At 53.6% G+C, this 57,671-nt stretch carries 53 protein-coding genes, 1 tRNA gene and 1 pseudogene (2 of these 55 cut by a window edge); 33 read left to right on the top strand and 22 right to left on the bottom strand.

Annotated elements, in window-relative coordinates; genetic code table 11:
* The 6 genes from ACSHSR_RS00530 to modA form a co-directional block, all read right to left on the bottom strand.
* Positions 1-1,165: the 5' portion of a methyl-accepting chemotaxis protein gene (locus ACSHSR_RS00530; protein ID WP_479631164.1), read on the bottom strand. The gene continues 761 nt to the left of window position 1, outside the view; 1,165 of the gene's 1,926 nt are visible here — the first part of the coding sequence; the start codon lies at positions 1,163-1,165; its stop codon lies beyond the left edge, outside the window.
* Positions 1,166-1,255: 90 nt separating this feature from the next.
* Positions 1,256-2,572, bottom strand: coding sequence for a two-component system sensor histidine kinase EnvZ (gene envZ, locus ACSHSR_RS00525; protein ID WP_044733425.1), 1,317 nt, complete (start codon positions 2,570-2,572; stop codon positions 1,256-1,258).
* The gene (gene ompR / locus ACSHSR_RS00520) at positions 2,569-3,294 is read right to left on the bottom strand and encodes an osmolarity response regulator transcription factor OmpR (RefSeq protein WP_025010803.1); all 726 of its coding nucleotides are present in this window, start codon (positions 3,292-3,294) and stop codon (positions 2,569-2,571) included. The genes envZ and ompR overlap by 4 nt, the downstream gene beginning before the upstream one ends.
* A gap of 135 nt (positions 3,295-3,429) precedes the next feature.
* A complete protein-coding gene (modC, locus tag ACSHSR_RS00515; protein WP_479631163.1) occupies positions 3,430-4,518 on the bottom strand; it encodes a molybdenum ABC transporter ATP-binding protein ModC in 1,089 nt (362 codons plus the stop codon).
* The gene (gene modB / locus ACSHSR_RS00510; protein WP_028780857.1) at positions 4,512-5,204 is read right to left on the bottom strand and encodes a molybdate ABC transporter permease subunit; all 693 of its coding nucleotides are present in this window, start codon (positions 5,202-5,204) and stop codon (positions 4,512-4,514) included. Before modB ends, modC begins: the two co-directional genes overlap by 7 nt.
* A gap of 16 nt (positions 5,205-5,220) precedes the next feature.
* The gene (modA, locus tag ACSHSR_RS00505; RefSeq protein WP_044733426.1) at positions 5,221-5,988 is read right to left on the bottom strand and encodes a molybdate ABC transporter substrate-binding protein; all 768 of its coding nucleotides are present in this window, start codon (positions 5,986-5,988) and stop codon (positions 5,221-5,223) included.
* Between the two features lie 159 nt (positions 5,989-6,147).
* Here modA and ACSHSR_RS00500 point away from each other — a divergent pair, with 159 nt between their 5' ends.
* Entirely contained in the window at positions 6,148-6,933 is a 786-nt protein-coding gene (locus ACSHSR_RS00500) for a TOBE domain-containing protein (RefSeq protein ID WP_025888209.1), read from the top strand.
* 39 nt (positions 6,934-6,972) lie between these two features.
* On the opposite strand, the gene ACSHSR_RS00495 is transcribed toward ACSHSR_RS00500, so the two are convergent.
* Entirely contained in the window at positions 6,973-7,680 is a 708-nt protein-coding gene (locus tag ACSHSR_RS00495; RefSeq protein ID WP_044733427.1) for a hypothetical protein, read from the bottom strand.
* A 256-nt stretch (positions 7,681-7,936) separates the two neighbouring features.
* Between ACSHSR_RS00495 and greB the strand changes: the two genes are divergently transcribed.
* From greB to ACSHSR_RS00480, 3 genes are all read left to right on the top strand, one after another.
* Positions 7,937-8,431, top strand: a complete 495-nt coding sequence (greB, locus tag ACSHSR_RS00490; protein ID WP_028780854.1) for a transcription elongation factor GreB — start codon at positions 7,937-7,939, stop codon at positions 8,429-8,431.
* A gap of 129 nt (positions 8,432-8,560) precedes the next feature.
* Positions 8,561-8,866, top strand: a complete 306-nt coding sequence (locus ACSHSR_RS00485; protein WP_025888205.1) for an NINE protein — start codon at positions 8,561-8,563, stop codon at positions 8,864-8,866.
* 9 nt (positions 8,867-8,875) lie between these two features.
* The gene (locus tag ACSHSR_RS00480; protein WP_025010807.1) at positions 8,876-9,106 is read left to right on the top strand and encodes a TM2 domain-containing protein; all 231 of its coding nucleotides are present in this window, start codon (positions 8,876-8,878) and stop codon (positions 9,104-9,106) included.
* Between the two features lie 39 nt (positions 9,107-9,145).
* Here ACSHSR_RS00480 and ACSHSR_RS00475 read toward each other — a convergent pair whose 3' ends face one another.
* Positions 9,146-9,415 carry a hypothetical protein gene (locus ACSHSR_RS00475; RefSeq protein WP_479631162.1) on the bottom strand — a complete coding sequence of 90 codons (270 nt, stop codon included), beginning with the start codon at positions 9,413-9,415 and terminating at the stop codon, positions 9,146-9,148.
* A gap of 256 nt (positions 9,416-9,671) precedes the next feature.
* Here ACSHSR_RS00475 and ACSHSR_RS00470 point away from each other — a divergent pair, with 256 nt between their 5' ends.
* The gene (locus ACSHSR_RS00470) at positions 9,672-10,646 is read left to right on the top strand and encodes a ribonuclease T2 family protein (protein WP_479631161.1); all 975 of its coding nucleotides are present in this window, start codon (positions 9,672-9,674) and stop codon (positions 10,644-10,646) included.
* A gap of 4 nt (positions 10,647-10,650) precedes the next feature.
* Here ACSHSR_RS00470 and ACSHSR_RS00465 read toward each other — a convergent pair whose 3' ends face one another.
* The 6 genes from ACSHSR_RS00465 to plsB all read right to left on the bottom strand — a co-directional run bounded on the left by ACSHSR_RS00465 (position 10,651) and on the right by plsB (position 19,016).
* A complete protein-coding gene (locus tag ACSHSR_RS00465; protein WP_479631160.1) occupies positions 10,651-11,448 on the bottom strand; it encodes a VOC family protein in 798 nt (265 codons plus the stop codon).
* A 391-nt stretch (positions 11,449-11,839) separates the two neighbouring features.
* Positions 11,840-12,916, bottom strand: a complete 1,077-nt coding sequence (locus tag ACSHSR_RS00460) for a PepSY-associated TM helix domain-containing protein (RefSeq protein ID WP_115389562.1) — start codon at positions 12,914-12,916, stop codon at positions 11,840-11,842.
* A 15-nt stretch (positions 12,917-12,931) separates the two neighbouring features.
* Positions 12,932-15,004 carry a TonB-dependent siderophore receptor gene (locus ACSHSR_RS00455; protein WP_115389561.1) on the bottom strand — a complete coding sequence of 691 codons (2,073 nt, stop codon included), beginning with the start codon at positions 15,002-15,004 and terminating at the stop codon, positions 12,932-12,934.
* 166 nt (positions 15,005-15,170) lie between these two features.
* Positions 15,171-15,244 (bottom strand) — tRNA-Gly (locus ACSHSR_RS00450).
* A gap of 98 nt (positions 15,245-15,342) precedes the next feature.
* Complete coding sequence (gene mtr, locus ACSHSR_RS00445) at positions 15,343-16,590, bottom strand: tryptophan permease (RefSeq protein ID WP_028780849.1); 1,248 nt, start codon at positions 16,588-16,590, stop codon at positions 15,343-15,345.
* On the bottom strand, positions 16,590-19,016 hold the full coding sequence (plsB, locus tag ACSHSR_RS00440; RefSeq protein WP_479631159.1) for a glycerol-3-phosphate 1-O-acyltransferase PlsB: 2,427 nt from the start codon (positions 19,014-19,016) through the stop codon (positions 16,590-16,592). The genes mtr and plsB overlap by 1 nt, the downstream gene beginning before the upstream one ends.
* Positions 19,017-19,282: 266 nt before the next feature.
* On the opposite strand from plsB, the gene lexA reads away from it, so the two are divergent.
* The 6 genes and pseudogenes from lexA to ACSHSR_RS00410 all read left to right on the top strand — a co-directional run bounded on the left by lexA (position 19,283) and on the right by ACSHSR_RS00410 (position 25,047).
* Positions 19,283-19,903, top strand: a complete 621-nt coding sequence (gene lexA / locus ACSHSR_RS00435) for a transcriptional repressor LexA (protein ID WP_025010814.1) — start codon at positions 19,283-19,285, stop codon at positions 19,901-19,903.
* Complete coding sequence (locus tag ACSHSR_RS00430) at positions 19,900-20,391, top strand: cell division inhibitor SulA (protein ID WP_037475197.1); 492 nt, start codon at positions 19,900-19,902, stop codon at positions 20,389-20,391. The genes lexA and ACSHSR_RS00430 overlap by 4 nt, the downstream gene beginning before the upstream one ends.
* 468 nt (positions 20,392-20,859) lie before the next feature.
* Positions 20,860-21,981, top strand: a pseudogene (gene coxB, locus ACSHSR_RS00425) (cytochrome c oxidase subunit II); the annotation flags it as partial.
* 18 nt (positions 21,982-21,999) lie between these two features.
* A complete protein-coding gene (gene ctaD, locus ACSHSR_RS00420) occupies positions 22,000-23,610 on the top strand; it encodes a cytochrome c oxidase subunit I (protein ID WP_025010816.1) in 1,611 nt (536 codons plus the stop codon).
* Position 23,611: 1 nt separating this feature from the next.
* Entirely contained in the window at positions 23,612-24,175 is a 564-nt protein-coding gene (locus ACSHSR_RS00415; RefSeq protein WP_479631158.1) for a cytochrome c oxidase assembly protein, read from the top strand.
* The gene (locus tag ACSHSR_RS00410) at positions 24,172-25,047 is read left to right on the top strand and encodes a cytochrome c oxidase subunit 3 (protein WP_025888193.1); all 876 of its coding nucleotides are present in this window, start codon (positions 24,172-24,174) and stop codon (positions 25,045-25,047) included. Before ACSHSR_RS00415 ends, ACSHSR_RS00410 begins: the two co-directional genes overlap by 4 nt.
* Here ACSHSR_RS00410 and ACSHSR_RS00405 read toward each other — a convergent pair.
* Positions 25,044-25,262: a DUF2909 family protein gene (locus ACSHSR_RS00405; RefSeq protein ID WP_025010819.1), complete on the bottom strand. Its 219-nt coding sequence runs from the start codon at positions 25,260-25,262 to the stop codon at positions 25,044-25,046. The two genes, ACSHSR_RS00410 and ACSHSR_RS00405, sit on opposite strands and share 4 nt — an antisense overlap.
* Between ACSHSR_RS00405 and ACSHSR_RS00400 the strand changes: the two genes are divergently transcribed.
* The 12 genes from ACSHSR_RS00400 (at position 25,234) to ACSHSR_RS00345 (ending at position 37,057) form a co-directional block, all read left to right on the top strand.
* Entirely contained in the window at positions 25,234-25,980 is a 747-nt protein-coding gene (locus ACSHSR_RS00400; protein WP_107006021.1) for an SURF1 family protein, read from the top strand. The two genes, ACSHSR_RS00405 and ACSHSR_RS00400, sit on opposite strands and share 29 nt — an antisense overlap.
* 51 nt (positions 25,981-26,031) lie before the next feature.
* Positions 26,032-26,574: a thioredoxin domain-containing protein gene (locus ACSHSR_RS00395; protein ID WP_054745309.1), complete on the top strand. Its 543-nt coding sequence runs from the start codon at positions 26,032-26,034 to the stop codon at positions 26,572-26,574.
* Positions 26,574-27,557 (top strand): COX15/CtaA family protein, encoded by a 984-nt coding sequence (locus ACSHSR_RS00390; RefSeq protein WP_412496980.1) that lies wholly within the window; start codon positions 26,574-26,576, stop codon positions 27,555-27,557. Before ACSHSR_RS00395 ends, ACSHSR_RS00390 begins: the two co-directional genes overlap by 1 nt.
* Before the next feature lie 13 nt (positions 27,558-27,570).
* Positions 27,571-28,476 carry a heme o synthase gene (gene cyoE, locus ACSHSR_RS00385; protein WP_028780842.1) on the top strand — a complete coding sequence of 302 codons (906 nt, stop codon included), beginning with the start codon at positions 27,571-27,573 and terminating at the stop codon, positions 28,474-28,476.
* A gap of 3 nt (positions 28,477-28,479) precedes the next feature.
* Positions 28,480-29,127 carry an SCO family protein gene (locus ACSHSR_RS00380; RefSeq protein ID WP_123115445.1) on the top strand — a complete coding sequence of 216 codons (648 nt, stop codon included), beginning with the start codon at positions 28,480-28,482 and terminating at the stop codon, positions 29,125-29,127.
* A 105-nt stretch (positions 29,128-29,232) separates the two neighbouring features.
* Positions 29,233-29,550 (top strand): STAS domain-containing protein, encoded by a 318-nt coding sequence (locus ACSHSR_RS00375; protein WP_025010824.1) that lies wholly within the window; start codon positions 29,233-29,235, stop codon positions 29,548-29,550.
* Positions 29,528-29,890: a response regulator gene (locus ACSHSR_RS00370; protein ID WP_025010825.1), complete on the top strand. Its 363-nt coding sequence runs from the start codon at positions 29,528-29,530 to the stop codon at positions 29,888-29,890. Before ACSHSR_RS00375 ends, ACSHSR_RS00370 begins: the two co-directional genes overlap by 23 nt.
* A gap of 21 nt (positions 29,891-29,911) precedes the next feature.
* Positions 29,912-31,978, top strand: coding sequence for a chemotaxis protein CheA (locus tag ACSHSR_RS00365; RefSeq protein WP_123115444.1), 2,067 nt, complete (start codon positions 29,912-29,914; stop codon positions 31,976-31,978).
* Positions 31,979-31,990: 12 nt separating this feature from the next.
* Positions 31,991-32,542, top strand: coding sequence for a chemotaxis protein CheW (locus ACSHSR_RS00360; RefSeq protein WP_025888185.1), 552 nt, complete (start codon positions 31,991-31,993; stop codon positions 32,540-32,542).
* A gap of 18 nt (positions 32,543-32,560) precedes the next feature.
* Positions 32,561-35,152 carry a methyl-accepting chemotaxis protein gene (locus ACSHSR_RS00355; protein ID WP_479631157.1) on the top strand — a complete coding sequence of 864 codons (2,592 nt, stop codon included), beginning with the start codon at positions 32,561-32,563 and terminating at the stop codon, positions 35,150-35,152.
* Between the two features lie 10 nt (positions 35,153-35,162).
* Positions 35,163-36,035 carry a CheR family methyltransferase gene (locus ACSHSR_RS00350; protein ID WP_335901561.1) on the top strand — a complete coding sequence of 291 codons (873 nt, stop codon included), beginning with the start codon at positions 35,163-35,165 and terminating at the stop codon, positions 36,033-36,035.
* Positions 36,036-36,037: 2 nt separating this feature from the next.
* A complete protein-coding gene (locus tag ACSHSR_RS00345) occupies positions 36,038-37,057 on the top strand; it encodes a protein-glutamate methylesterase/protein-glutamine glutaminase (RefSeq protein ID WP_156020650.1) in 1,020 nt (339 codons plus the stop codon).
* Here the strand turns inward: ACSHSR_RS00345 and ACSHSR_RS00340 are convergent.
* A complete protein-coding gene (locus ACSHSR_RS00340) occupies positions 37,047-38,102 on the bottom strand; it encodes a polysaccharide deacetylase family protein (protein WP_335901570.1) in 1,056 nt (351 codons plus the stop codon). The two genes, ACSHSR_RS00345 and ACSHSR_RS00340, sit on opposite strands and share 11 nt — an antisense overlap.
* 19 nt (positions 38,103-38,121) lie before the next feature.
* On the opposite strand from ACSHSR_RS00340, the gene ACSHSR_RS00335 reads away from it, so the two are divergent.
* Positions 38,122-39,462 carry an MATE family efflux transporter gene (locus ACSHSR_RS00335; protein WP_479631156.1) on the top strand — a complete coding sequence of 447 codons (1,341 nt, stop codon included), beginning with the start codon at positions 38,122-38,124 and terminating at the stop codon, positions 39,460-39,462.
* Positions 39,463-39,518: 56 nt separating this feature from the next.
* Here the strand turns inward: ACSHSR_RS00335 and nfuA are convergent, their stop codons facing one another.
* Together nfuA and ACSHSR_RS00325 are read right to left on the bottom strand one after the other, a co-directional pair.
* Positions 39,519-40,097 carry a Fe-S biogenesis protein NfuA gene (nfuA, locus tag ACSHSR_RS00330; RefSeq protein ID WP_028780834.1) on the bottom strand — a complete coding sequence of 193 codons (579 nt, stop codon included), beginning with the start codon at positions 40,095-40,097 and terminating at the stop codon, positions 39,519-39,521.
* 195 nt (positions 40,098-40,292) lie between these two features.
* A complete protein-coding gene (locus ACSHSR_RS00325) occupies positions 40,293-40,829 on the bottom strand; it encodes a ComF family protein (RefSeq protein ID WP_243899549.1) in 537 nt (178 codons plus the stop codon).
* A 226-nt stretch (positions 40,830-41,055) separates the two neighbouring features.
* Between ACSHSR_RS00325 and bioH the strand changes: the two genes are divergently transcribed.
* Both bioH and ACSHSR_RS00315 read left to right on the top strand, forming a co-directional pair.
* Complete coding sequence (gene bioH, locus ACSHSR_RS00320) at positions 41,056-41,835, top strand: pimeloyl-ACP methyl ester esterase BioH (protein WP_186265203.1); 780 nt, start codon at positions 41,056-41,058, stop codon at positions 41,833-41,835.
* 38 nt (positions 41,836-41,873) lie between these two features.
* Positions 41,874-42,377 (top strand): hypothetical protein, encoded by a 504-nt coding sequence (locus ACSHSR_RS00315; protein WP_345867028.1) that lies wholly within the window; start codon positions 41,874-41,876, stop codon positions 42,375-42,377.
* Here the strand turns inward: ACSHSR_RS00315 and ACSHSR_RS00310 are convergent.
* Both ACSHSR_RS00310 and ACSHSR_RS00305 read right to left on the bottom strand, forming a co-directional pair.
* A complete protein-coding gene (locus ACSHSR_RS00310) occupies positions 42,329-44,329 on the bottom strand; it encodes an LTA synthase family protein (protein ID WP_062793569.1) in 2,001 nt (666 codons plus the stop codon). The two genes, ACSHSR_RS00315 and ACSHSR_RS00310, sit on opposite strands and share 49 nt — an antisense overlap.
* A 333-nt stretch (positions 44,330-44,662) precedes the next feature.
* Positions 44,663-47,005 carry a Tex family protein gene (locus tag ACSHSR_RS00305; RefSeq protein WP_107006029.1) on the bottom strand — a complete coding sequence of 781 codons (2,343 nt, stop codon included), beginning with the start codon at positions 47,003-47,005 and terminating at the stop codon, positions 44,663-44,665.
* Between the two features lie 319 nt (positions 47,006-47,324).
* Between ACSHSR_RS00305 and ACSHSR_RS00300 the strand changes: the two genes are divergently transcribed.
* The gene (locus ACSHSR_RS00300; protein ID WP_479631499.1) at positions 47,325-49,475 is read left to right on the top strand and encodes a TonB-dependent receptor; all 2,151 of its coding nucleotides are present in this window, start codon (positions 47,325-47,327) and stop codon (positions 49,473-49,475) included.
* Positions 49,476-49,735: 260 nt separating this feature from the next.
* Here the strand turns inward: ACSHSR_RS00300 and ACSHSR_RS00295 are convergent, their stop codons facing one another.
* Both ACSHSR_RS00295 and ACSHSR_RS00290 read right to left on the bottom strand, forming a co-directional pair.
* Positions 49,736-51,061 carry an IS4 family transposase gene (locus ACSHSR_RS00295; protein ID WP_208184440.1) on the bottom strand — a complete coding sequence of 442 codons (1,326 nt, stop codon included), beginning with the start codon at positions 51,059-51,061 and terminating at the stop codon, positions 49,736-49,738.
* 117 nt (positions 51,062-51,178) lie between these two features.
* On the bottom strand, positions 51,179-51,742 hold the full coding sequence (locus ACSHSR_RS00290) for a NapC/NirT family cytochrome c (RefSeq protein WP_025010834.1): 564 nt from the start codon (positions 51,740-51,742) through the stop codon (positions 51,179-51,181).
* A gap of 384 nt (positions 51,743-52,126) precedes the next feature.
* On the opposite strand from ACSHSR_RS00290, the gene ACSHSR_RS00285 reads away from it, so the two are divergent.
* From ACSHSR_RS00285 to ACSHSR_RS00260, 6 genes are all read left to right on the top strand, one after another.
* Complete coding sequence (locus ACSHSR_RS00285; RefSeq protein ID WP_144225167.1) at positions 52,127-52,495, top strand: hypothetical protein; 369 nt, start codon at positions 52,127-52,129, stop codon at positions 52,493-52,495.
* A gap of 68 nt (positions 52,496-52,563) precedes the next feature.
* Positions 52,564-53,019, top strand: a complete 456-nt coding sequence (locus ACSHSR_RS00280) for a DUF2057 family protein (protein ID WP_044733449.1) — start codon at positions 52,564-52,566, stop codon at positions 53,017-53,019.
* 248 nt (positions 53,020-53,267) lie between these two features.
* Positions 53,268-53,606, top strand: a complete 339-nt coding sequence (locus ACSHSR_RS00275) for a hypothetical protein (RefSeq protein WP_234522240.1) — start codon at positions 53,268-53,270, stop codon at positions 53,604-53,606.
* 115 nt (positions 53,607-53,721) lie between these two features.
* Positions 53,722-54,042, top strand: coding sequence for a heavy metal-binding domain-containing protein (locus ACSHSR_RS00270; RefSeq protein ID WP_025010837.1), 321 nt, complete (start codon positions 53,722-53,724; stop codon positions 54,040-54,042).
* Positions 54,043-54,068: 26 nt separating this feature from the next.
* The gene (locus ACSHSR_RS00265; RefSeq protein WP_082052791.1) at positions 54,069-55,706 is read left to right on the top strand and encodes an efflux RND transporter periplasmic adaptor subunit; all 1,638 of its coding nucleotides are present in this window, start codon (positions 54,069-54,071) and stop codon (positions 55,704-55,706) included.
* Between the two features lie 8 nt (positions 55,707-55,714).
* Positions 55,715-57,671, top strand: partial view of an efflux RND transporter permease subunit gene (locus ACSHSR_RS00260; protein WP_479631155.1) — the 5' portion only. It continues 1,187 nt past the right edge of the window; 1,957 of the gene's 3,144 nt are visible here — the first part of the coding sequence; it begins with the start codon at positions 55,715-55,717; its stop codon lies off the right edge, out of view.

Here is a 57,671-nt window from a genome sequence, read left to right as displayed (position 1 = left end):
CACTGATTTTTTGCACCAGGGCCGATAGGCTTTGGGAGATACATGCCAATTGTTGCCGCTGCTGTTCATCCTCGGACTCGAAACGATTCAGCAGAGCATTAAAATGGGCGGCTATCTGGCCGGTTTCACAGCGACGACTGATATTGAGGCGCTCGCGGGTATTGGACTCACTCAGTTGACTGAAGGCGGTGTTGAGCAGTTGCAACGGCTTCACCACCCTGAGCTGCTGCAAAATCAAATAAGCCACGGCAAATAAGGCCAGCACCGCCAAAGCCAGATAGAGCCAAAGTTGCAGCTCGTGTTTGAGCTTGTCGGTACGTTGTTGCTGCTCAGCGGCCATGGTCAGCAAGTTCTGCTGCAACTTGTGCATATCGGCGCGCAGCGCATCCTGCATCTGACGGTTATCCAACAGTTGCTGCTCGGTATTGGTCACTTCCTTGGCGTAGCGACTGCTGAGACTCAGAAGTTCGGCGCGGTAGCTCTCCCCTATCTCCTCGCGCTCGGGTTCATCGTCACCCAGGGCAAATTCATCGGCCTCTACTGTGCGATAGAGACCAAGTAGTGGCAAGGCGCTGAGTCTGTCATGCCAGTCGGCCAACTGGGTTATGGTGCTGTCGAGGTAAGGCTTGAGTCTTTGCTCCCGTCCGAGCAGGTAATCTTGGGTAAGCTGTGACAACTGGTAAACCAGTGGCGGAAGCTCCCGACTAAGCTGCAGATATTCATGCGCCACTTGTGGCGCCGTAGCCAGCCCTTGATCGCCGTAATCCGCCAGGCGCTTGTTGTTGTCCAACATTTCGGTTTCGGCATGGGCCAACAGCTGCCTGGGATTTCCGGCCAACTTGCCGGCGGCGCGGTATTTGCCATCCAGAGCCGTCACCAATTGCGCCAGCTCCTGTGCCAACTGTGAATCTACCGGCAAACGGTCATGAATATCATTGAGCTGAGCTCTGGCCTGCTCCAATCGCCCTGCATCGCCACTGGCGAGATACTTATCCAGATTGGCACGGATATCCACCAAAAATTCTTGCTGCAAGCCTTGCAGCGTCTGGCTCTGCAGTTCTGCCTCTTGTCTCTGTTCACTGCTCCAGAGCACCAGTGAGGCGAGCAAGGCCGCCAACAAGAGTAACAACGCCGAAGCGCCGAGAGAAAGGGTGGAAATCTTCATGGCAAACTGCGCCCAATTGATTGAACTGAGCGCAGTTTATGACTGGAGCATGACAGTTGAATGACAATCGGCCATAAAGCGTATGGCGTGTTAATCTCGCGGCAACCACACCTGAGCGTGCAGCCCACCCTGGGGGCGATTGCTGAGAATGACCTTGCCCTGATGCCTGTCTATGATGCGTTTGATGATCGCCAGTCCCAAACCTGAGCCGACGCTACCGCGGGCACTGTCACCTTGGGTAAAGGGCTGGAACAGCTTGGGGATCTGGCTCTCGGCAATACCCGGGCCATTGTCTTCCACACTGAAACCTATGCGGTGTTTTTCCACCTGGGAAGCGATACGGATCCAGCCGCGGCCATAGCGGAAGGCGTTTTCCACCAGATTGCCGATCACCCGCTTGATAGCCAGGCTCTGCATCGGCACTTCGGGACACTCGGCCAGTACCAGCTCTATTTCACCGACTCTGTTGCTCTCGGCCTGGGCCACTTCGCGGATTAAACGGTTGATCTGTTCCGGCTCGCGAATGCTCTCCTGATCCTGGCGGATATAGGCGATAAACTGATTGATGATGGCATCCATGTCTTCAATGTCTTTGACTATGCCCTCCTGCAGGTAGGCATCGTCGTCCACCATCATCTCGGAAGCCAGACGAATTCGGGTCAGGGGTGTTCTAAGGTCGTGGGAAATCCCCGCCATCAGCAGCGCCCTGTCCTGCTCCAGCTGTTTCATACTCTGGGACATACGGTTGAAGGCATTGGTCACTTCGACGAGCTCACTGGAGCCGGTCAACGGCAGCGGGTCAGGGAAATTGCCTCTGGAAACTGAGATAGCCGCCTTTTGCAGCCGCCGCAGCGGCCGGTTCTGTTGCCGGGCAAACCACCAACCACCGGCGACACTCAAGGCGCCTATCACCAGCAGATAGAGGTTAAGGGGCGACAGGGCATTTTCGTTCCAGCCATTGAGGGGAACCTTGATCCAGATGGAGGGAGCCTGAGGCGGGCGGATCCAGATCTGCAGCAGATTGCTCTGGGCAATACGCACTTCGGCCGGGCCACCGAGATATTCCGACATCTGCGCCGACAGGAAGCCATAGTAGGTCGCCCGCTCGATACCGGCTTCCCTGGCCTGTTTCTGGTTATAGACATGCATGCCATCGTCGCGCACCTTGGCATTGAGTGCATCCACTATGGTGAGGTGTTCACGGCCCACCTCGACCCCATCGACAAACAACAGATTGATCTGGCGGGCGATAAGCTGGTTGATCTGCTGGTAACTGGGCTTAATGAAATAAACCGTCACAGTCAAATAGGAGACCAGCTGATTGATCAGCAGCAGGCAGCCTATCAGCATGACCGTTTGGCTGAAGGCACTCCTGGGCAACAGGCGTTGCCACCAGCGCAGCTTCATTTACGGGCGGCACCATCTGGCACAAACACGTACCCCAGGCCCCAAACCGTTTGGATATAGCGCGGGTTGGCGGGATCTTTTTCAATCAGCCGCCTAAGCCGGGAAACCTGAACGTCGATAGAGCGCTCCAATGCCGAATAGTCACGGCCACGGGCCAGATTCATCAGCTTGTCGCGGGACAAGGGCTCCCTGGGATGGGTCACCAACACCTTGAGCACGGCAAATTCACCACTGGTGAGGGCGATGGACTCTTCGTTGTGGTACATCTCACGGGTGGCCAGGTTGAGGCTGAACTCGCCGAAACTGACCATCTCTTCCTGCTGCGAAGGCGCGCCGGGGATCTCCTGCACCTGACGGCGCATCACCGCCTTGATCCGTGCCAGCAATTCTCTGGGGTTGAAGGGTTTTGGCAGATAGTCATCGGCGCCGAGTTCCAGGCCTATGATACGGTCGACTTCATCGCCCTTGGCGGTCAGCATCACTATTGGCAGTGGGTTGCCCTGTTGTCGCAGGCGGCGACAGATGGACAGGCCATCTTCTCCCGGCAACATAAGGTCGAGCACCAGCAGGTGAAAGTTCTCCCGCTCCAGCAAGCGATCCATCTGCTCGGCATTGGCGGCGCTGCGTACCTGATAGCCTTGTTCCATCAGATAGCGCTCCAGCAAGGCCCGCAGCCTCATATCATCATCGACAACCAGAATCTTGGAGGTTTCTTGTCCCATGGGCTATTCCTCGAGTGCCAAGCCTGAAACTTGCACAATAGTATCTGAAAAAGTGGCCAAATATCTTAAATTTAGCCATTTTGATACCAAAAATCACCCGAGACTTTGTAACAGTAGTTGATCTTCTGTTGCACCTCAGTGAGAACGGGCCAAATCGGCTGCCGTGAGGCTGACCCCTTTGATCTGGGCGAAGAGCGACATACCGGGCCGCAATGCCAGCTCCTCAAGGGCCCAGCGGGTAATATTGGCCCACAGCGGCATACCCGCCAGCCTCAGTCTTAGCTGCACATAGTCGCGGCTGTCGACCCGGCTCACCTCTTCCAGGGTTACCGGCAGGATGTTGCGAATACTACTGCCGCTCGGCACCTGCAGGCACACAGAGACTTGATTGCTGTGAACCCGCACCCGTATCGGCTTATCCTGTTTGGGTAGCAGTTCATTGACCCACAAGCTGTTGCCATCGGCAAGCTGCAAACGGGTCATGGCATATTCGGGATGACTCTCGGCCACAGTGGCATGCAGCAGCGAGCTTTGCTCCTGAGCACTGAGCCAGGGTCTCAGCTCGTCACTGTCCCACACCTGTTCCAGCGGGCCGCTGAGGACGCAGCGGCCCTTGTCCAGCACCAGCATCTGATCCGCCAGTTGCAGAATTTCATCCAGACTGTGGCTGACATAGATAATCGGCAGCTTAAGTTCGGCGGTGAGCCTCTGTAGGTAGGGCAACAGCTCGCGCTTGCGCGGCAAGTCGAGCGATGCCAGCGGTTCATCCATCAAGAGGATCTCTGGGCGGGTCAGCAAGGCCCGGCCTATGGCGACCCGCTGTTTTTCCCCGCCGGAGAGGGTAAAGGGAAACCGATCGAGCAGCTTCTCCAGCCCCAAGAGTTGCACCACGGTATCAAACTCGCGACTGTCTTTATCCTTGCGGCCATAGTTGAGATTGCCGCGCACCCGATAGTGGGGAAACAGCCTGGCATCCTGAAACACAAAGCCGGCGTTACGCCGCTCAGGTGGCAGGTTGATCTTCTTTTCTTTATGAAACAACCAGCGCTCTCCCAAACGGATCTCACCGGCATCCGGCGTTGCCAAACCGCCGAGAATATTAATCAGTGAGGTCTTACCGGCGCCCGAACGGCCAAAGACGGCGCTGACCCCGGAGAGGGGTAATTCTGTGTCCACATCCAGTAGGGTTTGCCCCAGCTGTTGCCTGATAGCGATTTTCAGCATTGTCCCAGCGTCCTCTGTTGCGCCCGCTTGCTGAGCCATTGGGAAGCTATCAGCGAGGCCAGTGAAATTAATATCGCAATCACGCACAACCTGGCGGCCTCGGCCTCGGCGCCAGGGGTCTCGATAAAGGAGTACATGGCCAAGGGAATGGTGCGGGTTTCACCTGGTATATTGGAAACAAAAGTAATGGTGGAACCGAACTCCCCGAGACTGCGGGCAAAGGCCAGCACCATGCCCGAGACTATGCCGGGCGCGGTCAACGGCAAGCTGATGGTGAAGAAGACCTTGAGTCGGCCGGCGCCCAAGGTGCGCGCCGCCTGTTCCAGGCGCACATCCACCCCTTCGAGCGCCTGACGAATGGCACGAACCATTAACGGGAATGACACCACCGCGGCCGCCAGCGCGGCGCCGCGCCAACTGAAACTGAAACTGAAGCCAAAAGTGTCATAGAGCCAGCCACCGAGAAAACCGCTGCGGCCCATGGAGACCAGCAACAAATACCCTATGACCACAGGTGGCAGCACCAGTGGCAGGTGGATCAGGCTATCGAGCACAGACTTGCCGGGGAACTCCAGCCGCGCCAGCACCCAGGCACACAAAATACCAAGCGGCAGACTGCAGAGCACAGCCACAGTGGACACCTTGAGACTGAGCAGCAAGGCGGCCACTTCATAGTCGGTCAATATGCTCAAGGACAAGTTCTCAGTTTACGCCGAAGCCGTATTTGGCAAATACCGCCTTGGCAGCGTCAGACTGCAGGAATTGATAGAAACCTTCGGCGCCTTTGCTGTGCTCTTTACCCACCAACGCCATGGGATAACTGATTGGCTTGTGAGTCTTTTCCGGGAATACCGCCAGCTGTTTTACCCCTTTGGCAACCTTGGCATCTGTGGAATAGACAATCCCCAGAGATGACTCGCCGCGTTCGACCAACGCCAAGGCGCCGCGAACACTATTGGCTCTGGCCAGCAGAGGTTCGGCCTGTTGCCACAAAGCTAAATTTTCCAGCGCCTGCTTGGCATAGCGACCGGCCGGCACATGATCAGGATCGCCAACCGCCATCCGACTGTTACCCAGAGCTTGCTTGAGATCCCAGGAAGCCGAGATTTCAACCTGGTTCAGCGCACTGCTTTTCGGCGCGATCAGCACCAGCGTGTTACGCAGCAGAGTGACCCGGCTGCCGGCGTCGATGGCCTTGTTTTCATCGAGATAGTCCATCCATTTCTGGTTAGCCGACAGAAACAGCTCAGCGGGCGCACCTTGGGCAATCTGGCGAGCCAGCGTCGAAGAGGACGCAAAAGAGAACACAGTTTCAGTGTCATGCTTGCGGTCATATTCGGCGCCCAGTTCATTCATGGCATTGGTGAGTGAGGCGGCGGCAAAGACGGTGACTTTTTCCTTGGCACTGACGTTAAAGGCCAACAACAGCCCCAAAGCCAGGCTCAGGGCAGGACGGAATAGGGACTTCATAACGACTCCTTGATGAGATATATGCACTATTTGACACTGCCAACGTTATATACATAGTTATATAACGATAAGCAAGCCTGTGATCGTCAGTGAGTGATCCCTGTGGTCTTTATCAACGCAATAAGGGAGAATAACCCCGACACTGATAAGGAATACGCCATGGATCTCAAAGCCCTGTTGACTCTCAACAATGCCGATAAACTGTTTGCCAATCCCAAACGAATTGCGCTGTTGAAACAGATACGCATTACCGGCTCCATCAGCCAGGGAGCCAAACAGGCAGGCATCAGTTACAAGGCGGCCTGGGATGCGGTCAACGACATGAATCTGCAGGCCCCTCAGCCAGTGATCAGCAGTGAAAAGGGTGGCAAGGGAGGTGGCGGCGCCAAGTTGACCGAGTTTGGCGAGCGTCTGCTGAAGCTCTACGAACTGATGGATCAGATGCAGGACATGGTGCTCAAAGCGCTGTTGGACGCAGCCGTCCCCATGGATAACCTGCTGGATCTGATGGCACACTTCTCACTCAAGACCAGCGCCCGCAATCAACTGGCCGGTGAAGTTATTGCGCTCAAGGATGATTCTCTCAATGACAATGTCAGGGTCAAATTGGCCGGCGGGCAGGAGATAGATGCCGCCATCACCCATGCCAGCACTGACAAACTGGGGCTGCATATCGGTAAGAAGGTATTGCTGCTGTTCAAGGCTCCCGCCGTCAGCATCCACTCGCTGCAACAACCCCTCAGCAGTGGCAACCGCCTCAAAGGTCAGTTATTGCAAATCAAACGCGATACCCAGCGCAGCGAAATTACCCTGGATATCGGCGGCAACGACCGCCTCTACGCTTCGGTATGTAACGACAGCATTGAGGGCTTGCCATTGGCTCTGGGCGATCATCTACAAGCCTGCTTCGAGCCGGGGCAGACACTCATCGCCTGTGTTAGCTAAAAGCCACCATTTGAAAAACAGGCGGCACTGATTAAGACTTCACGCAGTTTGCGATGCGGCCACAATCTCGCGTTGTATTGGCCGGAAACCAACTGTCGGCTCATCACCACTCAGTATTTTCAGCCGTCCTTGCTCTGTGTACTGACGACATAGTTCGGCCTCCAACTGCCAAGGGTGTGGACCACTCCCCTGATGGGAAAAACCCAAAGTGTATACTGTGGCATTTCGGAATCTTCGGCTATTAAGTACATGCTCTATGGCATACATACCTGAGCTGGGCATACTGGCATCACCTGCGTCACCCAAGGCCGTCAGTTTTTGCCACAGAAGATCGCAGAACTTGTCACCCAAATATAGAATCCGCTGGTTAAACAGGTGATTGCGAGACACGAGCTGATTGCCATATTCCATAAATTTACGTTGTCCGCTCAGTTTCAACGCCAGATTCTGTAATCGACTCCTGGGAGAACGCGGAAACCAGACTTCTTCAATGCTGTCGACATTTTTCAGCCTGCGGATCTTGCGTTTCAACGCACCGTTTCTGGCCGGGCCACCGGTATTGGTATAGAAGAGTACATCGGTGCGACTTCCTGTTTGACCGGTTCCCAAGTCGAAGAGATTGAATCTGATGACACAATCGGCATCATCCACAAACTGTCGGTAATCCTGCACCACCACGCCATTGCCTATAATGACGACTCTCAGGTCTTTTCCTTCCACACCCAACTCCAATATTGACAGATCCATCTTGCAATCAGTGAGGAAGTCTCTTTTACCTCACTGAAATTTAGGCAATTTTGCCAAATAGAACAGCATGCGCCTGTGATCTTTATAGCGGAATCAGATGACAAGTATTTAAACTTGAGCTGACATATTCAAGGTGACTGGCCTTTCTTCACTACCACACTACGACATGCCTCTTGCAAGCACGCCTGAGTTCTGTAAACCTTCTGCATTATTGGCATCGGCGCCTGGCGCCATCAGCAGTTGACCGAATAAATCGATGAAAGCCCATTTGATTACCCGTAAGGGCTGGGAAGCCCTGGATAAAGAACTCAAATACCTGTGGAAGGAATACCGCCCCGAGATCACCCTAAAAGTGCAAGAGGCCGCGGCCCAGGGCGATCGCTCCGAAAACGCAGATTACACCTACAACAAACGCTTGTTGCGGCAGATAGATCGCCGAATCCGCTATCTGGTGAAACGCTTGGAAGAGTTGAAGATTGTTGACTACTCACCGCAGCAGGAAGGAAAGGTGTTCTTCGGCGCGTGGGTCGAACTGGAAAATGACCAGGGCACAGTGGTGCGCTACCGGATTGTCGGCAAGGACGAGATAGACACCAAGAAAGGCTATATCACTATAGATTCCCCTATGGCCAGGGCCCTCATAGGTAAACAGGTTGACGATGAAGTTCAAGTGCAAACGCCATCAGGGGTCAAAGAGTGGTACATCAATGTGATCCAATACCAAGCGTTTGAAACAGAAACGTCAGAATAATCTCAATTTAACATTTTGTTATTGATAAAAATCCCTTGAAAAGGGTAGACTCCACCTGTTTGGCTCGAAGATGTGCAGGGAGATGCCTGCCGGGCCAGATTATTCAGCTTTCAACAAAGGAACAAGGAAGTGCAGACTCTCAGCAAATCCGATAAGAGTTATGGCGTAGCCGTGTGTCTTTCAGGCATTTTCGGCATCTTGGGCATACATCACTTTTACTGTGGCCGTATACTCCATGGCCTGTTCGATCTCGGTCTGGCAATAGTAGGTATTACGCTCATTTCAACCGACGAACCTACGTTGGTATTCACTGGAATAGCGGTGCTTGCAGTCGATATTATCCACACTGTGATAGTCACTTTTATGTTACTGGTGGGAAGCTACAAAGATGGGCAGGGTAAGCTGATCACTTACCCGGGACAAAAGTTAACTTAAGGACAAACAATGACAATCGAAAATGAGCAACTGAGCGACAAGGGTTTCGTTCCTACTCTGCTGCTGTGCTTCTTCCTGGGTGGCTTCGGCGTACACCGTTTTTACACCGGCAAAATCGGCACCGGTCTGCTGATGTTGGTGACTCTGGGTGGCCTGGGTATCTGGACTCTGATCGACTTCGTTCGTATCGCCATCGGTAGTTTCCGTGACTCCGAAGGCCGACTGATCAAGTCAGCCTGATCCCTGAATGCCAGTGGTGCAAGCCACTGGCATCCATACTCACTCCTGCGAAAGCACTCTTCCCTTACTTAGCATCTCTTCCGCTTCCTGGCGTTCTTGCTCCCTTTGTGCCTGGGTGGTACATCTTCTGATCGGCATTCTTGAACCCGTCACTGTGACTTTTTCACAGCGATAACCATCACTGCGCTCCACATCTGCTTGAGCCTGCTGCGTTTCATTAGTACTGCTGCAAGCTCCCAGACAAAGCACCATAACCGCTGCGGGAATACATCCTTTCATTAACTTTTTCCTGTAAAATTCTGCTGTCATTGCCAAACTACACAATTAATCGACAAGCAACAATTACATTTCATTTGACCAACAATGACAAAGATACAAATTGGCGCGGCTTATTCGTTGCCAAAGCATCGACTATTTCGGCTATGGCGCGTTTTATCTGAATCTTGGCCCCAAAACCAAAGATCCATTTCTTAACATAAGTTGCGCGTCAAACCGGCATGGATACAAAGTGTCACATGGCAAAACTAAAATCCGCATGATGACAGTTTCAACCAAGAGGAATCTTATGACCCGCTTACTGATACTACTGCTGTGGCTGTTGCCTGTAGGCATAATGGCTGCACCATTTTCCGGTGAGTTGCTGATAGACAAGGCTTGTCCGCTGTTTCAATCGAAGAACAAGGGCACTAACCCCGGGCAGCTTTACAGCAGCCCAGGGCAGAGACTGGTGATAGTTGAGCGCCTCGGCCAAGACTCTCCCTCTTGGTTCAGGGTCAAGACCTCGGCGGTGCAATCACCACTGCGCTGGATTGCCGCCGATTGTGGCCAACTGCAAGCAGGCGCATTGCCTACTGAACCTCAAACCAAAAACGCCTGCAACCTGGCCGACAAATACGATAGCCATCTGCTGGCTCTGTCGTGGCAAAACGCCTTTTGCGAGTCAAGAGGTTCAAGTAAGGCCGAATGTCGCAGCCAGAGCGCCGATCGCTTCGATGCCAGTCATTTCAGCTTGCATGGCTTATGGCCCAATAAGCGTTCCTGCGGTATCAGCTATGGCTATTGCGGCAAGGTCAAACACAAGCCCGATAACTTCTGCGATTATCCCGCCATTGAGTTGAGTGAAGCCTTATCCCAACGCCTGGGGCGCGTGATGCCCAGTCACGCCTATGGCAGCTGCCTGGAGCGGCACGAATGGTGGAAACACGGCAGCTGCCGGGATGAAAGTGCCGAAGCTTATTTTTCATTGGCACTCAGGCTAACGACAGAGGTGAATCAGGCAACGCCCTTGCTTAATCTGCTGCAGCAAAATATCGGCGCAAAAATAGCGACCGCTTCTTTGAGACAAGCGTTTCAGCAGAGCTTCGGCCCAGAGAGCAACCACAAGCTGAGTCTTAAATGCCACCAGGGCATGCTGACCGAAATTCAACTCAGCCTTCCAGCCAAGATAGATAACAGCAATCTGAAGGCGCAGCTGGAGCAGGCGCCCAGAATTGCCCCAGGCAACTGTGGCAACTATATGCTCATCGATGCCGCCAACTGAGAGATTAGAGTGCCATTGTCAGCCGAATAATGCTGAATACAGCTCCCTGTGGGTCGTTGATCACCGCAAAGCGCCCCACATTGGGAATATCTGTTGGCGGCACACAAACCTTGCCGCCCAGTTCGGCCGCCCGACTGGCCATCACATCACAATCATCAACACTGAAATAGATCATCCAGTGGGGCGGCACATCGCCCCACTGCTCTGTCATTTCCAGCATGCCGCCAATGCCTTCATCACAACTCTCGCCATTGAGTAACCATTCTGTGTATTCAAAGTCGGCAGCGTTCTCGCTGCGGCGCATCTGCCAGTCGAACACCTTGGGATAAAAAGTTTTGGCCAGTTCGGATTGCCGACAGGCGAGCTCTACCCAGCACAGAGTATTGGCTTCCCATTTACGTCCGGCACCAGGATGTTCGACACCTTGCCAAACCGAAAAATGGGCCCCTTCCGGGTCAGTAAACAGGGCCATTTTACCTGCGCTGCCAACTTCATGAGGGCCCATCAGAAGCTGGCCTCCGGCGGAGCTGACAGCTTCGATACACGCATTAATATCCTCCACCGCGAAATAAACCGCCCAGTGGCTGGGAACACCCTGCTGCTGCAATTCGGCGGGCAATTGATACATGGCACCTATATCCTCATGGGCCTGCTGCAACATGGTATAGGCGCCTTCCGGCATGGGGATATCTTCGGCCTGCCAACCAAAGAGTCGACAATAAAAGTGCTTGGCACTATTCCAGTCCTGCGTCCCCAACTCGCCCCAGCAGGGTTCACCATGTCTGTATGCTGTAATCTTCATTACCGATTCCCTTTCAATGTGAAGCTGTGGAGGCTGACCAAGGTCGGTTCCGTTTAAGGTAAACGCTAACAGAAATTATACCAAGCTGTATAGAAAGTGTTCGGCGAGAGGAAAGGGTTAAGCCGTCAAGATGTAAAAAAAGCCGTAGTCTGTTAGTTGGCATAAGCTTCTCCCTGTCACTCCTCCCTGAGCGACGCAGTGTGCCAACTAACAGACTACGGCGGAACAATGAGACTCGATATCTCGTGCGTAAAAAGGATGCAAAAGGGTAATGGACCAAGCCCACTTTGCAGACTCGATACTAAAGAAAGCCCCCTTGGGGGTCTATCAGACAAATCCCAAGGGGGCTTGGATTTATTCCCAACGAAGGGAGACTTTTTGGTGTAACGCCTTATCGGCAAGCTGTTCGCTTACGGCCCCGCACCCGGCTGCGCCACATCCAAAAACCGGACAGCGCCATCAAGCAGGGCAAGAAACCCAACAGACACCAAAGAATTCGGGTTGTCAGGCCACCAAAAGTGCCGTAGTGCAATGGTCTGAAACTATCGACAAACTGGTATAGCGTCCCGGCAGTACGGACATCAAAACTGCTGCTGAGCTTGCCGGTCTGATCGTCGAAACTGATGATGGAACCAAAACGGCTGCGCAGTGGCCCCTTGTTATATTGGTGACCAAAGAAGTGCACCCCCGGATAACTGGGGTCGGGTAAGCGTACATAGGTAGTGACAAACCCGGGCAACGCTTCTTGGGTGGCGGCCAGTATGGCATCGAAATCCAGCTCTGCATTGTAGTAGCGCTTGGTCAGCACAAACTGGCTGTCGTCGTGGCCTCCGAACTCTTCATCAATGAAGTGCTCTATGTTCCACCAGGCTCCGGTAAACCCCAGGATAAGGAAAACCGGCACACCGAGAATTCCCAACATTTTGTGGCCATCACTGAGCAGCAGACGTAAGCCGCGGCCAAACCTCAGGGTAAACAGAGTACGCCAAAAATGACGATGCAGAACTATGCCGCTGAGCCCAAGCAGGATCAGCAGCACTGACACCAATGCCGACAAGAGTAATCCCGCATGATCCAGCAGCAAGGTATAGTGCAGTTCAAGCAGCCAGTCGGTCAGCATATGTGTCATTGACATGGGCGGGCTGAGCAGTTGCCCCGTGGCGGGATCCAACCACAGCTTTTGCCACTCATAGCTGCCCATCTTGGCAACATAGAGACTATCGGCTTCCCCATTGGCGGCAAACTCCCAACCGAGTATTTCATGCTCAGGCAGAGCCTGATCCGCATGCTTCAGCAGTTGTCCGAAGCCCAGCCGGGAATCGGCGCTGGCCAGCACCTGTTCAGGGCTAAGCCAGGCATCCAATTCGGCCTTGAACACCAATAGGCTGCCACTGAGCGCTATGATAAACAGCGGCATAGCGACAATCAGCCCCAGCAGCCCATGCCATTTCCACAGGAATCTACGCATAACAGCAGGACTTCCTTACCAGTGAACACTCAGACTGAGCTTGAACTGGCGACCCTCGCCAGGCATAACCCGCAATAAGCTGTCAGAGCCGGAATAGTAATCTTCGTCCAGCAGATTGGTGACGATGAACTTGAGATCATAATCATCCCAGCTGTAGCCCAGATTGAGATCCACCAGAGTGTAAGCCGGCAGGAAGAAATCATCACCACTGTTCAATACCGACTGGGCGTTGCCCTGCTGCTTACCGTAGTGATTCACCCCGGCCGCCATACTCATGCCGGAAAGCACACCCTCATCTATGTTGTATTTGAGCCAGCCGCCCAAGGCATAACGGGGCACATTGGCAACCCAGTTGTCGTATTCGGCGTCCACCGCATGGGTATAAGCCGCATGACCGATAAACTGCAGCGAGTCGCTGACCAACCACTGCATGTCCAGTTCAGCCCCTTTACTGTTGAGTTCTCCGGAAGCTAGATAGGTAAAGTTACCACCTGCGTCCACATTGGCGATGGCGATATTCTTCTTGGTCAGATCATAGAGTGACAAGGTAGCATTGAGATCGCCATCGAGCGCCTTGGCCTTGAGGCCAACTTCCCACTGACTGCCCTCTTCCGGATCCAGCACTTTGCCATTGGCATCGACATAGGACTGAGGCGTGAAGGCTTCCGAGTAGCTGGCGAAGGCAACCCAATCGTCGTTGAAGGCGTAACTCAGCCCAGCTCGTGGACTGAGCTTATTCTCATATTCATCCACAGATGCTTGCTTATATCTGTCGAGCCTGGCCCCCAGCGTCATGCTCCAGTGGTCACCCCAGTCGATTTGATCCTGGAAATAGAGGCCGAAGATACGGTTTTCCACTTCTGATTCAGGGCCAAAGTTATTGAGTTCCTGCTCCGGGAATACGCTGTAATCCGGATTATAGAGATTGATCACCGGGTACTGGCTGCCGAGGGCGCTGCGGGTCTTGAGATCCGACAGGAAAATATCCAACCCTGTGGTAAAGGTATGCTCTGTATCCCCGAGATAGAAACTGCCATTAAAGCCACTGTCTATCGCCCATGTCTGCCACTGGGTTTGATAGCTGAACTTGTACAGTGTCATGTCACCGCTGATTGCATCATAGCTGCTGGGATAATAGAGGTTATTCCAGTCGCTGGAGGCATCCTGATACCTGAAGTTCTGACGAAAACTGATGTTATCCGTCAGTTGATAGCGAAACTCATAGCCTATTCGGTAGGTTTCATCCTCTATGGTGCCGGGATCTTTGATATTACCGTAGAAGAGTTCTGAAGGCAGTTGCCCAAGCTCGGATGGCAACACTGTCCCCTGGGCAGGTAGTGGCATTCCGGGTTGATTGCTGTCCTTGGTGTAGCTGGTCAACAGGGTCAACATGGCTTTGTCACTCAGCTCGAAAGTGACGGATGGTGCAATAAAGACTCTATCCTGGCCATCGACATAATCCGTCTCATTGGCACCTTCCCGATAGGTCAGCCCCAAACGGCCATAGATATTGCCTTCTTCATTCAACACTTGGTTGAGATCGGCATTCACTTCCCGATAGTCGTTGCTGCCAAGGCGTAAATCCAGATTGCCAAAGTCGCTACCGGTTGGCCTCTTGGTGACCAGGTTCACCATACCGGCTATGGCTCCCGAACCATAGAGGGTGGACGACGGGCCCTTCATCACTTCCAGGGTTTCCAGGTTGGATTGCTCGACGTTGGCCCCCAAGCCGTTATCATTCAGCCTGAGACCATCCAGATAGATCTCTTTCGAAGCATCGAAACCGCGGATCCGGAAATAGTCATATCCCTTGTAATAACCACCAGGTTGCACCCCGGCAACGTTCTTAAGCGAATCCTGCAGTAACACGGCGCCCTGCTCGTCGAGGAAATTCTTCGACAATATCTGAATATTCTGCGGTGCCTTGAGCAGATTGAAATCACCCTTGGTAGTGGATGGGGAGGTGGCCTTTGTGGTCACGATAATCCTTTCGATACTGGTATCGGCGGCTTCCTCTGCACTCACTGCACTTGCCGACATCAGTGCCACAGTCAGCCCCGAGAGTATCGGTAAGCTGGATCTGGACATGGATTGAGATTTCCTTGGTTGAATGAATCAGCGCACGATACTAACACCAATGATAACGATTTGCGTTAACTTTAATTGGACAAACGTCAGTTAAGTGTAAAGTCGCCAAAAGGCTCACAAAGATACAAAAAGTAACAAAGGTAATCACAAGAAGGATGGGCGATTTTGGAGCGGGTGATGGGAATCGAACCCACGTATGCAGCTTGGGAAGCTGCCGTTCTACCATTGAACTACACCCGCACGAAATACTCGGCGTGGACGGTATAAATTACTGACTTTTATAGTCTTGTCAAGGTGGGGCTCTCTCATTCCCTTGAAAAAGAGAGCCGCTCCTCACTTCAGGAATACTTGGGTAACATGCCGGCCATGGCCAACAGATGGCAGGCGGCCGTCAGCACCCCAAACAGCACTACTATCGCTATCAAAGGCGTACCACCCGGTACGCGAAAACCCGGGTTATCGGCAAACTGTTGCCTTGAGCGCCAAGCCATCAAGGCCGGCACTATTACAGCCCAAACCGTGGCCGCCAAGGCAGCGAAGCCAATGGCTACCAGGAAGCCATCTGGAAACAGCATACCTAGCAGAGTCGGAGGCAGAAAAGTCACCAGGGCGGTCTTGACCCTGCCGCTGCGACTGTCGTCAAAACCAAACAGATCTGCCAGATAGTCAAACAAACCCAAGGTTACCCCAAGGAATGAAGACGCCACGGCCAGATTGGCAAACAGGGTGAGCATGGTGTTGAGCAGCGAGTTATCCATCACCTTGGACAAGGCGCCGACCAATACCCCCATATTGCCGCCCTGGGCAATAATGGCGCCGAATTCACCGCGGGAAATATTACCCATGGTTGCCACCAGCCAACACAGGTAGATAGCCAAGGCGATAAAGGTACCAACAAAAATCGCCTTAATTATGGTGCCCGGCTGTTTGCCGTAGTATTTCACCAGAGACGGCACATTACCGTGATAACCAAAACTAGCCAGGCCGAAAGGAATGGCCGCCCACAGATATGAGCCATAGCTGCTCTCACCATTAGGTAGCAGTAGCTTACTGGTATCAACGCCGATCAACAGATTGCCTATCGCCAGAAAGAAGCTGATGATCATCCCTCCCAGCATTATGGTAGTGATCCGATCCACAGCCTTGGTGCTGATAAGCACAACCAGCGCCAGCACCAGGGCAAACACCAAGGCGGCAAAACTCTGCGGCAGGCTGATATCCATACCTTCCAGGCTATGATTGACTATGGAGCCGCCGCCACTGATATAGGCATAAGTGAGAATATAGAGCACGAAGGTTATCGAAGCACCGTTAAGCACCCGCCAAAACTGCCCCAGGGTCTCCTTGGTGAGGGTGTCAAAGCTGGCACCGGGTTCAAAATGCAGGTTGGTTTCCAGCAGCAGCAGCCCGGACATGAACATGCAAAACCACACCCCCAGCAGCATAAGCACAGAATAGCCAAACCACATGCCGGCGCCTTCTACCGGCAGGGAAAACATCCCGGCACCGACCGTGGTCCCGGCGATGATCATGGCGCCGCCCAGCAAAGACGCCTTGGCAGGCGCCGCATTCATATGATTGGCCATCAGGCCTCCTGTTCGGCGGCGACGCTGTCGACTATGGTTTGCTTGACCTGTGGACGCAACAACTGGTTGGCATAATCCCGGGTTCGTTCTATATCATGGCGGGTATCTTCCTTGGTGAGATACCCCAGCTCTTTGAGCTTGATACTCAAGATGCCGTAGAGTTTCTTGTCGTAAAACTCGGGGGCCGTAATCCCATGCAGCGCGCCCAGACGACTGGCCAATTTATGGCTTTCGCGCTCCAAATCGCCACGCTCAATACCTGGGTGAGCGGCCAGCAAATTAAGGATGATGGCGTAGCGCTGCAGGGTTTCGCTCATAGTTTCAGCCAGCAGCGCCAGCGGATTTATCCCGGCTTCCAGCACCCGGAAACCATTGGCTTCTTCGGCGACCAAACCTTTGGCAATGAAACGATCCAGCAGCTGATCGGCATAGGCACTGACATCGGCCTTACCCATAAACAGCTCGGCCTGCAGCAGAGGGTAGAAATCCTCAAGCACCGCCTGCATCTGAGCGCGGCAGCACTGCTCCAGGCGCACCAGGCAGCTGGCCAGCAAAGAAGGCACCATAAACAGGTGAATGATGTTGTTGCGATAGTAAGTCATGGTTACCGCAATCGACTCGTCGATTGAGATGATATCGCCCAGTTCATCTTCCTGAACCGTGAACTTATTCAGCTCCAGACCTTGTTGCAGCAACTGCTTACCGTCGCCCTCAGCTACAGAAGTGTACTGGGTATATGGCACTTCCTTGAGCAGATCCAGATACAAGTCCAACTGACGTTCCAACTGGCTTCGCTCCAGCGCATTCTGCTCTGATGACAAGAGTACCAGGCTGGTAAGAGTCACGGCGCTGGCAGCGGCGGCATCGTTGATATGAGTCATCACCCTATTGGCCAGAGTATTAACCGCCGGGGTCAGCCAGCTGGGTTTCTGCTCGGGATCGGCCGCCACTTCTTCGCGCCAGTTGGGCGCCGCTTCACTGAGGAAGTTTTGCAGCGTCACAGGCTCACCAAAGTTCACATACCCCTGACCGAAATTGCCCAGCTTACGCAAGGCGCCAACCACCTGCCAAACAGATTCTTTCTGCTTTTTCTTGCCGCTGAGTTCTTTGTGGTAAGTGGCCACTTCCATGACATGGTCGTAGCCCAGGTACACGGGCACCAGAGTCACCGGCCGTTCAATGCCCCGCAGCACAGAGTTGACTGTCATCGCCAGCATCCCTGTCTTGGGTGACAACAGCCGCCCGGTACGAGAGCGGCCACCTTCGGTGAAGTATTCGACCGAATAGCCTTTGGCAAACAGCTGATCCAGATACTCGCGGAACACAGCGGTATAAAGCTTGTTACCGTTGAAGCTGCGGCGGATGAAGAAAGCACCACCGCGGCGGAACATGGGCCCGGCGGGCCAGAAGTTCAAGTTGATACCGGCGGCTATATGGGGCGGAACCATACCCTGAAAATAGAGAATATAGGAGAGCAGCAGGTAATCCATATGACTGCGGTGGCAAGGCACATAAACTATCTCATGCCCATCGTGGTGCAGCTGGCGTATCTGCTCGGCGCCCTTGATGTTGATCCCCTTGTAGAGCTTGTTCCACAACCAGGTGAGGATCCGCTCGGCAATACGCACCAGGCTGTCGGAATAGTGGGCAGCAATCTCATCGAGGTATTCTTCCGCCATCTCCCTGGCTCTAGCCTCGGGGATCTTCTTGGCAGCGGCCTCTTCTTTAATCGCCTTTTTCAGCGTTTCCGAACGCAGCAACTCATTGAACAGAGCCTGACGGTTGGGCAGCACGGGCCCAGTCATCACCTTGCGTTGCCGGCGGAAATGTACCCTGGCCACCCGTGACAACTTATGGGCAATAGCCTTGTCGGTCCCATGTTCATCGGCCATCAGCCGCAACGACACGGCATTGGAAAACTGCACAAAGTTGTCGCGCCCCAGAAACAGGATCATCAGAAACTTGCGCAGCCAAGTGGGATTTTCCCGCTCAAATACGGCGGCACGCATGCTGTCATCTTCCTTACCCGGAGTGCGGCCCCAATAGAGGCTCACTGGCACCAATTGAATATCCAGTTGTGGATTGGCCTGATGCAGGTTCAGCAGAGAAGTGAAACAGCTGAGAAATGGCTTGTTGCTCTTGCGCTTGCCGAATAGGGGCTTGGCTCCTTCCAGGCAGACGACTCGGGGAACGGTAATATCATCAACCTTGAGTGCCTCATAAGGACAAGGCAAACCAAACTTACGGGTGACTTCCGCCAATGCCGCAATATCACTGACAGATTCCGTCTTCATTACATAGGCCATCGGCTTAGCCGGATCCAGGTTCAAATCGGCGAAAGGATCCTGAGGCACCACAGTGGTATGCACCAGCTTGCTTTGGAGCCAGCGAAGAGATTTAAACCAGAATGAATCTTGTTTGGACATGTTTTTTTCAGTGTCTGAGCCACAATCAATAGCCCAATAGAATACCAGAATTTCCTGAACCTTAGCTAGGGAAGGTGCGAACCGGCCCCGGCAGTTCCTCTGGCCAATGCCTTGAACTCCCCATGCTGCATGGGCCAAGCCGTTAAAACCAAAGCACCGAATGGCTTACTTAGCCACTCCCTAAAAGTTTCAGTTTTGGTTAATACTTGCACTGATAAAAATACTGTATATACTAACAGGTACTGTATGAAAAAACAGGAATCACCATGAGACCACTGACACCGCGCCAGGCACAGATTCTGGAACTGATTAAACGCAATATAGCCGACACCGGCATGCCGCCAACCCGGGCCGAAATTGCCACCCGGCTGGGCTTCAAGAGCGCCAATGCCGCCGAGGAACACCTCAAGGCATTGGCCAAGAAAGGCTGTATTGAGATCATGCCAGGCACCTCTCGTGGTATTCGCCTGCCTCATGATGAACAAGCGGAGTCAGAAACAGGCTTGCCCCTGATTGGTCAGGTTGCCGCCGGTGAACCCATACTGGCTCAGGAACACGTTGAGCAGTATTACCAGGTCGACCCTGGCATGTTCCACCCCAATGCCGACTTTCTGCTACGGGTACGCGGCGACAGCATGAAGAACATAGGTATTCTCGAAGGTGATCTCCTGGCGGTTCACAAGGTACAGGAAGCCCGTAACGGTCAAGTCGTGGTGGCCAGGGTTGAAGACGATGTAACTGTGAAACGCTTTGAAAAGAAAGGTAATGTGGTTTATCTACATGCCGAGAACGAGGCTTACTCCCCAATAAAAGTCGACCTGACTTTCCAGCCATTGACCATTGAAGGACTGGCGGTAGGGATAATACGCAATGGAGACTGGCTATGAGCATAATGACTGGCAACGCCCCAAGACACCCAGGCCTGTGGACAGACACCGGTATTGCCGGCAATCAGCCTTGGCAACATACCGGTATCTCCAGCTTGGCCAGCCATAGCCAGGGACGTCAGGAATTATTGCGCCTCTGCCCTCAATTGGCGCAATTGAGTCAACAGGGACGCTGGATAGTCTTGATTAACGCCCCGGCCAGCATAGGTTACAAAGAAACCTTAGCAAGGGCCGGTGTCAGAATGGATAGAGTACTCTTGGTGCGCACCAAGGATGAAGTAGAAGCCTTGTGGGCAACGGAAAGAGCCCTGACCAACGGCACCTCCAGTGCAGTGATCAGTTGGATAGACAGCCTGGATGCCCGTGATAACCGCCGATTGCAGCTGGTCGCCCGTAACGCCAGAGCCATGGGCATAGTGTTGGAAACGGGACAGCAGGCGAAAGAGGTGGATAACCACCTCAACGAACTTACCCACTCCATCCATTGATTGTGTTTAAAGGCCATCCCTGGGATGGCCTTTTTTCTGTGCCTTTTTGGTGCAATGCCTTCCCCTGTCAATCGGCGGCAAACCGCGCAGCTCTGCTACTCACACAGAATTCACCTCTGGATTAACAGACGCTTTTTTTTCATATAGTTAGAAAACATCGTGATCTTGATCAATATTTAATCTACAAGTAATGTAAGAACAACGATTGTGTTATCTCCATGCAATTCGTCGTAGGTTGACCGCCCCATTTCGATTCATAGCGAGTGGTGCCGTCGCCGGAAATGCTGAGTATATTCAGCGGTAAGTGCAACAGTGGTCACCACCTGTATACCTAGAGCTAAGTGAAACCGCCGCCGCACTTTGAAGTCATCGTTGCTTTTTTGGGAACTGAAGAGTTTGCATAGAGCAAAGACTTACTGTGTGACTCTTCTTTGTAGTTGCGAATGCAATTGACAGAGGAGATGTCTTGTGAAGCAATGGCTGTGTGTTTTGCTGACCTTGTTGTGCGTCAGCTTGTTGTCTCCAGGCGCTCAGGCAGATATGCCCTTGAATATGACTCAAGGGGTAACTGAGATCAGTGGCAAGGTGTATCACCTGCACATGATCATTCTTTATATCTGTTGCGCCATAGGTTTGGTCGTATTCGGCGTGATGATCTACGCCATGATCAACCATAGGAAGTCCAAAGGGGCAGTCTCGTCCCAATTCCATGAAAGTACCAAGGTAGAAATTGCCTGGACGCTTATCCCCTTTTTAATCCTGATCCTGATGGCAATCCCCGCAACCAAAACGCTGATTGCCATGGAAGATCCCAGTGATGCCGACCTGACGGTCAAGATCACCGGCTCGCAATGGAAATGGCACTACAGCTATTTCGGCGAAGACATCGACTTCTTCAGCATATTGGCAACGCCGAGATCCCAGATAGAAGGCCAGGAAGCCAAGGGCGAGCACTACTTACTTGAAGTCGACAAGCCTTTGGTATTGCCCATCAATCGCAAAGTCCGATTCCTGATGACCTCAGATGATGTGATCCACTCCTGGTGGGTGCCCGCCTTTGCCGTCAAAAAAGACGCCAATCCCGGTTTTATTAACGAAGCCTGGACCCGGGTGGACAAACCGGGGATCTACCGCGGCCAATGTGCCGAGCTTTGCGGTAAAGACCACGGCTTTATGCCGATTGTGGTGAAGGTACTGGCAGAAGATGAGTTTGACGCCTGGATGGCGGAACAGAAACAAGCCGCGGCTACGGCCGCCGAAGAAGCTCAGGCGGCCCTCAGTGAGACCATGAGCCATGATGAGGCCATGGCGCTTGGCGAACAGATCTATATGGCGCGTTGCGCCGCCTGTCATCAGCCCAACGGCGCCGGACTTCAAGGGGTGTTCCCGGCGCTCAAGGGCAGTGCTATTGCCATAGGCCCAATCGCTGCCCATCTGGACATAGTGATCCATGGCAAGACAGGCACCGCCATGCAGGCCTTCGGCAAACAGATAACCGCCAAGGAACTGGCTGCTGTGGTGACCTATGAGCGTAATGCCTGGGGCAATAATACAGGCGACACAGTGCAAGCCGCCGATGTCAATAACCACGGGCAGTAGGGGGAGAAGATGAACTCATTCAGTCAAGATGCCGAAGCCGGCGTTCAGGAAATCGCTGAACAGGAACACCAGCATCATCACGCCCCCAAGGGGATCATGCGCTGGTTGCTGACCACCAACCATAAAGACATAGGCACACTCTATCTCTGGTTCAGCTTCATCATGTTCCTGATAGGGGGCGCCATGGCCATGGTGATCCGTGCTGAGCTATTCCAGCCCGGATTGCAACTGGTCGAACCCAACTTCTTTAACCAAATGACCACAGTTCATGGCCTTATCATGGTTTTTGGCGCCGTGATGCCGGCCTTTACCGGTCTGGCCAACTGGTTGATCCCCATGATGATAGGTGCGCCGGATATGGCGCTGCCGCGGATGAACAACTGGAGCTTCTGGATTTTGCCCTTCGCCTTCCTGATCCTGCTTAGCTCATTGTTTATGGAAGGTGGCGGCCCCAATTTTGGCTGGACCTTCTATGCCCCATTGTCGACAACTTATAGCGCCGACAGTACAGCCTTGTTTGTTTTTTCAATACATATCATGGGGATAAGCTCAATTATGGGGGCTATCAACGTGATAGTCACCATAGTGAATCTGCGCGCACCTGGCATGAACTGGATGAAGCTACCCCTGTTCGTCTGGACCTGGCTTATCACCGCCTTCCTTCTGATAGCCGTTATGCCTGTATTAGCCGGGGCTGTGACCATGGTACTCACAGACAAATTCTTCGGCACCAGCTTCTTCGATGCCGCCGGCGGCGGAGATCCTGTGATGTTCCAGCATATTTTCTGGTTCTTCGGCCACCCCGAGGTGTACATAATGATATTGCCGTCATTCGGCATCATCTCGGCCATCATTCCGGCATTCAGTCGCAAGCCTTTGTTTGGCTACGCCTCAATGGTCTACGCCACCGCCAGCATCGCGATCCTCTCCTTCCTGGTGTGGGCACATCACATGTTCACCACAGGTATGCCTGTCTTTGCCGAACTCTTCTTTATGTACTGCACCATGCTGATTGCCGTGCCAACCGGGGTCAAGGTATTCAACTGGGTTGCCACCATGTGGCGGGGATCCATCAGCTTTGAAGCCCCTATGATGTTCGCTTGTGCCTTTATTATTCTCTTCACCATAGGCGGCTTCTCCGGCCTGATGTTGGCAATCACCCCAGCCGACTTCCAATACCATGACACTTACTTTGTGGTTGCCCATTTTCATTATGTGCTGGTCACCGGCGCCATCTTCTCCATCATGGCCGCCGCCTATTACTGGCTACCCAAGTGGACCGGGCATATGTACAGCGAGACCTTGGCCAAGTGGCATTTCTGGTGCTCGGTCATTTCGGTCAATGTGTTGTTCTTCCCGATGCATTTCCTCGGGCTGGCCGGTATGCCCAGACGCATCCCCGACTACTCGGTGCAGTTTGCCGATGTCAATCAGATTGTCTCCATTGGCGGTTTTGCCTTTGGCCTGTCACAGCTGATATTTCTGGTACTGGTGATCAAGTGTATTCGTGGTGGCGCCCAGGCTCCGGCCAAACCTTGGGAAGGAGCCCAGGGGCTTGAGTGGACACTCCCAAGTCCGGCGCCTTATCACACCTTCAGCACTCCGCCGGAGATTAAGTGATATGACAGACTCCCGCCCCGACAACCGTAAACTGGTACGCCTGCTGCTACTTGGCGCCGTAGCCATGTTCGGCTTCGGCTTTGCCCTGGTGCCGCTCTATGATGTGCTTTGTCAGCAGTTGGGGATCAATGGCAAGACCAACACCAGCGCCGCTACTTATATTGCCCAAGTGGATAACAGCCGCTTGGTCACTGTGGAGTTTATCTCTCAGGTGACCAAGGGAATGCCTTGGGAGTTCAAGCCGGAAGTGACCAGTATCAAGGTGCATCCCGGCCAGTTGACCCATACCCGCTTTCTGGCCCGCAACCTGTCACACCAATACAAGATAGGTCAGGCGATCCCTTCCGTTTCACCGGGACAAGGCGCCGCCTACTTCAATAAAACCGAGTGTTTCTGTTTCAATCAGCAGCCGCTGGCTGCCGATGCCAGTGCCGAGCTGCCGCTGGTGTTTTACGTGGATCCGGACCTGCCGGACTCCATCAGCACTCTGACCCTCTCTTACACCCTCTATGACATCACGGATAGACAGATATCCGATGCCCTGGAGCAAGGAGCAGCGAAATGACCAGTAAACATGAACACTATTATGTTCCGGCTCAAAGCGCCTGGCCGATTGTCGGCGCATTGGGGCTTTTCCTTATCGCCTATGGTGCCGGTACTTATGTATCCCAGCTCAAGTCTGACGGTGGCCACGGCAGTTACGTACTGCTGGCAGGAATTGCCGTCATTCTGTTCATGCTGATTGGCTGGTTCAGAAACGTGATCCATGAATCCATGAGTGGTCTCTATTCGCCACAGATGGACAGGTCATTTCGTCAGGGAATGAGTTGGTTCATCTTCTCTGAGGTGATGTTCTTTGCGGCCTTTTTCGGCGCCCTCTTCTATGCCCGTATGGTGGCCGTGCCTTGGTTGGGTGGCGCATCCAACAATGCCATGACCAACGAAGTGCTCTGGCCTGGATTCAGCGCAGGCTGGCCCTTACTGAAAACCCCGGACGGCACTGAAACCCAAGCCATGGGTTGGAATGGTTTACCTCTTTTCAACACCATTATTCTGCTCACCTCCTCTATTACCCTGCACTTTGCCCACCTGGGGTTAGAGAAAGGCAAACGCACCGCCTTAACCCTCTGGCTTGGACTCACCATCTTGCTGGGACTGGCCTTTCTAATCTTGCAGGGAGAGGAATATGTCCATGCCTACACTGAGCTGGGGCTGACGCTGCAGTCCGGTGTCTATGGCAACACCTTCTTCCTGCTGACAGGTTTCCACGGTATGCATGTGACTCTGGGCACGCTATTCCTGTTGGTGCTGTTTTTCAGGGTTTTAAAGGGGCACTTCAGCGCTGAGCGTCACTTTGCCTTTCAGGCCGGCAGCTGGTATTGGCACTTTGTCGATGTGGTTTGGCTATGCCTGTTTGTTTTTGTGTATGTGCTTTAGTAAGGCCGGGGATTAGGGGAAATAATCCCCAGCGCCAATGCCAGCAGCAACAAAAGAACCACCAGCGCCGAAAACAACACCCGGCGGCCAAGAAAACGGCTCATGGGAACAGATGAATCGCCGCGCACCATGATCCACAGGGCGCGACCAAGGTTGAAAATGATGAACAGCAGTAGCAGTACCAATATGACTTTAAAGAAAAAACTGACTGACATTCACTCTCCCATCCCTTGGGGGCGTTACCTTGCACTGTTATTTACTTTGGGGCTGTTTCTACTCATGGTCAAGCTGGGATTCTGGCAACTGCAGCGCGCTGAAGAAAAGCAACTATTGGCTCAGGAGATTGCTGCCAAAGCAGATGCGGGGCCAAGCAGTTTTTCAGCTCTGCTGAGGCAAGACCCTGGCAGCCGGCTCACAGGGCAGAAACTGCAGCTGAGTGCCAATGTATTGAGCGGTAAGCAATTGCTGCTGGACAACCAGGTGTACCAAGGACGAGTGGGCTACCTGTTGCTGCAACCTCTGCAAGTTGAGCCGGAGCAACCCTGGTTATTGCTGGAGCTGGGGTTTATCCCAGCTCCAGAAAAACGCAGTGAACTGCCAGAGATATTGCCATTACCGCCACGCCTCACCCTCGAAGGCCGATTGTGGCAAAAGGGCAGTAACCCACTGAGCCAGGAGCTCTTGGCCGAAGCCGGTTGGCCCAAGCGAATACAGAATCTCAACTGGCCGCAGCTCGAACACTTGCTTGGGCACAAACTGATTCCGGCCGTGTTGCAGCCGGTTCAGCTGGAAGGTGTGGACTTGCCAAGACCCTGGCAGCCATTGCCCATGCCGGCTGAAAAACACTTGGGTTATGCCCTGCAGTGGTTTTCCATGGCTGCAGCCCTGTTGTTACTGCTTGTCTGGTGGCGCTGGAAACTGAATCGACACTAACCATAGGGCGAGCTGAATTCAGAACGCCCAATTACAGCAAGAGGAGCCAGGATGAACTCCCGAACCCAAAGACCACTCTTGATACTACTGCTGGCCTTTGCCCTGCCTGTGATACTGGCAAAACTGGTACTGAGCTTCGAGCTATATCAAGGTGGGGCCACCAATAAGGGCCAGTTGCTGCCGACTAATCTGGGTTATCAGCAACTTGGACTCGACAACCCGCTTCCCGGCCGTTGGCAAGTCCTATACCTGATACCGTCCAACTGCGATGAACTATGCCAGGAACGACTCTACATATTGCAGCAGAGCCATACGGCGCTGGGCGCCGAGATGGACAGGGTCGACACCCTGATTTTCGTTAACCGGGAAAGCGACACGGAAGCTCCGCTAAACAACGACTTTCATCGAGTCACTCTGGATAAACCTCTGACCGCCGAGAATCCATTGCAGCAGCAGATGTTGGTGATAGTCGACCCTCTGGGCGCTTGGGTGTTGGCCTATCCGGGGGTAGTGGATCACCAGAGCCAACTCCTACAGGGCAAGGCCTTGGTCAGCGACCTGCGCAAGCTGTTGAAACTCTCGAGGGTGGGCTGATGAAACTGAACTTGCTACTGAAGATGACCCTCATCTGCACTCTGACGGTCATCCTGTTGGGCGCCTACACCCGGCTGTCGGATGCCGGCCTTGGCTGCCCCGACTGGCCCGGTTGCTATGGCCATATCAAGGTGCCTTCTCAGGCCCATGAATTGGCTCATGTCGAACGCCACTTTCCGGGACAAGAAATAGAACCCAAGAAAGCCTGGCTGGAGATGATCCACAGATATGTGGCCGGCTCGCTGGGGATTCTGGTATTACTTATTTTGATCCAGAGTTGGCGTGGCAGCGCAACCCCGAAGACGCTGCCGGGACTGATCGCTGCCCTGATCGTATTTCAAGCGCTGCTGGGAATGTGGACTGTGACCATGAAACTGATGCCCGTCGTGGTCATGTCTCACCTGCTCGGGGGATTCACCCTGTTTTCGCTGTTGCTGCTGCTGTATCTCAGGCTCCGGCCGCTGCAAATCCCGGATGGCGATCCCAAAGCCCGCACCTTGGCGCCTTTGGCCATGGTGGCGCTGGCCATGGTGGTACTGCAAATTATGCTTGGCGGCTGGACCTCCTCCAACTACGCCGCCCTGGCCTGCACAGAGTTGCCTATCTGCGAAGGTGACTGGAGCAGCAACCTACGTCTGGCAGATGCCTTCTCTCCTTTTCAGGGTCAGCATCCCAGCTTTGAGTTCGGCGTATTGGATTATCACACCCGGATGACCATACATATTGCCCACCGAATAGGTGCCCTGCTGACCGCGATAGTGGTACTTACCCTGGCATTCATGCTCTGGCGCAGAGCCGACTCGAGCATGCTGAAACGCTCGGCTCTGGGACTCACCTTAGTGCTGGGATTACAGCTGTCATTGGGCCTGGCCAACGTATTGCTGCATCTGCCGCTGCCGGTGGCGGTTGCCCATAACGGCGGCGCAGCCCTGCTGCTGCTGACTTTGGTATTCATCAACTATGCGCTTTGGCGTAAAGCCTGAAGAGGGACTGTTTATGGCCAAACTACTCTCCATAGCCCAGGATGCGACCCGCACAGAGATCTCCTGGCGCGATTACCTGGAAATGACCAAGCCCAAGGTGGTGGCGCTGATGCTGCTCACCGTCCTGGTGGGCATGTGCCTGGCGTTGCCCGGTGCCGTCCCCCTACAGCCCTTGCTTGCCGGGCTAATGGGAATTGCCATGATGGCGGGCTCGGCGGCCGCCTTGAATCACCTTATCGATCGACGCATTGATGGCCTGATGGCCCGCACTTATAACCGCCCCTTACCCAAGGGACGAGTGAGCGTGAGCCGAGCCTTGAGCTTTGCCGTCTTGCTTGGATTGGCGGGCTTTACCCTACTCTATTGGCTGGTGAATCCACTCACCGCCTGGTTGACCTGTGCCAGCCTGATTGGCTACGCCCTTATCTATACCGCCTATTTAAAGCGGGCAACCCCCCAAAATATCGTGATAGGTGGCCTTGCCGGTGCCATGCCGCCACTGCTGGGTTGGACGGCGGTAACCAATGACTTTCACGGCCACGCCTGGCTGTTGGTGATCATTATTTTCACCTGGACTCCACCTCATTTCTGGGCCTTGGCCATTCACCGTCAAAAAGAGTATGCCAAGGTGGATATCCCCATGCTGCCTGTGACTCACGGGGTAGAATTTACCAAGACCTGTATTCTGCTCTACACCCTTCTGCTGGCCATCGCCTGCTTATTGCCGGTTTTGGTTGGCTTGAGTGGCCCCGTCTATCTGCTGGCTTCCACCATTCTCAGTTGCCTGTTTATCTACAAGGCCTGGCAACTCAAGTTTGCCGACCGCCCCGGGCTGGCGATGGCCGTGTTCCGTTTCTCCATCTATCAGCTAATGCTGCTGTTTATTGCCCTGCTTGTGGATCATTACCTCTGGAGTTGAATCATGAAGAAACGCATCTTGGTGGCGGGTATTTTGCTCATAGGTCTTGGCGGTTTGGCCAGTGTGCAGCTGTTTCACCGACCTTCGTCTCAGCCGCCGCAGGCACTACAAACCAGCTTTCAATATGAAACCCCAAGGCCTCTGCAACCTTTTGAGTTGCAGGACCAAAACGGTCATCAATTCGATAATGACAAGCTAAAACAGAAATGGAGTCTGATTTTCGCCGGTTACACCTCCTGCCCGGACGTATGTCCCACCACCCTTGGCAAACTCAGTGCCATCTACCCGAAACTGGCACAAGTGGCACCAATACAGGTGATACTGCTCAGTGTCGACCCTGAGCGTGACAGCCAAAGCAAACTCAAAGACTACCTGACCTTCTTTAATCCCGAGTTCATAGGTTTGCGGGCCGAGCACCCGGCATTGCTGCCCTTCAGCCGCGATCTGGGCCTGGTGTATTCACTGGTCGGCGATGGCCCTGACTACCAAGTGGATCACAGCGCCTCTTTAATCCTGATCTCGCCCGACGGCCGCCGCTACGCCACCATCAAGCCCAGTTCACAGACACCCGGACAACTGCCGCAAATCCGCAACGATGAACTGCTGGCCGACTTTCGCACTCTGGTTACTCAGTATCAAGGGCCTCACTAACCCCCTAAAGAGCCTAGTCATTCATATACCATTTTTTCTTTTGAAAAGAGGCAGAAGTGAAATTTGCCGACTATCTTTTGTGTGTTGGGAAAACAGGGAAGCACTATGTCCATCGACACACTGGCACTGGGTTCAGAAATAAGCATTCGCAATATTCAGCCACTCTACCAAAAACTATTGGAGCTCTTGCATCGGGTCGATGAATTGATCCTGGATGCCGGTGAGTTGCACAAGGTGGATACTGCCGGCGCCCAGTTGCTGTACCTGTTTGCTCTGAGTTGCGACAAGCGAGGGTTGAAACTGTCATGGCAACAGGCTCAACCCGCCTTTATCGCTCAACTGACGCGCCTGGGTATCAGGATCCCGACACTCGATTCGGATTTTGAAAAGGAAACGCTCAATGAAGACAATCCTCGCAGTTGATGATTCAGCCTCCATGCGGCAAATGGTGAGCTTTACTCTCAAGACAGCAGGTTTCGACGTGACCGAAGCCAACAATGGCGAGGAAGCGTTGAAAGTAGCCCAAGGCAGAGAGTTTGACCTGGTGATATCGGACGTCAACATGCCAATTATGGATGGTATCGAGCTGATACGTAACTTGCGCGAGCTGCCCAACTACAAGTTTGTGCCCATGTTGATGCTGACCACAGAGTCGACCACAGACAAGAAGCAACAGGGACGAGCGGCCGGAGCCACAGGTTGGATAGTCAAACCCTTCAACCCGGATCAGCTGTTGGCCACGGTTCGCAAAGTATTGGGTTAGCCTCCGGCAAGGAGCGGATATATGGACATAGATCTGAGCCAATTCACCCAGGTGTTCTTTGAAGAAAGCCTCGAAGGCCTGGAGGTCATGGAATCTGAGCTGCTGAAACTGAACGTGCAGCAACCGGATCCGGAAACCATAAATACCATTTTTCGTGCCGCCCATTCGATTAAGGGAGGCAGCGCCACTTTTGGTTTCAACCAGGTCGCCGGATTCACCCACTTGCTGGAAACCCTGTTGGATGAAATCCGTGATGGCCGCCGGGAAATGACCGCCAATCATCAGGATATGTTGCTCTTGTCGGTGGATCTGCTGCGCAACATGCTGCAGGCCTTGATGGCAGGTCAAAGCTTTGAATCGCCCCAGCAACAAGAGCTGGAAAACCGCTTCAATCAGGAGCTGTCCGCAGTTGCCGGGATCGAAGATGCGTCGGATAACGCCAGCCAAAGCAATGAAAAGTCAGCAGCCAAAGTATCAGAAACCAAAGATATTGGGCTCAGCTGGCAGATAGATTTCCATGCCGGCGCCGACATTCTCAGATGCGGCAACGACCCCATTTTGATGTTCAACGAACTCGCCGAGCTGGGTGAGCTAAAGGTCAGCCTGCCAGCGCAGGAACTGCCTGAGTTTGAAGACCTGGACCCCGAATCCTGCCGTCTGTATTGGCAGCTGCAACTCGACACAGAGGCGCCACTTGAGCGGATAAAAGAGGTGTTTGAGTGGGTCGAGGACGACTGCGAAATCCATTATCAGCAGTTGCCCGCCAAGACACAGCTTGTGGAAGGTGTCTCACCGCAGGAACAAGCCCCTATCTCGACTTCTGCCCCAGACTCCCAAGGGGCAGCCACCACAGCCAAAGTGGAGTCCGGCAAGGCTGTTGCCAAAACGGCGGAAACCAGTTCTATCCGGGTCAGCACCGACAAGATAGACATGCTGATCAATATGGTGGGTGAGCTGGTGATCACCCAGGCTATGCTGGGGCAGATAGGCCAACAGGAACGCATTGACGATAACGCTCTGCTGTCACTGCAGCAGGGGCTGGAGCAATTGGCCAATCACACTCGGGATCTGCAGGAAAGCGTGATGCAGATCCGCATGCTGCCTATCAGCTTCGCCTTCAACCGTTTCCCCCGCTTGGTACGCGACATAGGTCAGCAGTTGGGCAAGAAGGTCGAGCTGATCCTCAAAGGTGAGGAGACAGAGCTGGACAAGACAGTGATGGAGAAAATTGTCGACCCCATGGTGCATCTGGTACGTAACTCTTTGGATCACGGCATTGAATCCCCTGCCGTGCGCAGCGCCAAGGGTAAACCGGAAACCGGCAGGATCACCCTCAACGCCTTCCATCAAGGCGGCAATATCGTCATAGAAATAACCGACGACGGCGCCGGATTGGATACCGGCAGAATTCTCGCCAAGGCCAGAGATAAAGGCTTGGTCGGCGCTGAAGAGGAACTCAGCACAGAGGCGATTCAGCAACTCATCTTTAAACCCGGCTTTTCTACCGCCGACAGCGTCTCCGACCTCTCTGGCCGGGGCGTGGGTATGGATGTGGTTAGACGCAACATTCAAGCACTCAGCGGCAGTGTGGAGCTGGCCTCGACGCCCGGCAAGGGTAGCCGTTTTACCATTCGCTTGCCTTTGACCCTGGCCATTCTCGACGGCCAGTTGGTGAGGGTCGGCGAGCATACTTATGTGGTGCCGCTGGTCTCCATCTATGAGTCGTTGCAAGTGGAAAGCAGTAAGGTCAACAAACTGTCTGAAGAGCACGAAGTGATCCGCCTACGAGACGAGTACCTGCCGGTCATCCGCGTTTATCAGGAGTTCAATCACCAGGCTCAGGCCAAAGAGGTCAAAGAGGGGCTGGTGATGGTGGTGGACAACAACAACCAAAAAGTCGGCCTGCTGGTCGATGAGTTGCTGGCGCAGCAACAAGTGGTGATCAAGAGTCTGGAAGACAACTACGCCAAAGTGCCCGGGGTGTCCGGTGCCACTATTCTCGGTGACGGCCGGGTGGCGCTGATAGTGGATATTCCCGGACTCGTGACCATGTCTGGCCTCAATCAAACTCAGGAACATGCAGCCTAGAAGGGAAGCGCAATGACAGAATCCAACCCTGCAACATCGGCAGCTGCGGAAGATCAATCACAGCAATACCTCACCTTTATGATGGCCGATGAGGAATATGGCGTCGATATTCTCTCGGTGCAGGAGATCCGTGGCTGGGAAGCAACCACGGTTATTCCCAATGCGCCGCCCCATGTCAAAGGGGTCATCAATCTGCGCGGCACCATAGTCCCCATCATAGATCTGCGTCAAAGGTTCGGTATCAAGACCCTGGCATATGGCCCAACCACAGTAGTGATAGTGCTGAAAGTGCGCCTGGATAAACAGCACAAGGTGATGGGCATAGTGGTGGATGCCGTTTCCGATGTTTTCAGTATCACCCAGAGCGAGATCCGCAGTGCGCCCGATTTTGGCCAGGACACGGACATGCGTTTCATCCATGGGCTCACCTGTGTGGCCGATAAGATGGTCATACTATTGAATATCAATATGTTACTCGGTAATGAAGTGCTGCCGGATGCATCACAACTTTCCAGTTTGCTGCAGCAACTGGACTTGGAACAGCCTCAGGCTGCCAACCTTTAAGACATCGAGGAAAGAAGAATGGATGCCGCCAATGCCAACATAATCAACAGCAATCCCTGGAATCTGCTTGGCTTAATCACGGGCATCGCCGTGATGGCGCTCATGCTGCTAGGCCAGGATCCCAATATCAATATCATTATTATTCTGCAGGGCGTCACCCTGGTTTGCATACTGCTTGGGCTATTGCACTCACTCAAGCACAAAGGCACCCTGGATAGCGCCATCAACCAACTGCAGCGGTTGCTGAAAGACGGCACGCAGCAGTTTGCCGAGCTTGATCTGCCGGGCTGGAAGCCACTGCTGGACGAGCTCAGTCGTTGGCGTCAGAGCCAGCAACAGCAGCAAGCCATTCTCAAGGCGCTGGATATCTGCCAGGCCAATGTGATGGTGGCCAATCCGGCCGGTGACATTCTCTACTTCAACCACTCGCTGCAACAAACCATGCAGGACGCCGAGGCCGACATTCAAGAGGTATTGCCTAAATTCCAGGCCGACAAGCTGCAGGGCGCGAATATGGATGTTTTCCACCGCAACCCTGAGCATCAAAGGAAATTGATCGCCGGCTTGGAGCAGGTTTACTCGACTCAGATCAAGGTAGGTCGTCGTACCTTCAGCCTGATAGCTTCGCCGGTATTCGACGAAAACAAGCAGCGTATTGCCACTGTGGTCGAATGGCAGGATCTCACCGAAGCCCTTAGCAAACAACAATTGGAGCAGCAAAGCGCTACAGAAAACACCCGCATCAAGCAGGCTCTCAATGTCTGCCAGGCCAATGTGATGGTCGCCGATACCGACTACAACATCATCTACCTGAACGACTCACTGAATGAAATGCTGGCCGGCAATGAGCAAAAGCTTCAACAGGAGTTGCAGGCCTTCAACATGAGCAAGCTGATTGGCAGCAATATCGATATCTTCCATCGCCATCCTGAGCATCAGCGACAATTGCTGGACCAGCTCACCGACAGCTATAACACCCACATCAAGGTGGCCGGGCTGACATTCAACCTGATTGCCACCCCGGTATTTGAACAGGGCAAGCGTACCGGCACAGTTGTGGAGTGGCAGGATATCACCGCCAGCCTAGCCAGAGAGCAGCAGGAAAAACAGCTGGCGGCCGAAAATGCCCGCATTCGTCAGGCATTGGATAATGTCAGTTCAAATACCATGGTGGCGGATAACGACGGCAATATCATCTACCTCAACCAAGCTGTGCAGCAGATGTTTCAGGCAGCCGAGAAATATATTCTCCGCGACCTGCCCAAGTTCAATGCCAGCAAACTGCTGGGACAAAATATCGATGGTTTCCACAAGGTCCCCAGCCACCAGCGCAATATTCTCGCCGGATTGACCGAGACCTACGACAGCCAGCTGCAAGTTGGCGGCCGTACCTTCAGAATCATTGCCAACCCGATACTGGACCCGGAACAGGGACGAATTGGCACTGTGGTTGAGTGGGCCGACCGTACCAATGAAGTGGCCATAGAGCAGGAGATTGACGCCATTATCACGGCGGCCAACGACGGCGACCTGAGCCGCCGCCTGGATATTCACAACAAGGAAGGCTTCTTCCTTAACCTCTCCAACGGCCTCAACCGCTTGGTAGGCATAGCCGACAATGTCATCTCCAAAATCGCCGATATCTTCGATGGCCTGGCCAAGGGGCAACTGGATCGAAAACTTGACGGCGAATATCAGGGTCAGTTTGCCAAGCTGCAGCAAGATGCCAATGCCACCATCAGTAAGTTGACCGAAGTGATTGGGGGCATCAATGACTCGGCCAATACCGTCACCTCAGGAGCCGAAGAGATAGCTCAGGGCAACGCCGATCTTAGCCAGCGTACCGAAGAGCAGGCCGCCTCCCTGGAGCAAACCGCCTCCAGCATGGAAGAGATGACAGCCACTGTGAAGCAAAGCGCCGAAAATGCCACTCTGGCCAACAACTTAGCTCAGGAGGCCAGCGAGAAGGCAGGCGAAGGTGGCAAGGTAGTCAAACAGGCAGTCAGCGCCATGGAGGAGATCAACACCTCGAGCAAACGCATTGCCGACATCATCAGCGTGATAGATGAAATCGCCTTTCAGACCAACCTGCTGGCGCTGAATGCTGCGGTCGAGGCTGCCAGAGCCGGAGAACAGGGCCGTGGTTTTGCCGTAGTGGCCGGAGAGGTACGTAACCTGGCACAGCGCAGCGCCGGTGCCGCCAAAGAGATCAAGGAGCTGATCCGCGACAGCGTCAACAAGGTCACAGATGGCACCCAGTTGGTCAATCAATCCGGTGAAACCCTGCAGGAGATAGTGCAAGCCGTGTCCAAGGTAGCCGGCATGATCAACCAGATCAGCATAGCCGCAGAGCAGCAGTCGGTTGGGATCCAGGAGGTCAATAAGGCTGTATCGCAGATGGATGAAATGACTCAGCAAAACGCCGCCTTGGTGGAACAGGTCTCGGCAGCAGGCGATGCCATGGCCGAACAGGCCAGAAGCATGAAGCGTCAATTGGGCTTCTTCAATACCGCCAATCTGGAAAAGGGCGCCGGCAAGCCCCTGACCCTGATCGCCGGGGATAAGTCCCCCAAGATCCGTGTCAGTTCAGAAGAGTGGAGCGAGTTCTAGGAGATACTGATTGAGCTTCGATGAAGAGAAGGCATTCCCGATGACAGCCGCGGATTTCGGCATTATCCGCGAGCTGGCCTACCAACACACAGGGATAGTGTTACCCGAGCGCAAGCGCCATATGGTGTATTCCAGGCTCAGCCGCCGGCTGCGATTGTTGCGGCTGGCCAACTTCGGGGAATACTGCCTCAAGCTGCAAAGCGACCCTCTGGAACTGGCGCCATTTATCAACGCGTTGACCACCAATCTGACCTCCTTTTTCCGTGAGCGGCACCACTTCAACTTTCTGGAAACCGAACTGGTGCCCTATTGGCAGCAGCGCAAGCAACGCAGGCTGAGAGTTTGGTCGGCAGCCTGCTCCAGCGGTGAAGAGCCCTACAGCATAGCCATGACCTTGGCAGAGCACTTTCCCGCCGCCTCGGGTTGGGATCTGAAAATATTGGCAACCGATCTCGATACCAATGTGTTGGCCAGAGCCGAAGCCGGAGTTTATTCCCTGGCCGGAATGGAGGCCATCCCTGAACGGTGGCACCACTATCTGCAAGGGGCAGCGGAAGAGTTCAGTATTAGCAACCAGATCAAAAAGTTACTCTTCTTCAAGCAGCTCAACTTACTGGAGCCCTGGCCGATGCAAGGCCCATTCGATGCCATCTTCTGCCGTAATGTGCTGATCTATTTCGACCAGAGCACCAAGCAGAAGATAGTGGCCGGTTTCAGAAAACTCCTGGCCGATGATGGTGTGTTGTTTATCGGTCACTCAGAAAGCCTGACCAATATCTCCCGTGAGTTTGAAACCGTCGCTCAAACCACTTATCGCCTGCGGCATCAGGATTCGACTCTGCCGCGGCTGCCCCATGTCTCAGGAAGCAAGGAGCCATACTGATCATGGTAAAAGTTCTGATTGTTGACGACTCGGCACTGGTACGCCAGTTGCTGAGTCATATGCTCAGCCAGGCCCAAGACATAGATGTCGTCGGCTGCGCCGAGGACCCCTACGAAGCCAGAGAGATGATTAAAGCGCTGCAGCCAGATGTACTGACCCTGGATGTGGAAATGCCCAAGATGGATGGCCTGGCCTTTCTGCGCAACTTGATGCGCCTAAGACCCATGCCTGTAGTGATGGTATCGTCTTTGACCGAGCGCGGCGCCGACGTAACCCTGGAGGCCTTGTCCCTCGGGGCGGTCGACTTTATCGCCAAGCCTAAACAGGACTTGACCAACAGGCTACTGGACTATCAGCAAGAGCTGATCGATAAGGTGCATCTGGCTGCCGCCAGCCATGTCACCCCTCAACAAAGCAGCACTGCGCCACTGAACGGCGATGCCAAACTCAAAAACCGCATCATAGCCATAGGCGCTTCCACCGGCGGTACTGAGGCCATTCAACGGGTAGTCGCACCGCTGCCGGCCAATACCCCCCCCATAGTCATAGCCCAGCATATTCCCGCGGCCTTCAGCGCTTCATTTGCCCGCCGCCTCAACCAACACGCAAGAATGGAAGTGATAGAGGCTCAGGGCGGGGAAAGATTGACTCAGGGCGTTGCCTATCTGGCACCGGGCCATGCCCACTTGGTACTCGAGCGCCGTGGGGCCCATATCTACACCAGGCTGCTGGACACGGAAACCGTCAACCGCCATAAGCCCTCGGTGGATGTGCTGTTCAACAGCATTGCCGAGATTGCCGCTAAGTCGGCGATAGGGGTGATACTCACGGGCATGGGTAAAGACGGTGCGGCAGGCCTGCTGAAAATGCATCAGGCGGGAGCCCACACCATAGCCCAGGATGAGGCCAGTTCTGTGGTTTGGGGTATGCCTGGCTCGGCAGTGGCACTCAATGCCTGCAACGAGCAGTTGCCACTGGCGAATATCCCGGCCAGGCTGTTGAAATTACTGACTACTCCTTGATCCAGCTGCCGTCATCCTTTGGCCTAACCCATGCCTGGGAAAACCAATAATAGCTGCCGTGACGTTTGCTGGGGGCGGTACAGTTGTATCTGGATCGCCCCGGAGGCAAGTCCAGTTCAGCCTGAATACGGAAACGATTCGCCGACAACCATTGAGGTTTCTTGGCGCCCTGCCCCTGTACATAACACATGAGCTGCGACTGATTGATATCGCTCATGTCCAGAGTCACCTCAAGTTCGGGCCGCCACTGACCCATAGGTAACTCAGGGTTACTGGGGGAGATGGCCTGCACCGGCATATTCAGGCTATGCAGTTTCACCTTGAGAGCATTCATATCGGCATAGGCGCCAGCCACGGGGAAACGCGGCAAAGAGGTCAAAGCAGAGTGAGGGCCTGCCGCACCGGACTGCTGCCCCAAGCCAACAAATCCAAGACGCTGCAACAAGGCCTCCAACTGGCTGTTATATTCGCCGTAGGGATAAGCGAGTATCTTCAGGTTGTCGCCGGTTTCTTTGGCAATTCGGGCCTCGGTCTCAAGCAGGTTGGCTTCGATTCGCGCCAGCCACTGCTCCTCGGTTTCGGTGGCATTGCGGCGGATCAGATGCTCATGCCCCCAACTGTGGTTGGCAATCTCGGCGCCTTCTGCCACCAGTGTTCTGAGCTGCTCCCAGCTCATCATCTCACGATAACCCTTTTCTATCGGTTCTATCGCCACAAACAGTGTGTAGGGAAAACCAAACTCTTTCAGTATTGGATGAGCGGCCTCGGCAATGCTGAGGTAACCGTCATCGAAGGTGATGGCAACCGTTTTCGGTGCCAGCGTTTTGGACTGACGAATCGCCTCTATTACTTGGGTCAGCGGCACCACATTGAAATCATGATCCGCCAGATACTGCATCTGCTCCCGAAACTGGGCCGGAGTCACACTGGTACTGGCCGGCGAGCTGTCAGAAACATGGTGATACTGTAGAATGACTGCCGCCAGGACGGGTGAACTTATTAGCCCAAGACAACTGCAGAGCAAAAAGCACAGCTTTTTCAACATCATTAACCTCTGAGAAATTATGACCACCAGCATTGGCCTGTTCGACAGGCAAAAAAACCGCCAGCTGTTTGCGCTGGCGCTTCCAATGATACTGTCCAACATAACTGTGCCGCTACTGGGTCTGGTGGATACGGCTGTCATAGGGCACTTGAGTGACGCCTATTATCTCGGTGGCGTCGCCGTTGGTTCGACCATTATAACACTGCTGTTCTGGTTGCTGGGGTTTCTGCGTATGGCCACCACGGGCATGGTTGCCCAAGCCTATGGCGCCGATGACAAGCCTCGGCAATTGCAGCTGTTGATGCAGGCCGGCTCGCTGGCACTTTTCCTCGGCTTGATGGCTCTGCTGTTGCAAGGGCCGATACTCAGCCTGGCTGCCAGTTTATCCGATGCCAGTGAGCAGGTCAGCCGCTACGCCGCGAGCTACTTTTCCATTCGTATCTGGTCGGCCCCGTTTGCATTGCTGAACCTGGCTCTACTTGGCTGGTTGCTGGGCCGTCAGCAACCCAAGGCCGCCATGTGGCAGTTGATCATCGCCAACTGTGCCAATATAGCTCTGGATCTGCTGTTTGTTATAGGTTTGGGTTGGGGCGTAGAAGGCGCGGCCCTGGCATCCGTCATCGCTGATATGACCGCTTGCGCAGTAGCCTGCACCATGGTGTTGCGCCAGTTAAAACAGTTCAATGTGCCGCCTATGGCCGAGCTGCTCGGGCAGTTACATCCCCGTGACTTTGGTCGCCTCTTGAGCCTGAACCTGGATATCTTTATCCGCAGCTTGTGTTTGCAGGCCACCTTCGCCTTTATGACCTTCAAGGGTGCCGGGCTCGGCGATGAAACTGTCGCGGCCAATGCCGTGTTATTGAATATGTTGCTGTTGATTTCCTACGCCCTGGATGGCATCGCCTACTATGCCGAGGCCGAAGTGGGCCGCACCACGGGTCAAAAACACCTGGACGCGCTCAAACAGGCGGTTTCCCTGGCCTTTAGTTGGTCGGCCATCATAGCGCTGGGGTTCAGCGGCTGCTTCTGGATTTTCGGTGAGCAGCTCATCGGCATGCTGACCAATATTCCCGAGGTACGTCAGGTCGCCTTGATCTACCTGCCATGGCTTATCGTCCTGCCGCTGCTGGCATTTGCTTCCTATCTATTTGACGGTGTCTATATTGGTGCCACCAAGGGTAAAGTGATGCGTAACAGCATGATTTTCGCCAGTTTGGCAGTATTTTTCCCGGTCTGGTTCATGTTGCAACCCTTGGGTAACCATGCTCTATGGGCCGCCATGAGCGCCTTTATGCTGGCGCGTAGCCTGAGCCTGGGGCTGCACTTCCTCTGGCGTCGGCGGCAATTTATTCCTGCCTGATGGTAATAAAAAAGGACAGTGTTGAACTGTCCTTTTCTTTGGAACCTGTACCAGTATTACTGGTAAGAATGGTCGCCATGCTGGTGATCTGTTACATCACGAACACCGGTCAATTCGCCGGGGAAACGCTCCAGCAACTGAGTCTCGATGCCGTCTTTCAGGGTCACATCGACCATGGAGCAACCGTTACAACCACCGCCAAACTGCAGTACCGCCACGCCGTCATCTGTGATCTCCACCAGCATGATGTGACCACCGTGGCTGGCCAGTTGGGGGTTGATCTCGGCCTGGATCATATACTCCAAGCGTTCGGTCAGCGGAGCATCGTCAGACACTTTACGCATCTTGGCATTGGGCGCTTTCAGAGTCAGTTGTGAACCTAACTGATCGGCCACCAAGTCAATGCTGGCTTCTTCCAGGAAAGGAGCGCTCTTTTCATCGACCATGGCCTTAAAGCCATTGAATTCCAGCTCGATATCGTCGGCTTCAACCGCATCCGGTGGGCAATATGAAACGCCACATTCAGCCTGAGGAGTCCCAGGGCTGATAACAAAGACCCGAATATGAGTGCCTTCCGGCTGACCATCCAGGAGTTTAACAAAGTGCGCCTGAGCTGCTTCGGAAATGGTAATCATGACAACCTGCTCCGTCAGGGTAAACCTGAGTAAATTAGTAAGAATTAGAGCTATCATACTCCGACTGTCATGCGCTTTGTAGTCCCGAAAGCGATAGAGCTGAGTTTTTTGTTGTCGGGATCTCGATTTTATCTTCCACAATTCCAGGCCGGATCTTGATCTTTAGTTGGCACCATACTTACCGCCTTTAACCGCTCAGGAGCTATGGTTCAATCCGGGCGCTTCGGCTCTGGCCAAACACCAAACCTGAACATCCGGCGACCAGGGAGCCAAAGCCTTGGCGGCTTCCCGGATAGTGGTGCCTGTAGTCACCACGTCATCCACCAACACCAATCGTTGCCACTTTGGTGCCCCGCTCACGGCAAACGCCTTGGCCAGATTACGCCTGCGGGCCTTACCACTGAGGCCGGCCTGTGGCGCAGTATCCGCTATCCGCAACAACAAAGAATCCTCCAGCGGCAGCCCCAACTCTTGGCTCAGCATAGATGCAATCACCCAGGCCTGATTGAAGCCCCGCTGTTGCAGCCTCGCCGGATGCAAAGGAACAGGCACCAAGGCCTGTGGCCAACAGATAAGTCCGGCTGCCGTCAATGCCTTTACCCTGCAAGACAAGGCCCTAACCAGTGCGGGTAGAGGGGCGAAATCCTGCTGGTATTTGACTCGGCCGACAAGCGGCCCCAATGCCGAGTGATAGCTGGCCGGGGCCACAACAGGGATAGGACTGTGTTTCATGCAGGAACCACAAAAGCGTGCAATGACGGTCAACTCCCGACCACAGCCGAGGCAAATAGGTTGTCGGTAGCAGGTGGCCGCAAGACAGCAGGCACACAAACCCTGACTGGCTGACGGGATCTGCTGGTGACACAGTAGGCAACGGTTGGGTAAACTGGCGGCCAATAGGGCCCGGCATCCTGCCAATAGAGGGCTCCACATAACAAGTCTTCCATGAGGTGTTTCAGTGAGTCTGCATATCGAAAGCCAGGGACAGGGACGGGATCTGATCTTGCTCCACGGTTGGGGCGTCAACAGTGCCGTTTTTCATCCCCTGCTGCCTGGCTTGTCTCAGTATAGAGTCCACAGTGTCGACCTGCCGGGATTTGGTTTTAGCCAGGCCATTGACGGGGAGCTTGACGACTGGGTGGAGGCTCTGGTGGCTGCTCTGCCAGAGCAGGCAGTATGGTTGGGTTGGTCGCTTGGTGGCCTGGTTGCCACCCGAGTAGCTCAGCGCTTTCCAGAACGAGTTGCCGGGCTTATCACTGTCGCCTCCTCTCCTTGCTTTATGGCCAGGAGCGATAACCAATGGCCTGGAATAGCACCTAATGTGCTGACTCAGTTTGCCGAGCAACTGCAACAGGATCTGCAGCGAACCATAGAAAGGTTTCTGGCAATCCAAGCCATGGGCAGTGATAGCGCCCGCGACGATATTCGCACCATTCGCGAGCTGGTTCTGGCGCGGCCGCTAGCCAATGAACAGGCTCTTGCGCAGGGTTTGGAGATGTTGGCCAAGGTGGATCTGCGCCCCGGACTGGAACGGCTCGCCCTTCCCTGGCTCAGGGTTTGGGGAAGATTGGATGGGCTGGTGCCCAGAAGAGTCGCTAACCTATTGCCGGGTAACGCATCAACCACAGATTTACTGCTGGCCAAGGCATCACACGCCCCCTTTATTTCCCATCCTCAGGAGTTTATTCAGGGGCTAAATAGCTGGCTAACAGAGAAAGACTTTAATTCCTTGCCCTGATTGACTATTATTTGGACAGCAATGTAAGGAATGACCCTATGCAGCTTGTCTCACACTATCCACAGGTACCGATCGCGACCAGTAATCCCGCGACCGATGCCGCTCGGGTAGAGAGTCAGCAAAGACCGCCGGTCATTCCGCCGCAGCAACCCAGTAAAGGCCATGAAGAAAGGGCCTTCAACCCGCAGCACGAACGCACTGCAGACTCGGCGCAGCAACAGGCCAGACTGGCCGACAGAGTCCAGGAGCGCCAACAGCAATCCGGTCAACAACAGCAGCAACAGGAACAACAGCAGCGCCAAGGCAGTAAGCCACTGCTGCTGAATCTGGTCAGCAAGCCGGCCCTGGATCGCCGCGATATCCGTAACCGTCAGCCAGAAGCCGCGGCATTTCCCAAGCCCGCCATCGAATCAAGTACCGAGCGCCATCCCATGCCGAATGAAGCACCGCAGTTTTATCGTGAGCTGGGGCAGAGAATCGACACCTTCTACCATCAGCGTACTGAGCCCCTGCCCGATGCCGGCATTTCAGCATTGGTTTGATCCGTCTTTGGCGGCAGCTTATATAAACCTTCCTGATACGCCATGCTACCCCAAAGCGCTAACCCAAGAGCCTTGCGAGCCATAGGTTCTGCGAGCGGTGCTGTATGCAGTTGTTCCTTAACAGGGTCGTAATCAAAGGTCGCAGGCGCCTTCTCCGGCTGCAATATGGTGACCTTATTGCCCTGCATATAGGCAAAGTTCTTGTCGTACTGCATCAAGGCTCTGCCCGGCCAGCTATCGGGCACCTTTGACAGGTCCCGCCCCAACATGGGGTAAGTGGCATCTATGCCGGCTAAAGACAACAGAGTTGGCGGCAGATCTATCTGGCTCACTACCCGCAAGTCCCGTTTGGCCGTTATCCCATCACCCAGCAACAAGCCCGGGATCCTGAATCTGGGCACAGGCACCAAGGAGGCCCCGGAAACCCGGCTGTCATGATCGGCCACCACCAGGAACAGGGTATCACGCCAATAGTCAGCCTCTTTGGCCAGGCGGAAAAATTCACCTATGGCGTAATCGGCATATTTGGCAGCATTGTTGCGGGTCTGTTTCGGTTGTTCATACAGCTCGATACGGCCATCAGGGAATTCAAAGGGATCATGATTGCTGGAGCTGAACACCAGGCTAAAGAAAGGCTTGCCCTCGGCATGGAGCCGCTTGAACTCTGAATCGGCCTTGCGCATTAAATCTTCATCCGAAGCGCCCCAGGAGCCGACAAAGGCAGGTTTACGATAATCTTTCTGGTCGACGATAGTGCTGAAACCATTACCGAGGAAGAAGCTGCGCATATTGTCAAAGTGGCTTTCACCACCGTAGATAAAAGAGGTGGAATACCCTTTAGCCTGCAGTAATTCCGCCAGGCTGAAGAAGCCGCTCTGGCTCTTGCCGAGTTTCACCACAGAGCGCGCCGGCGTGGGGGTAAAGCCTGTGGTCACCGCCTCTATACCGCGGACCGAACGTGTACCCGTGGCATACAGGCTCTCGAAATACCAGCCCTCATCGGCCAGGGCATCCAGATTGGGTGTCAGTGGTAAGCCTCCCAGGCTGCCAACGAAACGAGCTCCCAGGCTCTCCTGCAATATGATGACTATATTCTTGGGTTTACCGCGATAGCTGGCCTGATTTTGGCTCAGGCTGGGATATTTGTCTGATATGAAGTCAGCGGGCGCACGGCCACTCTCCTGGCGGATTATCTGATAGATCTCCTTTCTGTCCATGTCGCCATAGATCCGCGATGCGTCGGCCTCGTTATTCATTTGGCTGATGGCAAAGGCCAGAGAGTAACCGGAATTGACCACCAACGAGTTGACGAGCGGATCATCGGCGAAGGCCACCATGGCTGGGTTCAACGGCCTGTGACCGAGACTGGATCTGGCCCCCGCCAGTGACAAGACAATGATTAGCACACCGAGCACAGGGCGCCAATACCACTTGGGGAAACGACAATTGCGACCGAGGTAACCTGAGAGTTTCCAGCCGCCCCAGAGGATGACTCCGGATAAGACCACGGAGAGGATCAGCTCCAGTTTGCGGCCGCTCCAGAGCATGGAGAGCACTTCTTTGGGGTAAATAAGATATTCGACGTAAAGACGGTTAGGCCTGACACCGTACTCTTCAATAAAGGAGGGTGTGGACAGCTCCAAAAACAGCAAATACCAAAGCCCGAGAGTCAGCCATAGACGTTGTATCCAAGACCAGCAACGCCCAAGCCAATGATCGCCGCCAAACAAGGCAGTACCCAGTGCCACAACGCCCCAGAGCCAACAAAGCATGGCCACATCGACCCGCAGCCCCTGCAACAACATATGGCTCCAACCACCAACGGCGGTTACCCGTTCATATTGCCAAAGCCCCAGCCCAATTCGGCTCAACATCAGGCATAACAGAGCCAATAAACTGAAAGTCAGTACACCGCGAAACGGCCCCGTAAACTTAAGATGGGAAAACTTCATGCCCTAAAATCCTTGCCACTCTTGTATCTCGGTGGTTGATATAAAAATTGAGGTTTAACCGCACGCCAACTCTTTGCCCGAGCCGATTTGCCGCGTCATTATGACAGAAAGGCTACGATAAAGTTTCATTAACATTTGTTTGTAATTGCCGATAACGCCAGAGGGTGAAACAGTTCGCAAAAGACAGGGAAAAGCGGCAGAGTTCAAGGTTCGTAGAAAAGGGCAGCATTGGCTCGAGTGTTGGTTGCAGAAAATGGAGTGTAAAAAAATCCCCCGATAATTATCGAGGGATTCCTTAAGCCAGACACTGACAGGTATTCAGTGGCTTACCGATCAGTTTTTCTTCAGCTTGGCAAAGGCATCGGCAAAGGCATTGCCCATGGCAGCATTCACTGGCTGTGGCTTGGCGGCCGGACGTTGTTTGCCCTGACCAGGCTTACTGCCCTTGGCCTGCGGCTTGCCGGTTCTTTGTTGTGGCTTACCGGGCTCAATCTTTTCGTCCAGGCGCATCGACAACCCAATACGCTTACGCTCAACATCCACCTCCATGACCTTCACCTTGACCACATCACCGGCCTTAACCACAGTATGAGGATCGCTGACAAACTTGTCGGTCAGAGAAGAGATATGCACCAGGCCATCCTGATGCACGCCGATATCGACAAAGGCGCCAAAGTTGGTGACATTGGTCACCACACCTTCGAGGATCATCTCAGGCTTAAGGTCCTTGAGAGCCTCAACCCCATCTTTGAATTTGGCTGTCTTGAACTCACCCCTTGGATCCCGACCAGGCTTATCCAACTCCTTGAGGATATCTGTCACTGTCGGCAGGCCGAATTCATCCGTGGTGAACTCGGCCGGATTGATACTGCTCAACAGTTCACTGTTACCTATCAGCTCGGCAACCGGTTGGCCCTTAAGCTTGGCAATATTTTCCACCAGTGAATAGGCCTCGGGGTGAACGGCCGATGCATCCAGTGGGTTGCTGCCTTCACGGATCCGCAGGAAGCCGGCGGCCTGTTCGAAGGCCTTGGGTCCCAGGCGTGGTACTTTGAGCAGCTCTTTACGGTCGTTGAAGCGGCCATGCTCATCGCGGTATTCCACCAGATTTTTGGCCAAGGTGCGGTTAAGACCGGCCACCTGACTCAGCAGTGGCATGGAAGCCATATTCACATCGACACCGACGCCGTTTACACAGTCTTCAACGACGGCTTCCAAAGAAGCCGACAGCTGGCTCTGGCTGACATCGTGTTGATATTGGCCCACACCGATAGACTTAGGTTCAATCTTAACCAGTTCCGCCAGCGGATCCTGCAAACGTCTGGCGATGGATACGGCGCCGCGCAGTGAAACATCGAGATCAGGAAACTCATTGGCCGCCAGCTCAGATGCCGAATAAACAGAGGCTCCGGCTTCACTGACCATCACCTTGGTGATACCGGGATTGCTGTCTTTGACCATGGCAATCACTTCTGCTGCCAGCTTGTCGGTTTCACGGGAAGCCGTGCCGTTACCTATGGCGATCAGCTCCACCTTGTGCATATTGACCAGATTGGCCAGGGTGCGTATCGACTTGTCCCACTGGTTTTGCGGCGCATGAGGGAAGATAGTGGTATGGCCCACCAGCTTGCCTGTGTCGTTGACCACAGCCACCTTAACCCCGGTACGCAGCCCGGGATCCAGTCCCATGGTGGCCTTGGCTCCGGCAGGAGGTGCCATCAGCAAGTCGCCCAGGTTACGGGCAAAAACTTTAATCGCCTCGGTTTCCGCCGCTTCACGCATTCTGGCGATGAACTCGGTTTCCATCTGCAGGGCGATTTTGATCCGCCAAGTGGCTGTGATAACCGTCTTCAGCCAGTTATCCAAAGCGCTGTCACTCAGCTTGAGACGCAAGTGCTCGGCGATGAGCACCTCACAATAGCTACCGGCTTTGGCTTCTGCCTCAGGGTCGGCATTCATAGATAGACTCAACACGCCTTCATTACGGCCGCGCAGCATAGCCAACGCCCGGTGAGAAGGCACTGAGCTGAGTTTTTCAGTGTGCTCAAAATAGTCGCGGAACTTGGCGCCTTCCTTCTCCTTTCCTGCAATCAAGCGGCTTTCAATGACAGCCGACTGTTGCAGATGGCTACGCACCTTGGCCAGCAATTCGGCATCTTCGGCGATCCGTTCCATCAGGATATAACGGGCACCATCCAACACCGCCTTGGCGTCGGCAAAACCGGCTTCCGGATTAAGATAGGCCTCGGCAGCCTGTTCAGGATCCATGGAGGCGCTGCCGACAGCAGCATAGAGGGCATCGGCCAAGGGCTCGATACCGGCTTCAATGGCAATTTGGCCCTTGGTACGGCGCTTGGGTTTATAGGGCAGATACAGATCTTCGAGCCGGGTCTTGCTGTCGGCTTCGTTGATGGCGTGCTTCAGCTCGGCGGTCAGTTTTCCCTGAGCTTCAATCGAGGAGAGGATCACCTGACGCCGATCGTTGAGCTCCCGCAGATAACCGAGACGAGTGTGCAGGTTACGCAGCTGGGTATCATCCAGCCCCCCCGTCACCTCTTTACGGTAACGGGCCACAAAAGGCACTGTAGCGCCTTCATCCAGCAAGCTGATAGTTGCAGCAACCTGCTGCTCACGAACGTTCAGCTCCTGGGCAATAATCTGAGCAATATTATGCATAGTAAGGATCTGTTGGATTGACAAAATTCAGTTGCGCCAACCATACCACAGGCTGCCTGAAAGTTTCATAGCCGGAGAGTGAGATTCCAGCCATTAGTCGGCTAATCGCATTCCCGATTAAGCGTTTGACTCGCTCAGGTTTAGCACCTTGACACTCTTTACAAAAATTCATCACAGCTATGGACAGGGAAAACCTGCCTACTTATACTTCACAATCGTTATATAAATGACAATTATTTGTATTTACAAAGTTGGCAGGGAGCGCCGGAAACCGCAAACCAATAAGCCGTCTTCCAAGGTGGCAAACATAGGAATAATGATGAAATTCACTCGCTCCCTCGTCGCTCTGTCAGTACTTTCCGGACTGGCAGCCCAGGCGGCCTACGCCAAAGATCCCCAAATGGAAACCATGGTCATCACTTCCAGTCGGATGGAGAAACCACTCAGTGCCATCCCCAACACAGTGACAGTCATAGACCAGGAACAGCTCAAACAACAGTTGGCCACTACCCGGGACTTATCGACCATTTTGGGAAACCTGGCCCCCAGTTTCTCCCCCAGCCGCCAGAAAATGACCAATACCGGTGAAACCCTGCGCGGCCGAGCTCCCCTCATCATGATAGATGGCGTGCCTCAGTCAAACCCTCTGCGCAGTGGTGGTCGCTCGGGTCAAACCATAGATCCCATGATGATAGAACGAATTGAAATCATCCATGGCGCCAATGCCATGCACGGCCTTGGCGCTCAGGGGGGCATAATCAACTACATCACCAAGAAACCCAGCGGCGACAACGAAAGCCGGGTAAGTTTTGATCTGTCCTCCCCCACCGGCTTCGAGTCCGATAGCCTGAGTTTTGGTGCCAACTATGCCTTCTCCGGCCAAAGCGGCAACCTGGATATGCTGGGTTCAGTGGGATACCACAGCAATGGTGTTTACTATGATGCCAACGACGATGTCATAGGTGTCGACACCACCCAGGGCGAGTCGATGGACAGCCAGAGCAAGGACTTCTTCCTCAAGTTGGGCTATGAGTTCAGCGAGTCGCGACTGGAGCTGATGGTCAACCACTACGATATGGACAACAATGGTGATTGGATGCCGGTCAAAGGCAATGTCGCCACAGATACTCCAACATCGGCGGTGAAACAGAAACAACCCTGGCAGGCAGCCAACAACAAGGTCACCACCAGCAGCCTCACCTACAAGCATCGCAACATCGCCGGGCAGCAGTTGGAGCTGCAACTGTTCAACCAGAACTTCAAGGGTGTCTATGGCGGTGGCTGTTTCGGCAGCTTCTATGATCCGGCCTTCGAAGGTGCAGCGAATCTGACAACCTGTGATACCGGCGCCAATGGCGAGCAGTACTTCTATGACCAGTCACGCAACAAGTCCAACAAGTGGGGCCTCAAGGCGTCGATGATCGCCAATAATCTGGCCGACAGCGGCGTGGATCTGGCCTATGGTGTAGACCTTTTCAGCGATACCACAGAGCAGGATCTGGTGCAGACCGGACGCTCCTGGGTACCCGAGACCCGTTACGACAATATCGCCCCCTATGCCCAGTTGAGCTTCTCACCTGTGGATGCCCTGACCCTTTCCGGCGGCGTTCGTTATGAATATGCCAAACTCAAGGTCGATGATTTCCAAACCCTGTGGGCCTCTGGCCACAAACAGGTTGCCGGTGGCGAACCAGATTTCAATGAAACCCTGTTCAATATAGGTGCCAGCTATAACTTCACCTCAGCGCTGCGCCTCTATACCAGTTACAGCCAAGGTTTTGGTATGGCCGACATAGGGCGAATTCTGCGTGACGGCAACAGCTTCCCGGACCAGAACCCTAGCGTGGAAGGTTCCTTGACGCTGGAGCCAGTGGTCACAGACAACTATGAACTGGGCTTGGACTATCAAGGCGAGTTGTTGGCAGCCAAGCTGGCACTGTATCACTCCGAGGCCAAACTGGGTGCCCGCTTGGCCCTGAATGAAGACGGCTTCTACAATGTGAAACGGGAAAAGAGCGTGATCCAGGGGCTGGAAGCCAATGTCACGGCTTACCTGGGTAATGACGACGATCTGGGGCTGAACCTGGCGCTGCAGCAAGGGGAGTATGACTCCAATAAAGATGGCAGCACAGACACAGATCTCGACGGCGCCAACATAGCACCCAATCGTCTCAACCTGTTCTGGGAACACAGGTTCAATGCCGAGATGAGTGGGCGCATTCAGGCCAACTACTATATGGACCGTAGCTTCAAGAAGGCCAATGGTGAAGAGTACGCCGAGTTTGACGGCTATGTCACAGTTGATGCCTCCTTCTCTATGCCGCTTTACCAAGGCACTTTGACATTGGGGCTACAGAATCTGCTGAATAAGGACTACTACAGTTACTACTCACAGACTATGGCTAACGACAATCGTTACTTCAAGGGCATGGGCCGTACTTTCAGCATAGGCTTCACCTTGCCTTTCTAATCCAGCCTGTTAATGACAAATTGAGGGTCGCCAATCGGCGGCCCTTTTTATTACACGAGGCATAATTTCAAGCGACTTTATCCGCGAGCCCAGTCAGCGGCGGCATCAGCTCGATTGGGGAACAGAGCCTAAGGAAGGTGCTAATAGCACTCTCTTGTGTAGAGAGTGGCTGACACAGTAATTGGCAACTAGCACTTTTACAAGCTGCAATGTTTTTTGAAATCAGGGCATAAAAAAACCGCTGCAAGCAGTAATGCCGTTCACTTAGTGTGAACGGCATTTTTCTTAGGCTTAATGGGATACTTGTTTTTACTCATTTTTAACGCACGTGGATAGGCTCTATCCCGTTTCCCATCAAGCTTGAACTGCCTCGCATTACGCACTATGTCCAAGACCTCTCTCGGGACATTTCCAGGCGTTTGAGATGACAGTTGAGTCAGTTTAAAAATGATATAACTCGATGCATCTCTAAAGCTTAATTGGTTCGGATGTAACGACGGTAAGCTCTTAGCCATCAACATCATCTTGTATCTGATGAGGTTATAGGCCAATAGTACCCCCCACAATTCTTGGATAACCAACTCTGGCAATTGACTACGCAACGTAAAGCGACTCTCCAGAAGATGCTGCTTCATCTCCCGATAGCCCACTTCTATCTCCCATCGATGGGCATATAAATCCGCTATCTCTGCCCCCGGATAACGCAAGGGGTCTGTTAATGAGGTCAAAATGGAAACCGACTTACCTTTTATCGTCTTTGTCAGTAAGCGAGCTTCAATATTGTCAGGTAGCATAGGCCACTTCTTTCTGGCTTGAGGCGTGGTGGCTAACTGCACCAGTTGGTCGTGTTTTCCTAAAGAGCGTACCACTTCATATTGTGTCCCTTTCTTCAACGGCAGCAGCCAGTGACTGTTCGGTTGAGCCTGTTGCCAGGCGTGCAAAAGCCCCAACGAATAAAAGCCTCTGTCAAACAGCGTCAGGCTGTTATTGGGTATGCTTGATATCAGTTCGGCGGCTAAATTCATTTCACTGACAGCAACAGAATCAAAGGCACTGTTCAATACCAGGTGGCTGCTTAACTCCATCATGCAAACCATGCGAATTTGAGGATAGGCAGCATCACCAGAAGCGTTGGCGGTTTTGGCGAACACCTGATTGTTTTGCTCACTATCAGGTGTTCGCCACACGACACCATCGACACCGTAGAGGTTGAGCCCACACCAATGAGGATGCTCTGCTCTTTCATGCCAGGTCTTGGCACTTCGCTTAAACACATCCTGAACAACGTCAGAGCCCAATCGCTTACGCGCTTGCGTGACAGCACTGCGCGCAACGTAATCCACCTCTTGCGGTAAGACGATATCAAGCTTATTGATGAGTGAACGGACGGACTCGCCTCTGAACAGAGCCATACCAATCACCGCCCAAATCATGGCATCCATAGGTAACTTACGTCGTCTTAAACTGGCAACACCATGTGAATCAAGGCACGACTGAATTAACTCAGGCTCAAGTACATCGGCCAGACAGGTGAATTCGGTAAGACGATTGATATGAGTACGCGCCAAAGCTTCTGAAAGTTGCATAAAAAAATCCGATGACATGGGGTCATCGGATTTTGATCCTTTCAGTGAGATCGTCAAGCGATCTGTCTTAACTGATCGGCATTACTGCAAGCAGCGGTTTTTCCAGCTCAAAGAAGATTAGCCCTTGGGATAAGGATGCGCTACACCCTTGTGGCAATCCACACAGGTCTTTCTGCTTTCAGGATCTTTCTTGAAGTTCATGCTGTGCATTCTAACAGCCATCTTCTTCATGGTTTCAGGCTGGTTTTCATAGATGCGAGTATGACAATGCTGACAGTTGGCTGAGTCATTGTCACGGAAGTAGTGCAGTGCTTTGTCAGCCTGCTCTTTACGGTTGGCATCCAACCATTCCTGAGTATTGAAGCCATCGATAGTCAGGAAACCGTAAAGATCCTTGGAAACGATGATCTTTTTCACCAGATAGTCAACCGGGCCGTGAGGCAGGTGACAGTCTTGACACTGAACAGTTACACCGGCACGACCGCCGCCGTGGGCTGAAGCCAGCACTTCATCTTTCAGTGAGTGGTTGCTGTGGCAGGTCATACAGAACGCATCTGTACTGGTTGCATGCAGCGTCTGCTGGGTAGCGAAGTAACCCACAACACCTATCACTATGCCGACAACCAGCAGCGACAGGATGGAATACTTTGCGCTGGGTTTAAAGATTGCACGCCAGTTCATCACTCTTCTCCAAAATAAAATTCTTATATCTATATTGAGCTATTCGTTGTTCTGAAATTTGATTATAAACCAGTTTTCTTTCATTAATCTGACCTGAAAAGTGCAAAATGAGACTTAGCTCTAACTCTCAAGGCCTATTGACGACTGGATTTTAAGTCAGCGCCATATATGCACTTTTCCTAAACCTAATGCATGGCACAGGCTTAATCAAGCATAGTCAATCGAATAATTAACATACAGCCAATTCTCGAAACAATAAATGTGATCCAAGCGACACCTAAGAGGTAATGCACAATTTATTTTGGACAAGAGGAAACTATTTAACCAATATGTCTGTCTATTGAGGCAAGCACCTATCGCGTGCTTTGCCAGACCCAAAGGATAATGATGAGAAGCTTGCTGCTGATACTGACACTGATAATGACGCTGGGACAGGCCATGATGCCTGCTGCTGCGTCTATAGCCGTGTCTGAGCATCAGCCGATGGCGACCATGAACCCATCTGCATCCGCTAGCATGACCATGGATATGGATTGCTGCCAAGGCCAGCAACATTGCCCCGACTGCGATCTGGGTATGGATTGCGGCACCATGGGCAACTGTGCCAGCCACTGCACACCAGGTGTAAGCCTGCTTACTACCAGCCACCCTTTGGTGATGACTGGAAGCCAGCAGATTACCCTGCCAAGCTGGAGCCTGCAAACCGCCATACTCTCACAGCAAACACCCCCTCCCAACTCAGTACAGATGTAACTCTGGCCATCAGGCCGCACAGCTTTAGTTAATGTTTTTACATCTGAATATTTTTGGGAGTTCCCACTATGTCTGCATACAAAATTTCTGCATCTCGTTTTAGCGCCGCCCTGTTAGTGCTTACCGCCCTGTTTATGGCTCCTGGCAGTTTCGCTGCTGAATTAAACTTGCCGGATAATCTGGCGATCAAGGCTATCGATGGCCAGGCAGTATCCAACTTTGACAGCCACAAACTGGCTGCCGGTGAACATGTCGTTGAGCTCCAGTACCGGGATATTTTTGCCGTCAATGCCGATGACTCGGGCGCTTGGGTCAAATCCGGCCCCCTCTACCTGACACTGACAGTGGCTAAGCAACAAAGCCTACAACTGCAGTTACCGACTCTGGATACCGAGGCCGAAGCCAACGCCTTTATTCGCAGCCCACAGTTGCAAGTAGTGGATGAAGCCGGCCAGGCTGTTCCGGCCGAGGTAATGACCCATGGGGGCCTGATGGCCGACTGGTTGGCACAGCTGCGCCGCTGAGTTTTCAGAGTGGAGTGAGGCAGAAGGTCAGCCTGCAAACCAATGATTGCCCGAGAATAGCTGAAGATATTTTCGCACTTCTTCAGATGTGAATCACATCAAGGCAAGCATTTTAAAGCATGGTAGACTAACGGGGTTCATTCTCTCTGGAGTTCAAGCTCAAGATGCTATCGGTTCGCCGCCACATCCTGGTTCTGTTTACCATGCTCGCATTGCTCGGGCAGGGTATGCTAACCAATGGACACTGGATGGTACCCACAGCTGAAGCGCATTCCGGGGAAATGCACTCCACGGCACACCCAATGGCTGCCACCATGGATTGTCACCCTCAACAGACACAGAGCAGTCACTGCTGCGATGACCCGCAAGTTGATACAGTGCTTCCCGACACTGTGAGTCATTGCTGTGAAGGCAAAGGATTCTGCAAGAGTGACTGTAACCATTGTCTGGTGATATCCGTAGCGGGTACCCTCATCGCCGTCGGTTCCTGGCCGGTGATGTCTCTGCCCGAAGCCGCCGTGGCCACGCCTATGCCTCATTTCCACTCTGTTTCTGTCGGCCAGACTATCAAACCACCCATAGTTTGATGCCCACGGCACACTTGTGCCCAAAATCTGCCAATAAATACAATTTTTTATGGGATAAGCCCTAGGAATGCCAGCCGGCGCCTGGTCAAAGCCGTATCCCAAACGGAGTGAATCAATGAAAACCTTTATCAGTGTCCTGATTATTGCCTTACTGTCTGTCACCCTGGCCCGTGCCAGCTTCGCAAACGAACGTGAACATCATCACGGCCAGCAACAAGCCGCCGTAACGGCCGAATATGCTTGCCCCATGCACCCTGAAGTGACGGGTAACAAAGGGGATTCCTGCCCCAAGTGCGGTATGTTCCTGGAAAAACAGCAACAAGCCGGCTACCACTGTCCCATGCATCCTGAAGTGACAGGCAAGAAAGGTGACTCCTGCCCCAAATGTGGTATGAATCTTGAGCCTGTAGCAGGCCAGAAACACCACCACCACTAATCAAGCTGTAGCTGGAGATGAGGCATATGAGCGATTCAAACCGTAAACGCCAACGACTGGCCTGCGCGCTTAGTCTGGTGTTGGCTGTCGGCCCGCAATGGAGTATGCAGGCAATGGCCCAGGGCAATCAGCCCCAAGGGCAGGAACAACACAAAGATCATCAACATGGGACGGCAACTCAGGAGTATTACTGCCCCATGCATCCGGAAGTCACCAGCCATGAGCCGGGACGTTGCCCCAAGTGCAACATGTTTTTGGTCAAAGATGAGGCTACTGAAGCCTTGGCAGAACCAACACAGGCCCTGCAAAAAACCTATGTTTGCCCCATGCATCCGGAAGTGACCAGTCACGAGCCGGGACGCTGCCCCAAATGCAACATGTTCCTGGTTGAAGAGGAAGAAGAGGAGCCCGGTTCCCATGCCGGTCACGCCCAGACTATAGAAACCCAGGTTACAAAAACCAAAGCTGATGACCATAGCCAGCACGCCATGCAGCAGACAAAGCCCGCGTTGGAGATTAAACCTGCACCTCTGGATCAGGGCAAGAACATCAAATATGTCTGCCCCATGCATTCTCATATCATCAGCGATGTGCCGGGCACCTGCCCCATCTGCGGCATGAATCTGGAAAAAGTCGAGATGGGCAGTCACTCGGAAACCGTTGAAATAGATGTCTCAGGCCAGATGCAACAAGCCTTGGCCCTCAAAGTGGCCAAGGTAGAAAGGGACACGTTGTGGAAGTTCGTCAAAACAGTCGGCCAGATAGACTATGACGAGAGCCAGATCAGTCATATCCATGCCAGGGTCAATGGCTGGATTGAAAAGCTTAAAGTAGAGTCTGTCGGTGACAGGGTCGAGAAAGGCCAGCTGCTGTACGAGATCTATTCACCGGATCTGGTCAATGCCCAGGACGACTATCTGTTGGCCCAAGATACCCTGAAACGCTCAGGCAACAGTGCCAACTACCAAGAGCTATTGCGTAAGGCCGGGCTACGTCTTGAACTGCTGGGCATGAACCAAGAGCAGATCAAACAGCTGGCCAAGACTGGCAAGACCCAATACCGGGTTCCTTTCTACGCCCGCGAAAGCGGCATAGTCAAACAGCTCGCGGTGCGTGACGGCATGTATATACAACCTCAGACCGAGGTCATGTCACTGGTCGACCTCTCCAAGGTCTGGGTCATCGCCGACGTGTTTGAAAACGAGCAAAGCTGGCTGGAAGTGGGTCAGGCCGCCGAGGTCAATATCCCCGCCATGGGACTCAAGGGCATAGAAGGCAAGATTGACTATATCTATCCCGAGCTGGATCCCATCACCCGTAGCCTGAGGGTCAGAGTGGTACTCAACAATGATCAAGCGATGGAGCTCAGGCCCAAGACCTTGGCCAAGGTTTCCCTCTATGGTGGCCCGAAACGCGATACTTTGGTGATCCCTCAGGAAGCTTTGATCCAAACAGGCAAGGAAAACCGGGTCATAGTCAAACAGGATGATGCCAGTTTCAGTGCCAGAAAGGTCACTGTCGGCATGTTGAGTCAGGGTAAGGCAGAGATCCTCGAAGGCCTGCATGAAGGCGAAAACGTGGTGATTTCCGGGCAATTCCTGCTGGACTCAGAAGCCAGTCTCAAGGGCAGCCTGATGCGCCTGAGCTCTGGCCACCAGCACTAGGAGGCAACATGCTGAAAAAAATCATTGAAGCCTCTATCAAACAGAGGGTGATGGTGCTGATTGTCACCCTGATGGTGACGGTTTGGGGGATTCAGGCGCTGCGTACCACGCCGCTCGACGCCCTGCCGGATCTGTCCGATGTGCAGGTCATCATTAAAACCGCCTATCCGGGACAGGCGCCCAAGCTGGTAGAGGAACAGGTGACCTATCCCCTGTCCACCGCCATGCTGGCCGTGCCCGGGGCCAAGACGGTGCGCGGCTATTCCATGTTCGGTGACTCCTATGTCTATGTGATCTTTGAAGATGGCACCGACATCTATTGGGCCCGCTCCCGGGTATTGGAATACCTGAGCCAGATAAGCAGTCGTTTACCCGAAGGGGTGCAACCCTCACTGGGGCCCGATGCCTCCGGGGTCGGTTGGATCTATGAATATGCCCTGGTAGACCGCAGCGGTAATCTGGACCTTTCGCAACTCAAGAGTTTGCAGGACTGGTATTTGAAGCTGGAATTGCAGAGTGTTGCCGGGGTATCGGAAGTCGCCACAGTCGGAGGCATGGAACAGACCTATCAGATAGTGCTGGAGCCGGACAAGCTGGCGATTTACAAGCTGGACATCGCCTCAGTCAAGCAGGCTATTACCAAGGCCAACAACGAGGCCGGCGGCTCTGTGGTGGAGATGGCCGAAGCCGAGTATATGGTACGCGCCAAGGGCTATCGTCAAACACTGGCGGACTTTCGTGAAATCCCGCTGGGGATCACCAGCCCCTCAGGCACACCACTGCTGCTGAAAGACGTTGCCACCGTACGCAAGGGCCCTGCATCTCGCCGCGGCATAGCCGAGCTCGATGGTGAGGGCGAAGTCGTCGGTGGCATCATAGTCATGCGCTATGGGGAAAACGCCCTGGCGACTATCGAGGCGGTGAAAACCAAGCTGGAAGAACTCAAGGCGGGGCTCCCCGAAGGCGTGGAGATAGTTCCCACCTACGACAGATCGCAACTGATTGAAAACTCAGTCGACAACCTGCTGCACAAGGTGCTGGAAGAGATGGTAGTTGTGAGCATTGTTTGCTTGCTGTTTCTGCTGCACGCTCGCTCGACCCTGGTGGCCGTCATTACCCTGCCACTGTCGATACTGATCGCCTTTATTGTGATGAACAATATGGGGGTTAACGCCAATATCATGAGTCTTGGCGGTATCGCCATCGCCATCGGGGCCGTGGTAGATGGCGCCATTGTGATGATCGAGAATATGCACAAGCACCTCGAGCATTTCAAACAGGACCACCAGCGCCAACCCGACGCCAAAGAGCATTGGAAAATTGTCGCCGAGGCCTCCATTGAGGTGGGCCCGGCACTCTTCTTCTCCTTGCTGATCATTACCCTGAGCTTTGTGCCTGTATTTGCCCTCGAAGCCCAGGAAGGCAGGCTGTTCAGCCCTCTGGCTTATACCAAAACCTTTGCCATGGCCGCCGCGGCTGTGTTGTCGATCACCTTGGTGCCTATCCTGATGGGCTTCTTTATCCGCGGCAAGATACCCTCGGAAAGCAGCAACCCACTAAGCCGGGTGTTGATAGCCATCTACAAACCTATGCTCAATGCTGTGCTGCGCTTCCCCAAGCTAACCCTGCTGGCGGCTCTGGTGGCGCTGGCCAGTGCCTGGTATCCGGTGAGTCATATGGGTAGTGAGTTTATGCCCGAGCTAGAGGAAGGCGATCTCCTGTACATGCCAACAGCCTTGCCGGGCATCAGTGCCAGCAAGGCCGCCGAAGTGCTGCAACAAACCGACCGGCTGATCAAAACCGTTCCGGAAGTGGCGCGGGTGTTTGGCAAGGTTGGCCGCGCCGAAACCGCCACGGATCCTGCGCCATTGACCATGCTGGAAACCACCATAATGCTCAAACCCAAAGAGCAGTGGCGCGAAGGCATGGATCTCGACGGCATTATTGCCCAGCTGCAAAGTACGG

The organism is Shewanella sp. VK101 (genome assembly GCF_056497865.1).
Note: the sequence above shows the minus strand (reverse complement) of the source record. Positions and strands in the feature narration are given on the sequence as shown.

Coding starts and splice junctions, on each gene's coding strand:
- ACSHSR_RS00375 (WP_025010824.1), top strand. CDS start 29,233: ATGTCCATCGACACACTGGCACTGGGTTCAGAAATAAGCATTCGCAAT.
- ACSHSR_RS00470 (WP_479631161.1), top strand. CDS start 9,672: ATGACCCGCTTACTGATACTACTGCTGTGGCTGTTGCCTGTAGGCATA.
- nfuA (WP_028780834.1), bottom strand. CDS start 40,097: ATGATTACCATTTCCGAAGCAGCTCAGGCGCACTTTGTTAAACTCCTG.
- plsB (WP_479631159.1), bottom strand. CDS start 19,016: ATGTCCAAACAAGATTCATTCTGGTTTAAATCTCTTCGCTGGCTCCAA.
- ACSHSR_RS00355 (WP_479631157.1), top strand. CDS start 32,561: ATGGATGCCGCCAATGCCAACATAATCAACAGCAATCCCTGGAATCTG.
- ACSHSR_RS00475 (WP_479631162.1), bottom strand. CDS start 9,415: ATGACAGCAGAATTTTACAGGAAAAAGTTAATGAAAGGATGTATTCCC.
- ACSHSR_RS00465 (WP_479631160.1), bottom strand. CDS start 11,448: ATGAAGATTACAGCATACAGACATGGTGAACCCTGCTGGGGCGAGTTG.
- ACSHSR_RS00455 (WP_115389561.1), bottom strand. CDS start 15,004: ATGTCCAGATCCAGCTTACCGATACTCTCGGGGCTGACTGTGGCACTG.
- ACSHSR_RS00360 (WP_025888185.1), top strand. CDS start 31,991: ATGACAGAATCCAACCCTGCAACATCGGCAGCTGCGGAAGATCAATCA.
- ACSHSR_RS00325 (WP_243899549.1), bottom strand. CDS start 40,829: ATGAAACACAGTCCTATCCCTGTTGTGGCCCCGGCCAGCTATCACTCG.
- ACSHSR_RS00290 (WP_025010834.1), bottom strand. CDS start 51,742: ATGAACTGGCGTGCAATCTTTAAACCCAGCGCAAAGTATTCCATCCTG.
- ACSHSR_RS00390 (WP_412496980.1), top strand. CDS start 26,574: ATGAAACTGAACTTGCTACTGAAGATGACCCTCATCTGCACTCTGACG.
- ACSHSR_RS00395 (WP_054745309.1), top strand. CDS start 26,032: ATGAACTCCCGAACCCAAAGACCACTCTTGATACTACTGCTGGCCTTT.
- ACSHSR_RS00300 (WP_479631499.1), top strand. CDS start 47,325: ATGAAATTCACTCGCTCCCTCGTCGCTCTGTCAGTACTTTCCGGACTG.
- modC (WP_479631163.1), bottom strand. CDS start 4,518: ATGCTGAAAATCGCTATCAGGCAACAGCTGGGGCAAACCCTACTGGAT.
- ACSHSR_RS00415 (WP_479631158.1), top strand. CDS start 23,612: ATGACAGACTCCCGCCCCGACAACCGTAAACTGGTACGCCTGCTGCTA.
- ACSHSR_RS00285 (WP_144225167.1), top strand. CDS start 52,127: ATGATGAGAAGCTTGCTGCTGATACTGACACTGATAATGACGCTGGGA.
- greB (WP_028780854.1), top strand. CDS start 7,937: ATGAAAGCCCATTTGATTACCCGTAAGGGCTGGGAAGCCCTGGATAAA.
- mtr (WP_028780849.1), bottom strand. CDS start 16,590: ATGGCCAATCATATGAATGCGGCGCCTGCCAAGGCGTCTTTGCTGGGC.
- ACSHSR_RS00410 (WP_025888193.1), top strand. CDS start 24,172: ATGACCAGTAAACATGAACACTATTATGTTCCGGCTCAAAGCGCCTGG.
- ACSHSR_RS00280 (WP_044733449.1), top strand. CDS start 52,564: ATGTCTGCATACAAAATTTCTGCATCTCGTTTTAGCGCCGCCCTGTTA.
- ACSHSR_RS00380 (WP_123115445.1), top strand. CDS start 28,480: ATGAAGAAACGCATCTTGGTGGCGGGTATTTTGCTCATAGGTCTTGGC.
- envZ (WP_044733425.1), bottom strand. CDS start 2,572: ATGAAGCTGCGCTGGTGGCAACGCCTGTTGCCCAGGAGTGCCTTCAGC.
- lexA (WP_025010814.1), top strand. CDS start 19,283: ATGAGACCACTGACACCGCGCCAGGCACAGATTCTGGAACTGATTAAA.
- ACSHSR_RS00270 (WP_025010837.1), top strand. CDS start 53,722: ATGAAAACCTTTATCAGTGTCCTGATTATTGCCTTACTGTCTGTCACC.
- ACSHSR_RS00345 (WP_156020650.1), top strand. CDS start 36,038: ATGGTAAAAGTTCTGATTGTTGACGACTCGGCACTGGTACGCCAGTTG.
- ACSHSR_RS00315 (WP_345867028.1), top strand. CDS start 41,874: ATGCAGCTTGTCTCACACTATCCACAGGTACCGATCGCGACCAGTAAT.
- ACSHSR_RS00430 (WP_037475197.1), top strand. CDS start 19,900: ATGAGCATAATGACTGGCAACGCCCCAAGACACCCAGGCCTGTGGACA.
- ACSHSR_RS00265 (WP_082052791.1), top strand. CDS start 54,069: ATGAGCGATTCAAACCGTAAACGCCAACGACTGGCCTGCGCGCTTAGT.
- ACSHSR_RS00400 (WP_107006021.1), top strand. CDS start 25,234: ATGACTTTAAAGAAAAAACTGACTGACATTCACTCTCCCATCCCTTGG.
- ACSHSR_RS00335 (WP_479631156.1), top strand. CDS start 38,122: ATGACCACCAGCATTGGCCTGTTCGACAGGCAAAAAAACCGCCAGCTG.
- ACSHSR_RS00340 (WP_335901570.1), bottom strand. CDS start 38,102: ATGTTGAAAAAGCTGTGCTTTTTGCTCTGCAGTTGTCTTGGGCTAATA.
- cyoE (WP_028780842.1), top strand. CDS start 27,571: ATGGCCAAACTACTCTCCATAGCCCAGGATGCGACCCGCACAGAGATC.
- ACSHSR_RS00365 (WP_123115444.1), top strand. CDS start 29,912: ATGGACATAGATCTGAGCCAATTCACCCAGGTGTTCTTTGAAGAAAGC.
- ompR (WP_025010803.1), bottom strand. CDS start 3,294: ATGGGACAAGAAACCTCCAAGATTCTGGTTGTCGATGATGATATGAGG.
- ACSHSR_RS00275 (WP_234522240.1), top strand. CDS start 53,268: ATGGTACCCACAGCTGAAGCGCATTCCGGGGAAATGCACTCCACGGCA.
- ACSHSR_RS00295 (WP_208184440.1), bottom strand. CDS start 51,061: ATGCAACTTTCAGAAGCTTTGGCGCGTACTCATATCAATCGTCTTACC.
- ACSHSR_RS00460 (WP_115389562.1), bottom strand. CDS start 12,916: ATGCGTAGATTCCTGTGGAAATGGCATGGGCTGCTGGGGCTGATTGTC.
- ctaD (WP_025010816.1), top strand. CDS start 22,000: ATGAACTCATTCAGTCAAGATGCCGAAGCCGGCGTTCAGGAAATCGCT.
- ACSHSR_RS00305 (WP_107006029.1), bottom strand. CDS start 47,005: ATGCATAATATTGCTCAGATTATTGCCCAGGAGCTGAACGTTCGTGAG.
- ACSHSR_RS00370 (WP_025010825.1), top strand. CDS start 29,528: ATGAAGACAATCCTCGCAGTTGATGATTCAGCCTCCATGCGGCAAATG.
- modA (WP_044733426.1), bottom strand. CDS start 5,988: ATGAAGTCCCTATTCCGTCCTGCCCTGAGCCTGGCTTTGGGGCTGTTG.
- ACSHSR_RS00500 (WP_025888209.1), top strand. CDS start 6,148: ATGGATCTCAAAGCCCTGTTGACTCTCAACAATGCCGATAAACTGTTT.
- ACSHSR_RS00310 (WP_062793569.1), bottom strand. CDS start 44,329: ATGAAGTTTTCCCATCTTAAGTTTACGGGGCCGTTTCGCGGTGTACTG.
- ACSHSR_RS00480 (WP_025010807.1), top strand. CDS start 8,876: ATGACAATCGAAAATGAGCAACTGAGCGACAAGGGTTTCGTTCCTACT.
- ACSHSR_RS00495 (WP_044733427.1), bottom strand. CDS start 7,680: ATGGATCTGTCAATATTGGAGTTGGGTGTGGAAGGAAAAGACCTGAGA.
- ACSHSR_RS00405 (WP_025010819.1), bottom strand. CDS start 25,262: ATGTCAGTCAGTTTTTTCTTTAAAGTCATATTGGTACTGCTACTGCTG.